Source organism: Roseivivax halodurans JCM 10272, assembly GCF_000521785.1.
GTDB lineage: Bacteria > Pseudomonadota > Alphaproteobacteria > Rhodobacterales > Rhodobacteraceae > Roseivivax > Roseivivax halodurans.
Genome location: NZ_JALZ01000002.1, coordinates 222,362 through 277,629 on the forward strand (window position 1 = coordinate 222,362; position 55,268 = coordinate 277,629).

Genomic DNA, 55,268 nt, shown 5'->3' on the forward strand with positions numbered 1-55,268 from the left:
CCTCGATGTCGCGCCCGGCAAGGCCCTTGGGCCAGCGCAGCCGCGAGATCGCGATCATGCCGCGGAGGACGCGGGTGAAATCGGCGCGCTCCTCGGGGCCGACCTCACCGACGGGGACCGTCCGCGTGATGTCGGTGGTGCCGTCGCGATACTGTCCGCCCGAATCGACGAGGAGGAGCTGGCCCTCCTCGACGCGCGCATTGGTGCTCTCGGTCACCCGGTAATGTACGATGGCGCCGTGCGGACCCGCCCCCGAGATCGTCTCGAACGAGATGTCGAGCAGCGCCTCCGTGGCACGCCGCTCCGCCTCGAGGCGGGTCACCACGTCGATCTCGGTCAGGCTTCCGGGGGCCTGCGCGTCGAGCCAGGCAAGGAAGCGGACCATTGCGGCGGCGTCCCTTGCATGGGCCGCGCGGGCCCCGGCGATCTCGGCCTCGCTCTTGCGCGCTTTCGGCAGGAGGCAGGGATCCTTGGCCTCGTCGATCGCGATACCGGCCTCCGCGAGGATATCTGCCACCGCCACTGGGCAGGAGGCGGGATCGATCCGGACGGGTCCGGGAAGATCCGATAGCGCACCAGTGAAATCTCCGGGCGCGGCGAGCGTCACCGCGTCCCCGAGATGGTCGCCGAGATCCGCGAGCTTCTCCTTTGCGATGAAGAGCGTGACCGAGCCCGAGGCGTGGAGGAGCGCCGTCGCGTGCGGAACCGGGTTGCGAGGAATGTCGGTGCCGCGAATGTTCAGCAGCCACGCGATGCTGTCGGGCAGGGTGATGACGGTCGTCTGCGCCTCGCCCATCTCCGCGGCGAGCCCCGCGATCTTGTCTCCGTGTGCCCATCCGGCGAGCTCCAGAGGCTGCGCGCTCACGGGGCCCACCGGCGCGGCGGGCTGATCGTCCCAAACCCGGTCGACCAGGTTCTCGCAGCGCACGACTTCCGCGGTGCCGATACCGGCCTCGAGCTTGCGCAGGCCCTCGACGCTCGTCAGCCACGGATCGACGCCGACGCGCCCGCCCTCCGGCAGCGCCCCGGCGATCCAGTCCCAGACCTGCGTCTCGGGCCAGTCCACCCTCTCGAAGACGTCGGCGACCTGCGCGCGCGCCTGCACCCGGTAGCGCCCGTCGACGAAGAGCGCTGCGCGGTCCCGCAGGACCACGCAATATCCCGCTGAGCCGGTGAAGCCGGTGAGCCAGGCCAGCCGCTCCTCCCGCGACGCAACGTATTCGCCCTGGTACATGTCGGCGCGCGGCACGAGAAACGCGTCGAGCCTATCGCGCGCCATCTCTGCCCGCAGCGCCTCGAGGCGCGGCGGGCCCTGCTCGGGCCGTGCGGTCTCGGCGAAACTCTGGAACATCGCGCTGCCTGTCACGCGCGTCTCCTTCTTCTTGACGGAAATATCCCGGGGGTCCGGGGGCGGAGCCCCCGGCGGCGGGTCGGATCGGCCGCAGGCCGGTCCCAAATCCCGCTCAAGACGCCCGCTTCAGCCCCATGACGCGCGCCCGCGCCCGGGGATCGCTGTCGAAGAGCGACGCCAGCTGCTCGGTCATCGCGCCGGCGAGCTGCTCGACATCGGTGATCGTCACCGCCCGGTCGTAATAGCGGGTCACGTCGTGGCCGATGCCGATCGCCAGAAGCTCCACCTGCCGCTTGCGCTCGACCATGGCGATGACGTCGCGCAGGTGCTTCTCGAGGAAGTTCGCGGGGTTCACCGACAAGGTCGAATCGTCGACCGGCGCGCCGTCCGAGATCACCATCAGGATCCGCCGCGCCTCGGGACGGCCGGCCAGACGGCGGTGGGCCCATTCGAGCGCCTCGCCGTCGATGTTCTCCTTCAGCAGGCCTTCCTTCATCATCAGGCCGAGATTGGCGCGGGTGCGGCGCCAGGGGGCGTCGGCGCTTTTGTAGATGATGTGGCGCAAATCGTTCAGTCGCCCCGGCTGCTGCTCGCGGCCAGCATTGAGCCAGGCTTCGCGCGCGAGCCCGCCCTTCCAGGCGCGGGTGGTGAAGCCGAGGATCTCGACCTTCACGTCGCAGCGCTCGAGCGTGCGGGCGAGCACGTCGGCGCAGATCGCCGCGATCGAGATCGGACGCCCGCGCATGGAGCCCGAATTGTCGAGAAGGAGCGTCACCACGGTATCGCGGAACTCCATGTCCTTCTCGACCTTGAAGCTCAGCGGCGTCGTCGGGTTCGCGACCACGCGCGCAAGCCGGCCGGCGTCGAGGATGCCCTCCTCGCGGTCGAATTCCCACGATCGGTTCTGCTGCGCCTGAAGGCGGCGCTGGAGCTTGTTGGCGAGGCGCGACACGGCGCCCTTGAGCGGATCGAGCTGCTGATCGAGATAGGCGCGCAGCCGTTCGAGCTCGGCCGGATCGGCGAGGTCCTCGGCCTTGATCTCCTCGTCGTGGGAGGGATCGTAGACGGTGTAGTTCGGGTCGGCATCGGAGGCGGGCGGCGGCGGGGGCGGGTCCATCGGAGCCTCGCCCTCGGGCAGCTCGGTCTCTTCGCCCATTTCCTCGTCGGCCATCTCGTCGACCGAAACCTGCGCCTGAGACGCGTCCTGCTGATCCTCCTGGCTGGATTCGGGAGAGGCGTCCTGATCCTCCTCGCCGTCGTCGTCGTTGCCGGTCGAATCGGGATCCTGCTCGTCCTCTGCGCCGTCCTCGGCCTGATCCTCCGCCTCGTCGTCGAGTTCGTCGGGATCGTCGCCGATCTGGTCGCCGTAGCCGAGATCGGTGATCACGCGGCGGGTGAGGCGGGCGAAATCGGCCTGATCGGCGAGCGCGCCCTCGATCCCCTCGAGATTCGGGCCCGCCTGGGATTCGAGATGGCCGCGCCAGAGCTCCATGACGTTGCGCGCGCCCTCGGGCAGTTCACGGCCGGTCGCGAGGTGGCGCACGAAATAGCCCGCGGCGGTCGCGAGCGGCACGTCGGAGGCGTCCTTCACCTCGGCATAACCCTTGCGGGCGGCGTCGTGGCCGATCTTGGCGTCGATGTTGCCGGCGGTGCCAGGCATGTCGCGCGCGCCCATCGCCTCGCAGCGCGCGGTCTCCATCGCCTCGTAGATCTCGCGCGCCATGTCGCCCTGTGGCGCGTAGCGCGCATGGGTTCCGGCGTCGTGGTAGCGACGGTGCAGCGCCAGGGCGTCGGCCGTGCCGCGCGCCAGCAATACCTCGTCCGGGGCGAGCCGGCGCGAGATCTGCGGAAGGCGCATCGAATCCCCGGACATGCCCGAGGGATCGACCGAGTAGCTGACGCTCAGCTCGGGGTCGTGCGCCATGACCTTGGTGGCCTCGGCGAGCGCCTTCTTGAACGGGTCGGCGGGATTGTCGGAGCTTTTCGCCATGGACGTCTTTGTCCACCCATCGCAGGCGATTGGCAAGGGGCGCGTCAGCCGAGAACGAGAGCCCGGCAGCGCCGCAAATGGGCATCCGCGGTGGCGGCGGCGATGCGCCTGCGGCGGTCGTCCGAGGCGAAGCGGGCATCGGAAAGGAGCCGCGCCTGATCGCTCTTAGCGCGGATGCGGCTGTCGCGCCGCGCACGGCTTCCGGCCGGGCCGGTCGCCTGCCCGAGATCCGAGAAGGTCAGGCGCAACGCGTCCGCATCCTGGTCGTGCTCGCCGAAGAGCCAGCCGAATTCCACGTTTGCGGCGAGCCGGCCCTCGCAGCGCGCGAAGGCGCTGCCGGGATCCGAGGGACCGGTCGCAAATGCCGCGACGGGGACGTGGAGCGGCAGGAGGATCAGGGCGAGACGCAACATGGGCCTGACCGTCTCATTTAGAGGTGAATTCGCCGTTGACGATGGGGAAGCCGCATCTGTCGGGCTTGCGGTTTCGAGCCCGGCCCGACCGGTTTTGCGCTTTGCTTTTCGCCGGCCTGGGGCTACCCCTGCGCCCCATGCGAATACTCTTTCTTGGCGACGTTATGGGACGGGCGGGGCGCGATGCGGTCTCGACCCGTCTGAAGGCCCTGCGCGAGCAATGGCGGGTCGATTTCTGCGTCGTGAACGGCGAGAACGCCTCGAACGGCGCGGGCCTCACGACCGATCACGCGAATGTCCTCTTCGAGGCCGGCGCCGATTGCGTCACGCTCGGCGATCACGCCTTCGACCAGAAGGACATGATGAGCCAGGTCGAGAAGGACAACCGCATCATCCGCCCGCTCAACTACGCCAAGGCGGCGCCGGGGCGGGGGCACCGCCTCTTCACCGATGGACGCGGGCGCAAGATCCTCGTGGTGCAGGTGCTGGGGCAGGTCTTCATGAAACGCCCCTTCGACGATCCCTTCTCGGCGGTCGAGACCGTGCTCAAGGCGCATCCTCTCGGCGGTCAGGCTCAGGCGATCCTGCTCGACATGCATTGCGAGGCGACGTCCGAGAAGATGGCGATGGGGCATTTCTGCGATGGCAAGGTGAGCCTCGTCGTCGGCACGCACACCCACGTTCCGACCGCGGATGCGCAGATCCTGCCCGGCGGTACCGGATACCTGACCGACGCGGGCATGTGCGGCGATTACGATTCGGTCATCGGCATGGAGAAGTCCGAGCCGCTGCGCCGCTTCATCACCGGCATGTCGAAGGGCCGCTTCCAGCCCGCGCTCGGCGAGGCGACGCTTTCGGGGGTGCTGGTTGACACCGACGACCGGACCGGCCGGGCGACCTTGATCCGGATGGTGCGCGAGGGCGGGCGGCTCGAGGCGACGCAGCCCTGAGACCGCGCCACCTGGCGGCGGCTCGCGCGAAATGCTTGTGCCGGTGCGGCCTAGTCGTCAGAGTGGCGCGGGTTTCGAGGCAGGCGCGACAATCATGGACTTTCTGACCGGCGGACAGAACACCGAAGCGCTGATCGTCATCGGCGTCATCGCGGTCATGTTCGCGCTCTTCGTGAGCGAGATCTATCCCACCGAGGTGGTGGCGATCGGCGGCGTCGCGACGCTGCTGGCGCTCGGAGTGCTGCCTTACGCGGATGCGCTCGAGGTGCTGTCGAACCCGGCGCCCCGGACCATCGCGGCGATGTTCCTCGTGATGGGGGCGCTGGTGCGGACCGGATCGCTGGAGGTGGTCACGTCCTACGCGCAATCGGGCGCGAAACGTCATCCCAAGCTTGCCATGGCGGGCATCGGCGCGCTGGTGGTGGTGGCTTCTGCCTTCATGAACAACACGCCCGTCGTCGTGGTGATGCTGCCGATCTTCGTGCAGCTCTCCAAGGTGCTCGGCGTTGCTCCCTCCAAGCTGCTGATCCCGCTCAGCTATGCCGCGATCCTCGGGGGGACGACGACGCTGATCGGAACTTCCACCAACCTGCTCGTCGACGGTGTGGCGCGCAGCCGCGGGATGGAGGCGTTCACCATCTTCGAGGTGACGCCGCTCGCGCTCGTTCTCGTCGTATGGGGCGTGATCTACCTGCGTCTCGCGGGGCCGTGGCTGCTGCCCGAGCGGGCGAGCATGGCGGGCATGCTGTCGGACCGCAGCAAGATGAAGTTCTTCACAGAGGCGGTGATCCCACCCGATTCGAACCTCATCGGGCGCGAGGTGCTGAGCGTTCAGCTCTTCAAGCGCGACGGCGTGCGGCTCATCGACGTGGTCCGCGGCGATGTGTCGCTTCGCCGCGATCTCGAAGGCGTGGAGCTGCAGGTCGGCGACCGCGTGGTCCTGCGCACTCAGATGACGGAGCTTCTGAGCCTGCAGCGCAACAAATCGCTGAAGCGCGTGGATCAGGTCTCCTCGGTCGAGACGACGACGGTCGAGGTGCTGATCACGCCCGGCTGCAAGATGGTCGGGCGCTCGCTCGGCGCCCTCCGGCTGCGGCGGCGTTACGGGGTCTATCCGCTCGCGGTGCACCGGCGGAACCAGAATATCGGGCGGCAGCTCGACGACCTCGTGGTGCGCGTGGGCGACACGCTGCTTCTCGAAGGCACGCAGGAGGACATCCAGCGGCTGGCAGAGGAGATGGCGCTCGTCGACGTCACCCACCCCTCGGCGCGGGCCTTTCGCCGCGAACACGCGCCGATCGCTCTGCTGGCGCTTGCCGGCATCGTCATCCTCTCCGCCCTCGGGGTCGCGCCGATCCTCGCGCTCTCCGTCATCGCCGTGGCGGTCGTGCTGCTGACGCGGTGCATCGACGCCGACGAGGCGTTCTCCTTCGTCGAGGGTCAGCTCCTCGCGCTCATTTTCGCGATGCTCGCGATCGGGGCGGCGCTCGAAAGCTCGGGCGCCGTGGAGCTGATCGTCGGCGCGCTCGTGCCCTATCTCGAAGGCCTGCAAGGGCCGCTCATCGTCTGGGCGGTGTTCCTGATGACCAGCCTGCTGACCGAGATGGTGAGCAACAACGCCGTGGCGGTCGTCGTCACGCCGATCGCGATCTCGCTGGGGGAGGCGCTCGGCATCGATCCGCGCGGGCTCGTCGTCGCGGTGATGGTGGCGGCCTCGTGCTCGTTCGCGACGCCCATCGGCTATCAGACCAACACGCTCGTCTACGGCCCCGGCGGCTACCGGTTCAGCGACTTCCTCAAGGTCGGCATTCCGCTCAACATCAGTGTCGGTGTGATCTCCGCCCTGCTCATCCCGCTGATCTGGCCGCTCTCGTAAACCGGTTCCGGCGCACGCGCGCTCAACCAATCTGAACGAAACATTGGCGCCGGGGGCTCGGGATCAGTCCGGGATTACCCCTTCTTTGCCATCCTGCCTCCAACGTGCCGCATCCCGCGGCGCACTTTCTGTTGGGGGGCGCATGAGTCTCATCACGTTCAAGGACCGTCTCTACGAGCTGGAGCGGGACCGCGAGGAGATTGCGGCCACGCTCCAGAGCATCCGCGAGGAATTGCGCGATCTGCGCGAACGTATCGATGCGGGCGAGCTCGGCGACCGCGCGGACGGCGCGAAGCTTCTGGCCGACGTGCGGTACTGGCTGCGTGCCGCGCGCGAGACGGAAAGCGAAATCAAGGATGTGCGCAAGCGGGAGGCGGGGATAGCCTATGACTACGCGATCGACCTCGACGAAGCGCGGGCGGAAGTCCGGTGCAGGCTCAATCGCCTCCGTAAGTGCCGGCAGGCGTGAGGAATTCCTGAACGAGCTCAACGAAGGCACCCAGCTCGCGCTACCGTATCTCTTCGATCTCTGGGCGATGCCGCACCAGCAGCCGCCCGCGGGCGACTGGCGGACATGGGTGATCCTCGGAGGACGCGGCGCCGGCAAGACGCGTGCGGGCGCCGAATGGGTGCGCGGCGTCGTGGAGGGACCGCGACCGCTCGACCGAGGGCGATGCAAGCGGCTCGCGCTGATCGGAGAGACGCAGGACCAGGTCCGCGAGGTGATGATCTTCGGCGACAGCGGGATCATGGCCTGCTCGCCGCCCGACAGGCGCCCGGTCTGGCGGGCGAGCCGCAAATGCCTCGTCTGGCCGAACGGCGCGGAGGCGATGGCGTTCTCGGCGCACGAGCCCGAGGGGCTGCGAGGCCCGCAATTCGACGGGGCCTGGGCAGATGAGCTCGCCAAGTGGAAGAAGAGCCAGGACACCTGGGACATGCTGCAATTCGCGCTTCGGCTTGGGGAAAAACCCCAGGTCTGCGTGACGACGACGCCGCGCAATGTCGCGGTGCTCAAGCGGCTCCTCCAGTCGCCCTCCACCGTGACGACACATGCGCCGACCGAGGCGAACAGGGCGAACCTCGCAAAGTCGTTCCTGGAAGAGGTGCGCGCGCGTTACGCGGGCACCCGGCTCGGGCGGCAGGAGCTCGACGGCGTGCTCTTTGACGATGTCGAGGGCGCACTCTGGACCGAGGAGCTGCTCGACGGCGCCAGGACGGACGAGGTGCCGGTCTGCGGCCGCATCGTCGTTGCGGTGGATCCGCCGGCCTCGTCCGGTGCGGGGGCCGATACCTGCGGGATCGTGGTCGCGGGCGTCCGGAAGGGCGGTCAGGGGACAGGCGATCTCCGCGCCGTGGTGCTCGAGGATGCGAGCGTGCAGGGGCAGGGGCCGACAGGCTGGGCCCGCGTCGCGCTCGGCGCAATGCAGCGGTGGTCGGCGGACCGGCTCGTCGCCGAGGTGAATCAGGGCGGCGACATGGTCGAGGCGGTGATCCGCTCGATCGATCCCGACGTGCCCCTCACCAAGGTGCATGCGAGCCGCGGCAAGGTCGCGCGCGCCGAACCCGTCGCGGCGCTTTACGAACAGGGCCGGGTGTCCCACGCGCCCGGGCTCGAACAGCTCGAGGAGCAGATGTGCCGCATGACCGTCTCGGGCTTCGAGGGTCCGGGCTCGCCCGACCGCGTCGATGCGCTGGTCTGGGCCCTCACGGAGCTGGTGTTGCGTGCACCGAAGTGGGCGCCGTCCCTGCGTACGCTCTGATTTCGCCGTCTTTACCCCGGCCTGAGAGATTGCCTCTCGACGCGAACGACAACGGGCCCCTCCGGCCCCGGACGGCACAGGGAGCGCAGGCGGGATGGTCTTTCACCTCTTAAAGCGGAACGTGGACAAGGCGCCGGACGCGAAGGCGAGCGCCACCGGTCCGGTCATCGCCTATGCGACGTCCGGCCGCGTCGTCTGGTCGCCCCGGGATACGGGCTCGCTCACCCGCACGGGGTTCGCAGGCAACCCGGTCGGATTTCGCGCGGTCAAGCTCATCGCCGAATCGGCCGCTGCGCTGCCTCTCGTCCTTCAGGATGCCGATCGCCGCTACGATACTCATCCGCTGCTGTCGCTCCTGGCGCGACCCAATTCCGGGCAGGGACGCGCCGAGCTTCTCGAGGCGCTCTACGGCCAGCTCGTGCTCTCCGGCGACGCCTATGTCGAGGCGGTGGCGGGCGAGACGGGCACGCCGTTCGAGCTGCACGTCCTGCGCTCGGACCGGATGCGTCTCGTGCCGGGGCCGGACGGCTGGCCGATCGCCTACGAGTACACGGTCGGCGGTCGGACGCATCGGTTCGACGTCTCGTCGGGCGCACCGGCGATCTGCCATCTGCGCAGCTTCCACCCCCAGGACGACCATTACGGGCTCTCGCCCATGCAGCCCGCGGCCGCCGCGATGGACGTGCACAACGCCGCCTCGCGGTGGTCGAAGGGTCTGCTCGACAATGCCGCGCGTCCCTCGGGTGCGATCGTCTATCGCGGTGCGGACGGGGCGGGCGGGCTCTCCCCCGACCAGTACGACCGGCTCGTCGCCGAGATGGAGGCCCACCATCAGGGTGCGCGGAATGCCGGGCGGCCGATGCTGCTTGAGGGCGGGCTCGACTGGAAACCGATGGGCTTCTCGCCTGCCGACATGGAATTCCAGAAGACCAAGGAAGCCGCGGCGCGCGAGATCGCGGTGGCCTTCGGCGTCCCTCCGATGCTGCTCGGCATCCCCGGAGAGGCGACCTACGCTAACTACCAGGAGGCGCATCGGGCCTTCTATCGCCTGACCGTCCTGCCCTTGGCCTCGCGGGTCGCGGCGGCGCTCGGCACCTGGCTTGCCCGGTTCACCGGCGAGGCGCTCGATCTCAAGCCCGATCTCGATCAGGTGCCCGCTCTCTCGGCCGAACGGGATGCGCTCTGGGCCCGCGTTGCCGGCGCGGGGTTCCTGACGGATGGCGAGAAACGTGCGCTTCTGGGACTGCCGGCCTTGCCCGAGCCGGGTCGCGGGGAGGACGACAATGGCTGAGCCGCGCTCCAGCTACGAGCCCTTCGCCTGCGCGCCCGGCCTCAAGCTCGAAGCGCACGAGCGTCTCTCGACGCTGCGGATCGAGACCATCGGCGCCCGCCTCGACCGGATCGAGGCCATCATGGAGCGCCTCGAGCGGCGGCTCTGGATCACCGTCTACGGTGTGGTCGGGGTGATCCTCGCCCAGGCCCTGCAATCCCTCGTGAGCGTGTCGCCCTGAGGCGCACGGGAAAGGAAAAGGCGATGCGCCTGGAAACCAAGTTCTGCCCCTCCGACGAGACGCTCAAGGTCGCCGACGGCACCCGGATCGAGGGCTACGCCTCGCTCTTCGGGGCGCCCGACGAGAGCGGCGATATCGTCGCGAAGGGCGCCTACGCCGCGTCGCTGAAGCGCATGGGTGCCGACAGGCGCGCGGTCAAGATGCTCTGGCAGCACGATCCCTTGCAGCCGATCGGGGTCTGGGACGAGGTGCGCGAGGATGGCCGGGGGCTCTGGGTCAAGGGTCGCATCCTCGATGAGGTCGCGAAGGGCCGCGAGGCGGCAGCGCTGGTCCAGGCGGGGGCGATCGACGGGCTCTCGATCGGCTACCGCACGCTGAAGTCGTCCAAGACCGACAAGGGCCAGCGGCTCTTGACCGAGCTGGAGCTCTGGGAGGTGTCGCTGGTGACCTTCCCGATGCTGTCCAGTGCCCGGGTCACGGCCAAGGGCGACAGCCCCGACGCCCAGACCTGGCGCGACGTGGCGCTGGCGCTCGAGGCGGCGCGCCGTGACCTGACGGACCGCTGACGCGGGTCCATCCGACCGACCAAGGACGAGGAAACCATGAGCAATACCGACACATGTGCGCGGGACGGGGACGAGGCGTCTCCGGCCCACCGGGTGGGGACCGCGATCGCGGGCCTCGTCCAAGAGATCAAGGCCCTGAAAACCGACTTTCATTCCAAACTCGAAGCCCAGGAAGAGCGAGTGAACATGCTTGACCGCAAGACCGCGACGGCGTTCCGCCGTCCCGCACTGGCCGCCGCGGCCGAGATCGAGGCCCCGCACCAGAAGGCGTTCACCGCCTATCTGCGCAGCGGCGATGACGGCGCTCTGCGCGGCATCGAGCTCGAGGGCAAGGCGCTCGCGATCAATTCGGACGGCGGGTACCTCGTCGATCCGCAGACCGCCGAGGCGATCCGCTCGACTCTGGCTTCGACCGCCTCGCTGCGCGCCATCGCCAACGTGGTGCATGTGGAGGCCTCGTCCTTCGACGTTCTGATCGACCGCAACGATGCCGGCGCCGGATGGGCGAACGAGACCGACCCGACCGCGGAAAGCGGCACGCCGGCGATCGAACGCATCTCGATCCCGCTCTACGAGCTGAACGCGATGCCGAAGGCCAGCCAGCGCCTGCTCGACGACAGCGCTTTCGACATCGAGGGCTGGCTTGCGGGCCGCATCGCCGACAAGTTCGCCCGTGCCGAAGCCGCCGCCTTCGTCATGGGCGACGGCGCCGACAAGCCGACCGGCTTCCTGACCCATCCCGCGGTTGCGGATGCGAGCTGGAGCTGGGGCTCTCTCGGCTACGTCGTCACCGGCGCGGCCCCAGGGCTCGGCAACGGGGACGCGCTGATCGACCTCGTCTATGCGCTCGCCGCGCCCTACCGCGCCGGGGCGAGCTTCGTGATGAACTCGCGGACCGCCGGTGCCGTGCGCAAGCTCAAGGACGCCGACGGCCGCCATCTCTGGGCCGACGGTTTCGCCGCCGGGGAGCCCGCCCGCCTGCTCGGCTACCCGGTGCTGATCGCCGAGGACATGCCCGATGTCGCGGCGGATGCCTTCCCCGTCGCGTTCGGCGACTTCGCGCAGGGCTACACGATCGCGGAGCGGCCAGATCTGCGGGTCCTGCGCGATCCCTTCAGCGCCAAGCCGCACGTCCTCTTCTACGCCACCAAGCGCGTCGGCGGCGATGTCTCCGACTTCGCGGCGATCAAGCTGCTGCGCTGCGCGGCCTGACGTCGCGTGACGAGCCGGCCGGGGCGCCTCGTGGCGCCCCGGTCCCCGGACCAAAGGCCCGGCCGGTCACGGCCTGCGGAGAGCATTGCATGATCCTCATCGAAGAAGCCCCCCTTTCCGACGCGGCGATGCCGCTCGACGCCTTCAAGCAGCACCTGCGCATGGGAAGCGGCTTCGGGGTCGAGAGCGTTCAGGACGCGATGCTGGCCTCCTTTCTGCGTGCGGCCATCGTCGCGATCGAGGCGCGGACCTCGAAGGCGCTCCTCCGCCGGACCTTCGTGCTGACGCTGCCCGCCTGGACGACGCCCGAAGGGCATCCGCTGCCGATCGCCCCGATCGTCAGCATCACGCAGGTGGCGATCGTTGACCGGTTCGGACACGCCGAGGTCATGGAGGCCGCGCGTTTCCGGGTCACGCCGGATACCCATGTGCCCTGGCTCCGCTACGACCGCCCCGCGCTTCCGCCGATCCCGACGGGCGGCACTGCCGAGGTCCGGCTTGTCGCGGGCTATGCCGGGACCTTCGCGGACCTGCCCGCGGACCTTGCGCAGGCGGTGATGCTGCTTGCTGCGCATTACTACGAATATCGCGACGAGACCGCGCTGGGCGAGGGCTGCATGCCGTTCGGCGTGACGAGCCTCGTGGCCCGCTACCGCCGCACGCGGATCGGGTTCGCGTCATGAGTGCTCCGCGTCTCGCCTGTCGTCTGGGTCTCGAGACAGCGGTGAAGGTCGCCGACGGCTCGGGCGGTTTCACCGAGACCTGGACGACGCTCGGCACGCTCTGGGCCGAGCTTCAGGCAGGTGCGGGGCGCGATACCGGCATCGCCGGCGGTCCTGTCGCCCTCACCGCCTGGCGCATCGTGGTGCGTGGCGCGCCTTACGGTGCGCCCGATCGTCCTGTCCCCGGGGCAGCGCTTCCGCATGGGGGGGCGGCTCTTCCCGATCCGGGCGGTGGCCGAACGCGATCCGGCAGGGCGGTACCTCACCTGCTTCTGCGAAGAGGAGATCGCGCAATGAGCTACGCGATCGCCTCGGCCCTGCAGGAAGCCGTCTATCAGCGCCTCATCGGCGATCCCGCGGTCTCGGACGCCACGGGCGGGCATGTCTACGACGCGCTGCCGAGCGGCACCCCCCCGGGGCTCTACCTCACGCTCGGCGACGAGCAGGTGCGCGATGCCTCCGACAAGACAGGCTCGGGTGCATGGCACGATCTCACGCTCGCGGTGGTGAGCGGGCCCGCGGGCTTTCTCGCCGCCAAGACCGTGGCTGTCGCGGCGAGCGACGCGCTTGCCGATGCTGATCTCGCGCTCGCCCGCGGGCGCCTGGTCTCGCTGCGCTTCCTCAAGGCCCGCGCACGGCGACTGGCGGATGGCGGGCGGCGCATCGACCTCAACTTCCGCGCCCGCGTGGAAGACGATTGACCCCCACCCCAAGACAGGGAGCGACCGACATGGCGGCCCAGAACGGCAAGGACCTTCTCATCAAGCTCGACGCGACCGGCAGCGGCGCGTTCCAGACCCTGGCAGGTTTGCGGGCCACGCGCCTCAGCTTCAACGCCGAAACGGTGGATGTCACCACGCTCGACAGTGACGGCGGCTGGCGCGAGCTTCTCTCGGGCGCGGGCATGCGCTCTGCCGCGATCAGCGGCTCGGGCGTCTTCAAGGACGCCGCGACCGACGCCCGGGCGCGGCAGGTCTTCTTCGACGGCGAGACGCCGGACTTCCAGGTGGTCATCCCCGATTTCGGTGTCGTCGAAGGACCGTTCCAGATCACCGGCATCGAATACGCCGGCAGCCACGATGGCGAGGCGACCTACGAGCTCTCGCTTGCCTCGGCGGGCCGCCTCTCCTTCGAGGCGTCGGTCTGATGGTCAATCCCTGGCGCGGAGACGTCGAGATCGTGCTCGACGGCGAGCGGCACCTCATGCGGCTGACCCTCGGCGCGCTGGCGGAACTCGAGCTGGCCCTCGGCGCGGACAACCTGATCGCGCTTGCGGAACGCTTCGAGGGCGCGGCCTTCACCTCGCGGGACGTGCTCGCGGTGATCGTGGCGGGGCTGCGGGGTGGCGGCTGGTCGGGGTCGTCGGCCGAGCTGATGCACGTGCAGATCGAGGGCGGTCCGCTCGCGGCGGCGCGCGCGGCGGCGGATCTGCTCGCCCGCGCCTTCATGATGCCGTCCGAGGGTTGAGATCCATGCGCGTGGATTGGCCGGTGCTGATGCGCGCGGGGCTCGGGCAGCTGGGCCTGCGTCCGGCCGAGTTCTGGGCGCTCACCCCGGCGGAACTGCAGATGATGCTCGGCGGCGGCGAGAGGGCGCAGCCGATGGGACGGGGCGGGCTCGCCGCGATGATGGTGGCCTTTCCGGACGACGTGGTTGGGAACGGAGACGACAGATGAGCGATATCGAGAGGCTCGAGGACGAGATCGACGCGCTCGAGGCGAGTTTCGGCGGTGCGGCCGGGATGGCGGCGGGTTTCAACCGAGAGATGGAACGTATCCGCGCCGGTCTCGACGCGTCGAGCGCTGGCGCGCGCCGGTTCGAGGGCACGATGGGCCGCGGCGTCCGCCGGGCGATCGATGGCGTGGTGCTCGATGGCGTGAAACTGTCGGACGCGCTGCATTCCGTCGCTCAGTCGATGATCGACGCCTCCTGGCGCGCGGCGGTGAAGCCGGTCGCCGACCAGGTGGGCGGCTTCATCTCCCGGAGCGTCGGCGCCGTCTTCGGCGGGGTAGGGGCCTTCGCGTCCGGCGGGGCCTTCGCTCAGGGTCGGGTGCAGCCCTTCGCGAATGGCGGCGTGATCAGCGGTGGCGTGGCCCGGGAGGGAGCGTTCACGAGGGGACGCGTGATGCCCTTCGCCACCGGCGGTATCGTCACGCAGCCGACGACCTTCCCGATGCGCGGCGGCACCGGGCTCATGGGCGAGGCCGGGCCGGAGGCGATCATGCCGCTCACGCGCACGCCAGACGGCAAGCTCGGCGTCCGGGCGGAAGGCGGTTCCGCGCCGACGCTCAATGTCACCATCAACGTCTCGACCCCCGACGTTCAGGGCTTCCGCCGGAGCCAGAGCCAGATCGCCGCGCAGATGGGCCGGGCCCTCGCGCGCGGCGGACGCAACCGCTGAGAGAGGAACCGCCATGTCCTTCCACGACGTCCGCTTCCCCTCCCGCCTCAGCTTTGGCTCGTCCGGGGGCCCCGAGCGCCGCACCGACATCGTCGCGCTGGCCTCGGGGGCCGAGGAACGCAACACGCCCTGGGCCCATTCGCGGCGCCGTTACGATGCGGGCATCGGCCTCCGCGCGCTCGACGATCTCGCCGAGCTCATCGCCTTCTTCGAGGCGCGGCGCGGCCGTCTTCATGCCTTTCGCTGGAAGGACTGGGCTGACTTCAAATCCTGCGCGCCGTCCGGGACGGTCTCTCCCTTCGACCAGCGCATCGGAACCGGCGACGGCGCGACGTCCGCCTTCCGGCTCATCAAGGTCTACCGCTCCGGTGGGTACGGCTACGAGCGCCCGATCGAAAAACCCGTCGCGGGCAGCGTCGTCGTCTCCGTCGATGGCACCGCTTTGGCCGAGGGCGGCGATTTCACCTGCCATCCCGGGACGGGTCTCTTGAGTTTCGGCAGGGCTCCCGCCGCCGGGGCCGAGATCCGCGCAGGGTTCGAATTCGACGTGCCGGTGCGGTTCGACAGCGACCGGATCGAGGCGAACATGGCCACCTTCCAGGCGGGCGAGGTGCCGTCCGTTCCGGTGATCGAGGTGCGCCCGTGACCGAGGCAGCCCTTCACGCGCATCTCGCCACCGGCACCACGACGGTCGCCCGGGCATGGGGAGTGACGCGCCGCGACGGGAGGACCTTCGGCTTCACCGATCATGACCGCGACCTCAGCTTTGGCGGGCAAACCTATCGCGCCGGAACCGGCCTCACCGCGCTCGCGCTGCAGCAGGGCAACGGCCTCTCCGTCGACAACACCGAGGCGATGGGCGCGCTCACGGACGATGCGATCACCGAGGCGGACATCGCCGCCGGACGCTTCGACGGCGCCGAGGTTCTCGCCTGGCTCGTCGACTGGTCCGCCCCCGCAGCACGCAAGCTTCTCTTTCGCGGACATATCGGGGAAATCCGGCGCGAGGACGGTGCATTTCATGCAGAGCTCCGGGGTCTCGGCGAGGCGCTCAACCGGCCCATCGGCCGGGTCTACCAGGCGCCGTGTACCGCCGTTCTCGGCGATGCCTCCTGCAGGGTCGACATGTCCGCCGGCGGTTTCAGGCGCGAGGCCGAGATCGCCCGCATCTCCGAGGGGCGGCTCTTCGAGCTCGGCCCCCTGGCGGACAGCGAACCCGGCTGGTTCGTCCGCGGGCGCCTCGATGTGCTCGACGGCGAAGGTGCCGGTCTCTTCTCGGCGATCAAGCGCGACAGCCTCGCCGGCAACTCTCGCATTCTCGAACTCTGGGAGCCGATCCGCGCGCCGATCACGCCGGGCGACCGCGTGCGGCTCACGGCGGGCTGCGACAAGCGGTTCGAAACCTGCCGCGCAAAGTTCGGCAACGCGATCAACTTCCAAGGCTTCCCCGATATCCCCGGCGAGGACTGGCTGACGGTACATCCCGCGCAATCCAAGGCGCATGCCGGGGGAAGTCGCCGATGAGCCCGACTGCGACGAGCCCGGGCGCCGGACGACCCGACATCGCCGCCGCCGCCCGCGGATGGATCGGAACGCCTTACGTGCACCAGGCCTCGACCTGGGGAGCGGGCTGCGACTGTCTCGGGCTTCTCCGCGGCGTCTGGCGCGAAGTCATCGGGCCGGAACCCGAACGACCGCCCGCCTATACGAGCGACTGGTCAGAGCCCACGGGCGACGAGCGCCTTCTCGGTGCCGCGCTCCGCCACCTCACCCCGGTCCCGTCCGGACCGGTCCGGACCGGTGAGGTTCTGCTCTTCCGGATGCGGACGGGCTCGGTCGCAAAGCATCTCGGGATCGCGACCGGTCCGACCGGGTTCATTCACGCCTATTCCGGCCACGGCGTCGTCGAGAGCGCCCTGACCGCCCCGTGGGCGCGGCGGATCGCGGCGCGCTTCGCCTTTCCAGACTGACCGCCGCTTGCCCGGCAAGGAGACCCCGCAATGGCCACGCTGCTTCTCTCTGCCGCCGGCGCGTCCTTCGGCGCGTCGACCGGCGCCTCGATCCTGGGCATGTCGTTGGGCGCCGTCGGCCGGATCGCCGGAGCGTCCCTCGGCAGGGTCATCGACCAGCGCGTCATGGGTCAGGGCACCGAGGCCGTCGAAACCGGCCGGGTCGAGCGGTTCCGCCTCTCGGGCGCGTCCGAGGGCGCGCCGATCCCGCAGGTTTTCGGCCGCATGCGGGTGGGCGGACAAGTCATCTGGGCCTCGGAGTTTGCCGAACATGTCGAAACCGAAGGCGGCGGGGGGAAGGGGAGCCCGCCGCAGCCGAAGGTGCGCAGCTTCAGCTATACTGTCAGCCTCGCGCTTGCGCTGTGCGAGGGCGAGATCACGGGCGTGAACCGGGTCTGGGCCGACGGGGCGGAGATCGCGGTGCGCGATCTGAACCTGCGGGTCTACAAGGGCCGTGCCGACCAGCTTCCCGACCCGGTCATGGAGGCGATCGAGGGCGCCGGAAACGTGCCGGCCTACCGCGGGACGGCCTATGTGGTGATCGAGGATCTCGACCTCGGACGGTTCGGCAACCGCGTGCCGCAATTCAGCGTCGAGGTCACCCGCCCGTCTCTCGAAGCGGATGCCCTGCCGCAGCTCCTGCGCGGCGTCGCCATGCTGCCCGGCACCGGCGAATACACCCTCGCCCCGACTCAGCAGCATATGCGCTTCGGCGATGACGCGGTGCAGCTCGTGAACATCAACACCCCGTCCGAGGAAACGGACCTCGCGACCTCGCTGCGGATGATGCGGGACGAGCTGCCGAATGTCGGCGCGGTGTCGCTGGTGGTCAGCTGGTTCGGAGACGATCTGTGCTGCGGTATGTGCCGGCTGCGTCCCAAAGTGGAGCAGCGCGATATCGACGCCGAGGGTATGCCGTGGCAGGTCGCAGGTCTGGACCGGTCCGAGGCCGGGATCGTGCCGCGCTTGGACGGCCGCGTGATCTATGGCGGCACGCCCGCCGACGCTGCCGTGACCGGCGCGATCCGCGCCTTGCGCGACGCCGGGCAGGCCGTGCTCTACTATCCCTTCATCCTGATGGAGCAACTCGCGGCCAACGGTCTGCGCGATCCCTGGGCGGGCAGGGCCGATCAGCCCGTCCTGCCATGGCGCGGCCGGATCACCGCGAGCGTCGCGCCCGGCCGGACCGGCACGCCCGACGGAACCGCCGCCGCACGCGCCGAGGTGGAAGCCTTCTTCGGGACCGCGCGGGCCGAAGACTTCGAGGTCGAGGACGGCAAGGTCAACTATACCGGACCGGACGAGTGGAGCTTCCGCCGCTTCATCCTGCACAACGCCGCGCTCTGCGTCGCCGCAGGTGGGGTCGACAGCTTCTGCATCGGCTCCGAGATGCGCGGCCTTACCCAGATCCGCGACGATCTCGGCTTTCCCGCCGTGATGCAGCTCAAGCGGTTGGCCGCCGAAGCCCGCGCCCTCCTCGGCCCGGGCACGAAGCTCGGTTACGCCGCCGACTGGTCCGAATATTTCGGCTACCACCCGACCGACGGCTCGGGCGACGTCTATTTCCACCTCGATCCCCTCTGGGCCGATTCCGAGATCGATTTCGTCGGCATCGACAATTACATGCCGCTCTCGGACTGGCGCGATGGCGACGAGCACGCCGACGCATCCCGGGGCGCGATCCACGATCTTGGGTACCTGCAGGCCAACATCGAGGGCGGCGAAGGGTTCGACTGGTACTACCGCAGCGCCGCAGAGCGGGACGCCCAGACCCGCGCGCCGATCACCGACGGCGCCTTCGGCGAGGACTGGGTCTACCGCTACAAGGACATCCGCCGCTGGTGGTCCCAGCCCCATCACGAGCGCATCGGCGGCGTGCGTCAGGCATCGCCGACACCGTGGATCCCGTGCGGCAAGCCGATCTGGCTCACCGAACTCGGCTGTCCCGCGGTCGACAAGGGGACCAACCAGCCGAACGTCTTCCTCGACCCCAAGTCGTCCGAGAGCTTTCTGCCCTACCATTCGTCCGGCCAGCGCGACGAGCTTATCCAGCACCAGTATCTGCGCGCGATGCATCTCTACTGGAGCGATCCCGAGAAGAACCCCGCCTCCTCCCGTTACGACGGGCGGATGATCGACATATCGCGCATGTTCGTCTGGGCCTGGGACGCGCGCCCCTATCCGTGGTTTCCCGCGCAGTCGGAGCTCTGGGCCGATGGGGCGAACTGGCGCCAGGGGCATTGGATCACCGGGCGCAGCTCCGCCCGGACGCTGGCCTCGGTGGTGACCGAGATCTGCGCTCGTGCGGGCCTCGAGGATATCGACGTGAGTGCGCTGCACGGCTACGTGCGCGGCTATGTCGTGACCGAGACCGGTGACGCCCGCCGCGCGCTCCAGCCGCTGATGCTGGTCTATGGCTTCGACGCGATCGAACGCGGCGGCCGTCTGGTGTTCCGCAATCGCGGCAGCGCAGGAGCGACGGATCTCGACAAGGAGCGCCTTGCGCTGTCGGCGGAGGACAGCCCCCGCATCACCGAGACCCGCGAGGCCGAGGCCGAGATGGCGGGCCGCGTGCGCCTGCGCTTCTTCGAGGCGGACGGCGATCACGAGACGGTGGCCGAAGAGACGGTGCTGCCCGACGACGCGACCCACGCGGTCAGCGAGAGCGACGCGCCCCTCTCGCTCACGCGCGGAGAGGGCCGGGCGGTGGTCGAACGCTGGCTTTCCGAGGCGCGCCTCGCCCGCGACACGGTCCGCTTCACCCTGCCGCCGTCTCGCCTCGAGCTCGGTGCCGGCGACGTCGTCAGCCTGAACGGGACACGTTTCCGCATCGACAGGGCCGAGCTGACCGACCGTCAGGAGATCGAGGCGGTACGGATCGATCCCGCCGCCTACCGGCCTTCGGACTTTGCCGACGCTCCGGCGAAACCGCGCCCCTTCGTGCCCGCGGTGCCGGTCGCGCCTCTCTTTCTCGACCTGCCGCTCATGCGCGGGGGCGAGGTGCCGCACGCGCCTCACGTGGCGCTAACCGCCACCCCCTGGCCCGGCAGCGTCGCGATCTTCGATTCCGCGTCGGATGAAGGGTATGGTCTCAACCAGACCGTTTCGGCGCGATCCGTCGTGGGCCTGCTCGAAACGCCGCTTCCCGCCGCGCCCGCAGGCCGCGTCGATCGCGGAGCACCGGTGCAAATCAGGCTTTTCTCGGGCGCGCTCCAATCCGTGACGGAGGCCGCGTTCCTCGCCGGGGGCAACCTCCTCGCCATCGGCGACGGCACCTCGGGCGCATGGGAGCTGATCCAGTTTCGCGACGCCGAGCTGATGGCCGAGCGCCGGTGGCGCGTCTCCCATCGGCTGCGCGGCCAGTTCGGAACCGACGGCGTTGTGCCCGAGGTCTGGCCTGCCGGCTCGAAGGTCGTCCGTATCGACGGGCGGTTGGCGCAGATCGCCCTCGCCGCCTCGGAGAGGCGGCAGGAGAGGCACTACCGGATCGGCCCTGCCTCTCGGCCCCTCGGAGATCCCTCCTACGTTCACCTCGTGCGCGCCTTCGACGGGGTGGGCCTGCGTCCCTATGCGCCGGCGCATCTGCGGGCCGTGCCGAACGGGCAAGGCCTTGCGATCTCGTGGATCCGCCGCACCCGGATCGATGGCGACGACTGGTCCCTTGCGGAGGTTCCGCTCGGCGAGGAAAGCGAGGCATATCTCCTGCGCGTGAGTCGTGGCGGCAGGATCCTGCGCGAGGTCCAGACCTCGGCGCCGACATGGGCCTACGGCGCGTCCGAAGTGGCCGCGGATCTCTCGGACGGCGATGTCACGCTCTCGGTTGCGCAGATCTCGGCGCGGTTCGGACCCGGTCCCGCCGCGCAGATCGCCATCGCCCGTCCCTGACGCGACCTCGCTCTTGGTCGGAAACCCCGCGGTCACCCCCCGCCATTGCGCGGCTCCCGCTGCGCGGCGACGGGCCGCAAATTCCCTTGCAAGCTCACGGAGCCATTCGCGTATGTGATCGCTTCCGCGACAGGCTTTGCGTTTCGGTCCCAGATCCTATCTGCTAGATTGCCTGCGTCAAAGGAGGCTGGTCATGGCTGAGACCCGCGCAAAAGTCGCCGAACTCGATCCCGTCTGGGCCCGCGTCATGCGCGAGGCCGAGGAAGCGGTGGCCAACGAGCCCCTCCTCGGTGGGCTCGTGCATCAATCGGTACTGCATCATCCGACGATCGAGCGCGCGCTCGCCTACCGGATCTCTTTGAAGCTCGCCTCGGGCGAGATGTCCGAGCAGATTCTGCGCGAGATCGCCGACGAGGCCTATGGCAGCGACCCCGAGCTGGCGCTCGCCGCTCGCGCCGACATCGTCGCGATCTGGGAGCGTGACCCGGCCTGCCATCGGTTCCTGCAGCCGATGCTCTTCTTCAAAGGCTTCCAGGCGGTGCAATCCTACAGGGTCGCGAACTGGCTCTATCGCCAGGGGCGCAAGGACCTTGCCTATTTCCTGCAGATGCGCTGCTCGGAGGTCTTCGGCGTCGACATCCACCCCGCCGCCCGCATCGGCCGCGGCATCATGATCGACCACGCCCATTCCATCGTCATCGGCGAGACCGCGGTCGTGGGCGACAACGTCTCCATGCTCCATTCCGTGACGCTCGGCGGCACCGGCAAGGAGGAGGAGGACCGACACCCCAAGATCGGCGACGGCGTCCTCATCGGGGCGGGCGCGAAGGTGCTCGGTAACATCAGGATCGGTAATTGCAGCCGCATCGCCGCGGGCTCGGTGGTGCTTTCCGAAGTGCCGCCCTGCAAGACCGTGGCAGGCGTTCCGGCCAAGATCGTCGGCGAGGCCGGATGTGCCCAGCCGTCGGTCAGCATGGACCAGCTCATTCGCGGCGGCACCTGACGGGCAGCGGCAATTGATGTCGTGAGCGGCGCGCAATCCCAGATGGGCCCGCGCCGCTTACCGATATGTCTCGTGCCTCAGACCTCCGGGAGGTTCGACAGGAGCACTCCCGGGCTCTCGAGCGCCGCGGCGAGTGATGTGAGCAGCCGTGCAACATCGGGCGCCTCACGTCCCTTGGCCCGCGCCATGACGCTGATTTCGACCTCGCGGCCCGCCGCACCCGGATAGGGCGCTCCCAGAGCGATCTGGATATCCACCGCATCCGGCAGCGGAAGCGCGCCGCCCGCAATGGCTTCGCCGCTCAGATCCACGATAAGGCAGGCGGTCTCGCCGGGGTCGCCGATAAGGTCGGCGAGCCCTGTCACGGGATCGGCAGAAGACGCGTCGAGGCGCACCGGCGCCGAAAATCCTTTGGCGACGGCGAGCGGGCCATGCCCCGATCGCAGGAGGGCGCTGGCAAGGAAGGCCCAGAGCGGAACCGTCCCGTGGCTCTCGCTGAGGATCTCCTGCAGGAGGCTGAGGCGCTCGATGGTGAGGCGCTTGCGCAGAACGATGGCGTCCGGACTTTCTTCGGTCATTGCGTCCGGCTGGGCCCGCTCAGCTGATTCGACCGTTTCCTGCTCCGCTGTCTGGCCAGGCAGCTCCGGCGGCGACGCATGCGTGTCTCCGAGCGTGGACCGAGCGCCGGGGCGCCCCGATCCTTCTTCGGGTTCGGTGTCCCCGCCTCGTGCCAGCCATGTGCAACCCGGGTCCCTCGCGCGGTCGAGGTCTCGCTCGATGATCCGTCCATCAGGACCGCTCCCGTTTATCGCGCCGAGATCGAGCCCGAATTCGCTCGCAAGGCGCCGCGCGAGCGGCGAGGCCCGGAGCCGCGCGCCCGGGGCCGGCCAGTTTTGGGCGTTATCCTCCATCCCGGCCGTCCTCTCGCAAGAGCGTGACGAGGTCCCACGGCGTGCGCGGCACCTGCCCGCCTCGGCGCGCCGCCACGGCGGACGCGATCCTGGCGCGATGCGCCGCGATCCACTCGTAAGCCTCCTGATGGCTCGGCCGCTCGCCGGGGCGAAGCGTTTCCATCAGGCATTCCGGAACCTGCGCCTCGCAAGTGCCGGCATCGAGATGCGCCCTGACCCGGTAGGCTTCCGCGCCCGCGTCGCGGCCGAGGACCTCGATCCGGCTCACCGGTAGCTCACGCGTCTTGCCGCTTCGACCACGTCCTCGGCGCGTGGCAAGGCCAGCGCCTCGAGCGTTTCGGCATAGGGCATCGGCACGTCGCTGCCGGCAACGCAGGCAACCGGCGCATCGAGCCAGTCGAAGGCCTCGCGCATGATAACGGCCGCCAGATGCTCGCCGATCCCGCCCTGCGGCCAGCCTTCCTCGACCGTCACGCAGCGATGGGTCTTCCGAACGCCCTCTAGAACAGTCGCATGGTCGAGCGGTCGCAGCGTGCGCAGGTCGATCACCTCGGCGGCGACGCCCTCGTCCGCCAGGGCATCCGCTGCCTCCAGCATCGTGCCCACCGCCGGCCCATAGCCGACGAGCGTGACGTCTGCGCCCTCGCGCCAGATCCGCGCCTGCCCGAAGGGCACCACGTGATCGCCGAGCTCCGGCGCATCGAAACTCCTGCCGTAAAGCCGCTCGTTCTCCAGGAAGACGACCGGATCGTCGCTCCGGATCGCCGCCTTCAGGAGCCCCTTCGCGTCCGACGCGGCATAGGGATAGGCGACAGCGAGCCCGGGCACATGCGCCATCCATGCCGCAAAGCACTGGGCATGCTGGGCGCCGACGCGCCCCGCGGCCCCGTTCGGTCCGCGGAACACGATCGGACACGAGACCGCGCCACCGCTCATGTAGCGGGTCTTGGCGGCGGAATTGACGATCTGGTCCATCGCCTGCAACGCGAAGGAGAAGTTCATGAACTCGACGACCGGACGCAGCCCGGCGAAGGCCGCGCCGATGCCCAGTCCAGCGAAGGCGGCCTCGGTCACCGGCACGTCGATCACGCGCGCGGATCCGAAGCGGTCGAGCAATCCTTGCGTGACCCGGTAGGGGCCTTCGGCCGCTGCGACCTCCTCGCCGATCACGATGACCGCCTCGTCGCGGCTCATCTCCTCGGTCAGGGCATCCCGCAACGCCTCCCGGACGATGAGCGGCGCCAGATGGACACCTGCCTCCCAGCCCGGCTCCCGCATCGCGGCGTTTCGGGTCGCGCGCGGCGCGGCGACCGGGGCGCGACGGGCGGGCGACGCCGGGGCCGGCGTATCGCCCGGCGCCATCAGCAGCGCGATCGGCGTGTCGACCTTGACCGATGCCGTGCCCTCGGGGACGAGGATCTTGCCGAGCCGTCCGGCGGCGACCGCCTCGAACTCGAGCGTGGCCTTGTCGGTCTCGATCTCGGCGATCACGTCGCCTTCTTGGACGGCGTCGCCTTCGGCCACGAACCAGCGGGCGAGGCGCCCTTCCTCCATCGCGGGCGAGAGGGCGGGCATGCGGATCTCGGTCGCCATGTCAGGCCTCCGCGGTCACGTGAAGATGGAGCGCCTCGGGCTCCGGCGCAGGCGCCTCCCGCGCGGCATCCGCAGCGGCGCTGACGATGTCCTTCACCTCGCGGTCGATGGCGCGCAGCACCTCCTCGGTCACCGCACCTTCGCCGAGCAGCCGCTCGCGCAGGCTCTCGATCGGATCGCGCGTGGCCCGAACCCGGCTCGCCTCCTCACGGGTGCGGTACTTCGCCGGATCGGCCATGGAATGTCCGCGATACCGATAGGTCCGCGCCTCGATCGCATAAGGTCCCTTGCCCGCGCGCACATGCAGTGCTGCAACGTCCGCCGCCTCGCGCACCGCCCTCACGTCCATCCCGTCCACCGCCGCGGTCTCGATCCCGTAGGCCCGCGCGCGCTCCAGAAGCTGCGGACCACGCGGCGCCGCCGAAGGCCCGGGATAGGAATTGTTCTCGATCACGAAGAGGCAGGGCAGGGAGAGAAGCGCGGCGAGACGATAGGTCTCGGCCACCTGGCCCTGATCCGCGGCGGCGTCGCCGAAATAAACGAAGGTGACATTGTTCGTCCGCCGGGTCTTTTCCGCCAGCGCGATTCCGGCCCCGATCGGGACCTGCGCCCCTACGATGCCGTGTCCGCCCCAGAAGCCGTGCTCGGGCGAGAACATGTGCATCGATCCGCCCTTGCCGCGCGACGCACCGGTCTCGCGCCCCAGAAGCTCCGCCATGATCGCACCGGGGTCTATGCCCGCGGCGAGCATGTGCCCGTGACCCCGATAGGAGGTGATGCGCTGGTCGCCCTCGCGCGCGACCGCCTCCATACCGGTCACGACCGCCTCCTGTCCGATGTAGAGATGGCAGAAGCCGCCGACGAGGCCCATGCCGTAGAGCTGACCGGCCTTCTCCTCGAAGCGGCGGATCAGAAGCATGTCGCGGTAAAGTCCGACATCCCCGGATTCCGGCGCGCCCTCCTCGCGTGCCGTCATGGCCGCGCCTCCCATCTGTCGCAGTATCGCTGACGTTTCAGAACACACTATGCTCCGCGCAATATTCTTTCAAGCTCCCGCAAGGCGTGTCGATTGCTGGTTCCGGGGGGCGCTCTCCTCTATCTCGGCTGTGGCAGACCAAAGAGCCCGAGGAGCCCCGCGCATGATCCGCAGCTATTCTCTCGACGAGAGCGGCCTGACCGAGATGCCGCGCCCGCGCGACGGGGCGATCTGGTTCGACCTGCTCGACCCGACGCCAGAGGAAGAGGATGCCGTCGCCGGCATCGTGGGCCACAAGGTGCCGAGCCGCGAGGACATGGAGGAAATCGAGGTCTCCTCGCGCCTCTACGTCTCGCAAGGGGCGGCCTACATGACGGCGATCCTGCCCGCCCATGCCGAGGACGACGATCCCGAGATGGCCCCGGTGAGCTTCGTTCTGACCGACGGCAAGCTCGTCACGGTGCGGTTTCACGAGCCGCAGGCCTTCCGGTCGTACCCGGATCGCTGGGGCTGGACCGGCAGCAGCGTCGCGGATGCGGAGGGCGTGCTCGTCGGCCTGCTCGAGGCGGTGGTTGACCGGCTCGCAGACATCCTCGAACGCGACGCGCAGGAGATCGACGCGATCTCGCGCCGCGTCTTCCGCCGAGAGGCCGGGGAAGGTCCGGACTTTCAGGACATGCTCGAGGAGATCGGCCGCAAGGGGGATCTCACCTCGAACATCCGCGACAGTCTCGTGACGCTCGACCGGCTCGCGCGCTTTCTCGGCCAGCTGGCGGCGCAGCGGAAGAGCGCCAAGGACGCGCGCGAGCGCATCAAGGTGCTCTCGCGCGACGTGAACTCACTCCTCGATCACGCGGGTTTCCTGTCGCAGAAGATCACCTTTCTGCTGGACGCGACGCTCGGCATGATCTCGATCGAGCAGAACGCCATCATCAAGATCTTCTCGGTGGTCGCGGTGATGTTCCTGCCGCCAACGCTGATCGCCTCGGTCTACGGGATGAACTTCCGCCACATGCCCGAGCTTGCATGGCAGTTCGGCTATCCGCTTGCGGTGATGTTGATGATCGCCTCCGCCATCGTGCCGTACTTCTACTTCAAGCGGCGCGGTTGGCTCTGATCGGATCGCAGGCCAGCTCCGGCGTCGCTGGCGCAAGGGCATCCGCATGTCTTGTGTCGCCAAAGGGCCGGCGCGGAGCTTGCCGCGACGGCCGACCATGGTTGTCTTGCGGGGTCAGGCCACGCGAACCGTCAGATCCCCGATCCCGCCGACATGCGCGACCATCTCGTCGCCCTTCTGCACGGGGCCGACACCGGCTGGCGTGCCGGAGAGGATAACGTCCCCCGGCGCGAGCTCGAAGTATCTCGACAGGTAGGAGATCATCTCCGGCACCTTCCAGATCATCTGGTTGAGATCGCCCTCCTGCTTCAGCTCCCCGTTCACCTTCAGCTCGACGCGACCCTCGCTCGGATGGCCGACGCTTTCGACCGGATGGATCGGACCAATTGGCGCGGACCGCTCGAAGGCCTTCCCGATCTCCCACGGGCGCCCCATCTTCTTCTGCTCCCCCTGGAGGTCGCGGCGGGTCATGTCGAGCGACACCGCGTAGCCGTAGACGTGATCGAGGGCCTCATCGACGGAAATGTTCGAGCCGCCGGACTTCAGCGCCACCGCCATCTCGATCTCGTGATGCACGTCCGAGGTCTCGGACGGATACGGAAACTCACCGGAAGGGTCCAGATTGTCAGGGTTTTTCTGGAAAAAGAACGGCGGCTCGCGGTCCGGGTCGTGGCCCATCTCGACGGCGTGGGCCGCGTAGTTCCGCCCGATGCAGTAGACGCGGCGCACCGGGAACTTCGCTTCGGTTCCCACGACGGGCAGGCCGACGGTCTGGGGCGGGTCGATGGTGAAATCTGTCACTGAAGTCCTCCTCTTCTCTCGAATCCCTTAGCGGGACGTGATCGGCAAATCAATCCGAACCAATCCGGAAAAATCGGCGCGATGTCGGTTTGGTCAAGCAATCCTTGGAGATTGATCCGGTCCTGTGCAAGAGTGAAGAGGAAGCAAAACGAATCGGACAGATGACGGACCAGGTCGACGCCAGAAAGCCGGACGCCCTAGCACGCGTCCATGACTACATCCGGGAGGGGGGATACAGGCCGGGCGATCGGCTGCCGCCCGAGCGGCAGCTCATCGAGCAGCTCGAGCTTCCGCGCGGGGCGTTGCGGCAGGCGCTGGAAGCGCTGGAACGGTCGGGATCGATCTGGCGTCATGTGGGAAAGGGCACTTTTGTCGGCGATGGCGCGCCCGACCTCGAGCAGGAGGCGGACACGCTCATCCAGATGGGACGTCAGCTCACGCCGCTCCGCATGATGCAGGCCCGGCTCTGCATCGAGCCCGCGCTTGCCCGTGAAGCCGCGATCCACGCCACGGGGGAGGCCATGGCGGCGATCGACCGGACGTTGAAACGCGCCCGCGCCGCGGCGACCTGGGCGGAGTACGAAACCCAGGACGACAATTTCCATCGCGCCGTGGCGAAGGCGTCCGACAATGCCCTGCTGCTGTCGTTCTTCGACCAGCTCAACCGCGCGCGCAGGGCCGTCACGTGGGCCGCCGTGGAGCGGCGCAATGTCAGGCCCTCGCCGGACCATTCCAGCTTCGACGAACATGACGAGATCGCCCGCACGATCAATGCCCGCGATCCCGAAGGCGCAGCCGCAGCCATGCGCGCGCATCTGAAATCAGTTTCCGCCCGGCTCTTCCCGTGAGGGATGGGCCGGGCTGAAAGCCCGCACCGAGGCCGCGAGAGGCGGGAGGAGACCCCTGCGGCAGGACATCTTGTAACTGGGAGGAGAAAGATGACCACTGACAGACGCAATCTCATGAAGGGGGCCTGCCTCGCTGCGGCGATCGCGGTCGCCGGGCCGGCTTTGGCGCAAGACGATCCGCTGCGGGTCGCGATGGGCGACATCGCCAGTGTCGAAAGCCTCAACCTGCTGATCGCCATGGAGCGCGCCGAAGAACGCGGCGTGCCAATGGAACTGACATACTTCAACTCCGAGGACGTGGCCGTTCAGGCGGTTCTCAGCGGCGAGGCCGATATCGGCGTGGGCGCCCCATATGCCTTCATCGAGAACTCGGACGCTCCGATCCGCATGTTCTACCGGATGAGCACGCTGCTCTTCTTCCCGGTGGTGAATTCCGAGGTCTATTCGGGATGGGAGGATCTCGATGGCGAGGAAGTCACCGTCCATTCGCGCGGCTCGGGAACCGAAGCGCTCATGCGACTCATGGAGAAGGAGCACGGCATCGAGTTTTCGAACATCTCCTACGTGCCGGGCTCCGAGGTTCGTGCCGGGGCGATGCTTCAGGGAACCGTCAACGCCTCGATCGTGGATGCGGCGAACTTCCGTCTCCTGCAGGAACGGGGCGGCGAGAAGTTCAAGCGCCTCCCGATCGACGGCGTGAACGCCACGGACGAGGCCCTCTACGCCAACACCGAGGTTCTGGAAGGCCGCGCCGAGGACATGCAGGTCTTCGTCGAGGAACTGCTGCGCACCTGGCGCGACATCGACGAGAACCCCGAGCTCGTCGGCGAGCTGCGCGAGGAATACGGGCTTCTGGCCGACCTGCCGGACAACGTGGCGGCCGAGGCGGTCCCTTACTACACCGAAGCGGTGGAGGGGGGCGTCTATCCGACAGACGGCGGCGAGCCCGCCGATGTTGCGGACGACATCAACTTCCTCGCCGCGGCCGGACAGGTCGAGAGCAGCGCGGACGAGGTGGATCCCTCGCGCTACTGGGATTTCGGTCCGCTGGAGAAGGCCAAGTCGGCCCAGTGACCGAAACCCGCGCCCGCCCTCCGGGGCGGGCGTCCTCATAGCCGTCTCATGACCACGAGGTTCCAAGACCATGTCCGCAACCGTTCCCGCCGCGATTGCCGGCGGACCGACCGGCAGCTCCATCGCGCGGTTCTCTCAGATGCCTGCCATGTGGCGCATCCTCTCGCTCGCGCTGTTCTTCGCCGTGTGGGAGATCGCTGGACGCACTAATTTCAACTACGCGTTTCCGACCTTCTTCGAGACCCTGGCGGCGTTCTTCGAGATGATCTTCGACGGCTCGATGGGCGCGGCGTACCTGCGGACGCTCGAGCCCCTGATCATCGGACTTGTCCTCTCGCTCGGCGTGGGGGTGAGCGCGGGGGTCGCAATGGGATTGCGCAAGGAGGTCGAGTTCCTGTCGCTGCCCATCTTCATCACCATGCAGGCCGCCCCGATGGCGGCTTTGATCCCGCTGATCACCTTCGTCTACGGCATCGGCCTCACCTCGAAGGTTCTCGCGGTGATCTTCCTGGCCATGCCGGTCATCACGATCAACAGCTACAAGGCGGTTCGGAACGTGCCGCCCTCGCTGCTCGACATGTCCCGCTCTTTCATGGGCACCCGCTGGCAGCAGGTCACGAAGGTCATCCTGCCCGCCGCCAGCCCGATGATGTTCGCGGGCATCCGCCTCGGCGTCGCCGAGGGGTTCTCGGGGGTCGTGCTGGCCGAGCTGCTGATCACGCCGACAGGCATCGGCGATCTGATCACCTTCCACCGGTCGGTCGCCAATTTCGCTCACATGTACGCAACCATCGCATCGATCGTGGCCTTCGCCGTGATCGCAGTCTCGCTGCTCTATCGCCTCGAGATCACGCTCTTCCGTCCCGAGAAAAGGGGTCTGTCATGAATGCCATTGCCCATACGCCCGCATCGTCCGCAGGGACGACAGCGACGCCGGTGGACCTGCCCATCGTCAAGACCGAGGGGATCCACAAGGTCTACGGGGGCACCGTCCAGGCGCTCAAGGACATCAATCTCGAGTTCAAGCGCGGCGAGATGACCAGCCTGCTCGGGCCCTCGGGCTGCGGCAAGACCACCCTGCTGAAGATCATCGCGGGATTGCTGAAGCCGACCGCCGGCGAGGTCAGGGTGAACGGCAAACCGGTCACCGGCCCCGGTCCCGAGCGCGCCTTCGTGTTCCAGGACTTCGCGCTGATGCCCTGGGCGACGGTGCTGCGCAATGCGGCCTTCGGGCTCGAGCAGCAGGGCGTCGCCCGGGCCGAGCGCGAGGAGCGGGCCCGCCACTACGTCGAGGAGGTCGGGCTCGCGGGCTTCGAGGACAAGTATCCCCACGAGCTCTCCGGCGGCATGCGCCAGCGGGTCGGGCTCGCCCGGGCGCTCGCCGTCGATGCGGACGTGCTGCTGATGGACGAACCGTTCTCGGCCGTCGACGAGCAGACCCGCCGGAAGTTCCAGGAGGACCTGATCCGCCTGCGCGAGGTCGAGAACAAGACCTTCATCATCGTCACCCACTCGATCGAGGAGGCCGTCTACCTGTCGGACCGCATCGTGCTGCTGTCGCCGCGGCCCGGGCGGGTCGCGCAGGTGCTCGATCCCGACATCAATCGCACCGGTGATCCGGACGCGATCCGCCGCGCCCCCGAATACCTCGATCTGACCGACGACATCTGGCGCGGTCTGCGCGAATACGTGGAGTGATGTCATGACCCTCTACGGTTTCCGCATCCCGAAGTTCGCCGCCCTGTTTTTCTGGATCGTCGTCTGGGAGATCGTCGGCCAGTTCGAGCTCATGCTGCTGTTCCCGCCCTTCACCGAGGTTCTGGCCGCGATGACCGACGTGGTCACCACGCCGAGCTTCGTCGAGGCGGCGCGGATCACGGCCTATTGCTATCTCGTCGGGCTCTCCCTCGCCGTGGTCGCGGGCATCGGGCTCGGTCTGCTGATGGGGCTGGTCCCGGCCGCCGACAAGCTGCTGAACATGTGGGTCAACATCTTCCTGTCGGCGCCGCTCTCGGCGCTGGTGCCGGTGATCATGATCCTCTTCGGCATGGGCGAGCCTACGGTCATCGTCACCGTCTTCATGTTCGCCGTCTGGATCATTGCCCTCGACACGCGGGCGGGCGTGCAGCATGTCTCCCCCTCGCTCAAGGAGATGGCGTTCTCCTTCGGTGCCTCTCGCGTCCAGCGCCTCAAGATCGTGCTGCTGTCGGCGCTTCCGGAAATCCTCGCCGGCATCCGGCTGGGCGTCATCCGCGGCGTCAAGGGCGTGGTGATCGGTCAGCTGCTGGTATCGATCATCGGCGTCGGCGCATTGTTCTCGCTCTACAGCCAGAACTTCCTGATGGGGCATTTCTGGGCCCTCATCCTGATCCTCTTCGCCTTTGCGCTGTCGCTTGCCGAGCTGATCGGTCGTCTCGAGCAGAAGGTCGAATACTACGCAGGTGCTCGCGGCTAGGGCGGCGGGCGATCAAGCCCGCCCTCAGAGCTGACCTCCACCCGGGGCCGCCCTCGCGCGGCCCCGAAACCATGCCGATCTTGTTTGGGGCATGGGTCGGGCCACAATGGGTGCCGCCGAGCGTCGTTCAAGCCATCTGCGCTACGCGGTGTGGCGCGGGGCAGGGGTGTGCCCTGGCTCGAACGCTGGCGCTCTGCCCCTCAGCAATTCGGCACGTTCACCGCGAGGCCGCCCAGCGAAGTCTCCTTGTATTTCTCGGCCATGTCCGCGCCCACCTGCCGCATGGTTTCGATGCAGGCGTCGAGCGGGACGAGGTGCTGGCCGTCGCCCCGCAGCGACAGTGATGCAGCCGACACCGCCTTGATCGCACCGAGGCCGTTGCGCTCGATGCAGGGCACCTGGACGAGGCCCCGCACCGGATCGCAGGTCATGCCGAGATGGTGCTCGAGCGCGATCTCGGCGGCGTTCTCGATCTGCTCCGGCGTGCCGCCCATCACCGCGCAGAACCCCGCCGCCGCCATCGCCGAGGCCGAGCCGACCTCGGCCTGGCATCCCGCCTCCGCCCCCGAGATCGAGGCGTTGTACTTCACCAGCCCGCCGATCGCCGCTGCGGTCAGCAGAAACTCCGGCACCTTCGAGCGCGTCGCCCCCGGCACGTGGTCGAGCCAGTAGCGGATCGTCGCGGGGACCACCCCCGCCGCGCCGTTCGTGGGCGCGGTCACCACCTGCCCGCCGGCGGCGTTCTCCTCGTTGACCGCCATGGCGTAGACGCTCATCCAGTCGTTGATCGTGTGCGGCGGGGCGAGGTTGGTGCCGCGCTCGGCGAGGAGGGCGCCATGAATGCCGCCCGCGCGGCGGCGGACGTTGAGGCCCCCGGGAAGGATCCCGCCGCCCGCGAGGCCGCGGTCGATGCAGGCGTCCATCACCTCCCAGATCCGGGCGATCCCTGCGTCGAGCGCCGCATGGGTCCCGCGGGAGAGCTCGTTGGCCCGTTTCATCTGCGCGATCGAGAGGCCCGAGGCCTCGGCCATCGCCAGCATCTCGGCGGCGGTCTTGAACGGGTAGGGGACGGGCGGGCCGTCGTCGCTGTCCTTGCCGCGCGCCAGTTCCTCCTCGGTCAGAACGAAGCCGCCGCCGACGGAATAGTAGGTCTCCTGCAGGATCACGTCGCCCTGGTCGTCGGTCGCCATCAGGATCATCGCGTTGGCATGTCCCGGCAGCGCCCGGTCGTAGTCGAAGACGAGGTCTTTCTCAGGGTCGAAGGCGAGGGCGGGCAGGCCCTCGGGCTCCACCTGCTTCTCCGACCCGATCCGCTCGAGCGTCGCTTCGGCCGCCTCGGCGTCGTAGGTCTCGGGGCGGAAACCCGCGAGGCCGAGGATCACCGCGCGGTCGGTCGCATGTCCGACGCCGGTGAAGGCCAGCGAGCCGTGCAGCGATCCCTTGAACCCCCGCACCGAGTAATCGGCCACGCGGATCTTCTCGAGGAATCGCGCCGCGGCGACCATCGGCCCCATCGTGTGGGAGGACGACGGCCCGATGCCGATCTTGAACATGTCGAAGACGGAGAGGAACATGGACGTCCTTTCGTGGTTCTCGGCCGCCGCGATGGGAACCGCCTGCCGTCCACGCCACCCTAGCGCGGATCCGGGCGCAAGCCCGTTTGCGACGCTTGACCGGGCGATCGGTGCCAATTGCCCCTCGCCCGCGGACGGCGCATCGCCTATAGGCGGGCGCGAACGGCAACACCCGGAGACCACATCATGCAAGCAGAGCTCTCGCCCATGGACAAGGCCAAGTTCGTGGCCGCAAGCCGAGCCGCCGACCTGGTCGAGGACGGGATGCGCGTGGGGCTCGGCACCGGGTCGACCGCGGCGTGGCTGGTGCGCCGCCTCGGCGAAAGGGTGCGCGAGGAGGGGCTGAAGATCCGCGGCGTTCCGACCTCGTCCCGCACCGCCGCGCTCGCCCGCGAGGAGGGGATCGAGGTCGTCTCTCTCGACGAGGCCGGCTGGCTCGACCTCACGATCGACGGCGCCGACGAATTCGACGCCGACCTGAACCTGATCAAGGGCGGCGGCGGCGCGCTCCTGCAGGAGAAGATCGTGGCGACCGCCTCGGAGCGCATGGTGGTGATCGCGGACGCGGCCAAGGAGGTCGCGCATCTCGGACGCTTCCCGCTGCCGGTCGAGGTGGTGCCCTTCGGGCGCGACACGACCGAGGCGCTGATCGCGGAGATGCTCGAGGCGATGGACGTGATGGGCCGCGAGACGCGCCTGCGCATGGACGGCGAGGTGCCCTTCGTGACCGACGAGGGAAATCACATCATCGACCTGCATCTGGGCCGTATCGGTCGGCCGCGCCAGCTCGCGATGATACTCAACCAGATCCCCGGCGTCGTGGAGAACGGCCTCTTCATCGACATCTGCGACATGGTCGTCGTGGGCCATTCCGACGGCCGCACGGAGCTGCGCGACACTTCGGAGGTCACGGCGGGCGAGGATCGGCCCGACGGCACGAGCGAGGCGAACATCTTTCGCGATCTCGGCGACTGAGGCCCGGGGCCGCAGACCCCCGTCTCTCTCCGACCGGTCACGCTTTGTTCAACATTGAACCGGAGCGGGCCTGCGGCTGGCAAAGCCCCGCATGCTGTGGAATACGTCACCGGGGCAACCATACGGAGCGGTGAGAATGAGCGGATTCGACTACGACCTGTTCGTGATCGGCGGCGGATCGGGGGGCACCCGTGCGGCACGCGTCGCGGCGGGCGAGGCGGGCGCCAAGGTCGGCCTCGCGGAGATGAGCCGCTACGGCGGTACCTGCGTCATCCGGGGCTGCGTTCCGAAGAAGCTCATGGTCTTCGCCAGCGAATACGCCGACATGGCCGACGCCGCGAGCGAATACGGCTGGAACATGCATCGCGGCGAGTTCGACTGGCAGGCCTTCTCGGGCAGGCTGCAGGGCGAACTCGACCGGCTCGAGCAGGTCTACCGCAAGCTTCTCGCCAATTCCGGAGTCGAAACCTACGACGCACGCGCACGTCTGCGCGATCCTCACACGGTCGAGCTGTCGACCGGCGAGGTGATCACCGCCAAGCACATCCTCATCGCCGCAGGCGGTCATCCCGTGCGCCCCGATATCCCGAATGCCGATCTCGGTCTCGTCTCAGACGACATCTTCGGGCTCGAGAACCTGCCCAAGTCGATCCTCATCATCGGCGGCGGATACATCGCCTGCGAGTTCGCCTGCATCCTGCACGGCATGGGCGTCGAGGTGACGCAATATTACCGGGGCGCCCAGATCCTGCGCGGCTTCGACGAGGAGGCGCGGGGTCTCATCGCAGAGGAGATGCGCGAGCGCGGCATCGACGTCCATACGGGCACGAACATCCTCGAGATGCGCTGCGCCGAGGAGGAGGACATCGCCGACACCAAGGCCGCGAATATGGGGGCGGGCGTCGAGGAGGTCGGTCAGATCGGCGACAGCGGCATGGGCGCCTTCGGCGGCCACCCCGAGAAGGACCGCGAGCAGAAGGGCCCGATCTGGGTGAAGTCCACGACCGGCCGCGAGCATGTCTTCGATGCCGTGCTCTTCGCGACGGGCCGCACGCCGAACACCGGCGACATGGGCCTCGAGGAAGCGGGCGTCAGGCTCGCACGCGGCGGCGCCGTCGAAGTCGACCAGTACAGCCAGTCCTCGGTCCCGTCGATCTACGCGATCGGCGACGCCACCGACCGGGTGAACCTCACCCCCGTCGCGATCCGGGAGGGCATGGCCTTCGTCGAGACGGTCTTCAAGGGCAATCCGACCCCTGTCGACCACGAGCTCATCCCCTCCGCGGTCTTCACGCAGCCCGAATTCGGCACCGTGGGCCTTACCGAGGAGGAAGCCTCCGAGCAGGAGGAGATCGAGGTCTACTGCACCTCGTTCCGCCCGATGCAGACCGCCTTCATCGGACGGCCCGAGCGGGTCCTCATGAAGCTGATCGTGTCGAAGGAAACGCGCAAGGTTCTGGGCTGTCACATCGTCGCACCCGGCGCGGGCGAAATGATCCAGCTCGCGGGCATCGCGGTCAAGATGGGCGCCACGAAAGAGGATTTCGACCGGACCTGCGCGGTCCATCCGACCATGTCCGAAGAAATCGTAACCATGCGGCAGCCGATCCGGACCGGTTGATTTGCGCAACAGCGCAACCAGCTATAACGCATGTGGGAACGAAAAAGTTCATCAAGGGAAGAGCGGAATGGCTAGTAATGGCGGCGGCCCGTGGGGCGGCGGCGGATCAGGCGGAAGCGGGGGCGGTGACGGCCCGCGTCGTCCGCAGGGCGGAGGCGGCGGCGGACGTCGTCCCGACGACAACAACCAGATCCCCGAAATCGACGAGCTGGTGCGCAAGGGGCAGGAACGCCTGCGCGTCCTGATGGGCGGCCGCGGCAACAACAGCGGCGGCTCCTCCGGTGGCGGCGGCGGGGGCCCGTTCCTCACCCGCGGCACGCTCATCATCGGGGCGATCGTGCTTCTCGGCGCATGGCTCCTGGCGAGCTTCTACACCGTGCGCCCCGAAGAGCAGTCGGTCGAGCTTTTCCTCGGCGAATACGCCTCGACGGGAGAGCCGGGCCTCAACTTCGCGCCGTGGCCGCTGGTCACCGCCGAGGTGGTCAACGTCACCTCCGAGCGGACGGAGAACATCGGCATGGGCCGCGGGCAGGACGAAGACGGTCTGATGCTGACGACGGACGCCAACATCGTCGACATCAACTTCCAGGTCGTCTGGAACATCCAGGACCCTGCAAGGCTGCTCTTCAACATCCGCGATCCGCAGCTGACGGTGCAGGCGGTGTCCGAGTCGGTCATGCGCGAGATCATCGCGGCGTCGAACCTCGCGCCGATCCTCAACCGGGACCGGGGACTGATCGCGGACACCGCGATGCAGAACATCCAGGACACGCTCAACGAGTACGATTCGGGCATCAACATCGTCCGCGTGAACCTCGACGCGGCGGATCCGCCGGCCGAGGTGATCGACGCGTTCCGCGAGGTGCAGGCCGCCGAGCAGGAGCGCGACAGGCTGCAACGTCAGGCCGACGCCTATGCCAACCGCGTTCTCGCCGAGGCCCGCGGTGAAGCTGCGCAGACGCTGGAGCAATCCGAAGCCTACCGTGCCCGCGTCGTGAACGAGGCGATCGGTGAGGCGTCGCGCTTCATCTCGGTGGCGCAGGAGTTCAACCAGGCGCCCGAAGTCACGCAGCGCCGCCTCTATCTCGAGACCATCGAGCGCACGCTCGGCGACATCGACAAGATCATCCTCGACGAGGCCACCGCAGGCGGCAACGGCCAGGGCGTGCTGCCCTATCTGCCGCTGAACGAGCTCAATCGCCGGACGCCGTCGCAGAGCGGCGCGTCGGCCCAGACCACCGGAGGCTCGAACTGATGCGCTGGACCGCTCTCCCCCTCGTAGCGATCATCGCGGTAATAGTCGTGCTCTGGTCGTCGCTCTTCATCGTGGACGAACGCGAGAAGGCGCTCGTCCTGCAGTTCGGCCAGATCAAGCAGGTGCGCGAGGAGCCGGGCATCGGCTTCAAGGTGCCGCTGATCCAGGAGGTCGTGACCTATGACGACCGCATCCTGTCGCTCGACACCGAGACGATCGAGGTCACGCCCGCCGACGACCGCCGCCTGATCGTCGACGCCTTCGCCCGCTACCGCATCGCCGACGTGGTGCAGTTCCGGCAGGCCGTCGGCATCGGTGGCGTCCAGCTCGCCGAGGATCGCCTGTCGGGCATCCTCAACGCGCAGATCCGCGAGGTCCTCGGTGCCGATCAGGTCACCTCGGACCGGATCCTGAGCCAGGATCGCCGGGACCTTGCCATCCGCATCCGCGAGCAGGCACGTCAGTCGGCCGAGAGCCTCGGGCTCGAGATCGTCGACGTGCGGCTGAAGCAGACCAACCTGCCGCAGCAGAACCTCGAGGCGACGTTCGCCCGGATGCGCGCCGAGCGTGAACGCGAGGCCGCCGACGAAATCGCCCGCGGCAACGAGGCGGCGCAGCGGGTCCGCGCGGCCGCCGACCGGACCGTGGTCGAGACCACCTCGAATGCGGGCCGCGAAGCCGAGATCATCCGAGGTGAGGCCGATGCGGAGCGCAACCGCGTCTATGCCGAGGCGTTCGGCGACAACCCGGAGTTCTTCTCCTTCTACCGCTCGCTCACCGCGCTCGAGCGCTCGCTGCAGCGCGACAACTCGACGCTGGTGCTCTCGCCCGACAGCGAGTTCGTCGGGCCGCTCTTCGAGGCGATCCGGGCCGAGGGGCTCGAGGGGGTCGAGATCAGCGACACTGACGTGGAGCGCCTTCGCGAGCTCGCGCCGCAATCCGAGATCTCTCCGGACCTGCCCGACAGCGCCCGTGAAGAGATCGAGCGCAGCACGCAGGAGGCCGAGCGCGAGATCGAGGAGCGCCGGAACCAGGAGCGTCCCCAGGGCGCAGAGCCGGGGCCGGGCGCAGCCGAAGATGCGGCGCCGGACGAGAACGCGACCGACGATGGGGCCGAAACCCCGTCCGAGACCGAGGACACGCCGTCCGAGGAAGAAGACGCGCCTGTGTCGAACTGATCCATGGACGTCCAGCTGATCTTGGCGATGATCGCCGGAGCGCTGATTGTGGAGGGGCTGGCCTATGCGCTGGCCCCTTCGCTCGTCGAGCGCATGCTCGAGGCGCTGGCCGCCATGCCGCTCGAGGCGCGCCGCCTGCTCGGGCTCCTCACCGCCCTCACCGGACTCGTGATCCTCTGGGCCGCGATCTGAGCGCGGCGCAGAGGCCGTTATACGCTGGGGCCACACCGGCGAACGCGCCCGACGGGGGCACGACGGCCCGGCGCGACATCAGGCGGTAGACTCGATCGTAAGACTTCCTTCCTAGCGTGCCGGTCACGGCTGCTTGAAGCGAGGCTGCCGCGTTTGAGTGTTGCCGCTTTGCCGCTAGCTTGTCAGAATATCACAGGCAGGTCTTGGCGGGCACCCTTTCCCCGCCCGCCCCGGCAATCCAAGAGGAGTGAGATTTGACACGCCCCACCATCGCCCGCGCGGAGATCTCCCGCGTTCCCCTGCAGCTGATCTGGATCGCGACGCTCTCGATGCTGCTCATCTTCGCGCAGGCCCTGAGGGCGCCCGCGCAGGCGCCCGAGAGCCTCGCTCCGCTGGTCGACCGCATCAGTGCCTCGGTGGTCAACATCACGACCGCAACGACGGTCGCGCGGCAATCTGGGCCCCAGGGCATCGTTCCCGAGGGCTCGCCCTTCGAGGAGTTCTTCCGCGAGTTCCGCAATCCCGAGGGCGAGGACGCCCCGATGCGCCGCTCCTCGGCGCTCGGCTCGGGCTTCGTGATCTCCGAGGACGGCTACGTCGTCACCAACAACCACGTCATCGAGAATGCCGACGAGATAAACATCGAGTTCTTCTCGGGCCGCGAGCTTCCCGCGGAGGTCGTCGGCACCGATCCCAACACCGACATCGCGCTCCTGAAGGTCGAGGCCGACGAAGCGCTGCCCTTCGTGAACTTCGGCGACAGCGACGCGATGCGTGTCGGCGACTGGGTGCTCGCCATGGGCAACCCGCTGGGCCAGGGCTTCTCGGTGTCGGTCGGCATCGTATCGGCATCGGGCCGCGCGCTCTCGGGCAGCTACGACGATTACATCCAGACCGACGCCGCCATCAACCGCGGCAACTCGGGCGGTCCGCTCTTCAACATGGACGGGCAGGTGATCGGCGTGAACACCGCCATCCTCTCGCCCACCGGCGGATCGATCGGCATCGGCTTCGCCATGTCCTCGAACGTCGTGACCCGTGTCGTGGACCAGCTGCAGGAATACGGCGAGACCCGGCGCGGCTGGCTTGGCGTCTCGATCCAGAACGTGACCGACGATGTGGCCGAGGCGATGGGCCTCGATACGGCGCGCGGCGCGCTCGTCACCGACGTGCCCGAGGGGCCCGCCGCCGAAGCCGGGATCGAATCGGGTGACGTCATCATGTCCTTCGACGGCGTCGAGGTGGACGACACCCGCGGCCTCGTCCGCCAGGTCGGGAACACCGAGGTCGGTAAGACCGTGCGCGTGGTCGTGAACCGCGACGGCGCGACCGAGACCTTCCGGGTGACGCTCGGCCGCCGCGAGGAGGCCGAGACCGCCAGCGCCGGGACCGGCGAGACCCCCGAACCGGAGGCGCCCGAGACCAGTGACGTGCTCGGCATGACGCTCAGCCCGCTGACCGCGGATCTCCGCGGCGAGCTTGGCATCGACGAGAGCGTGAAGGGCCTTGCCGTGACCGAGGTCGACGAAAGCTCCGAGGCTTGGGAGAAGGGCCTGCGGGCGGGCGACGTGATCGCCGAGGCCGGGCAGACGCAGGTGATGACCGTCTCCGATCTCGAGGAAAGCATCGCGGAGGCGCGCGACGCGGGGCGCAAGTCGCTGCTGCTTCTGGTGCGCCGCGAGGGCTCGCCGCGCTTCGTGGCGCTCGGCGTCGAAGAGAGCGAGTGACGCTGCTCACCGGGTCGTTAAGGCCGATCGATCGGGGGAGGGGCGGGCCGCAGGGTCCGCCTCTTTCCGTTCGGTTCGCATGTCAGGTGCGATGTCTTGGCCGGCCCCCCGGACGGGTGGTCGCGGGATGCGCCTCAGGATCCTTCGCGGACCGTCTCTGCGCTGCCCGATACCCCGGGCCCGGCGCCGCGCGGGGTGTCGGGCGAGAGCAGCCGGTCGAGCAGATCCGAGACGTCCTCGATCTCCTCGGCGATGACATGGGTGACCCCGGTCTCGCGCTGGAGTCGCCCGGTCACCCGCAGCATCCGTCCGGAGATCACCGCGCGGCGGAACCGCTCGTAGAGCGCGCGCCAGACGATGACGTTCACGACGCCGGTCTCGTCCTCGAGGGTGATGAAGATCACCCCCTTCGCGGTGCCCGGACGCTGGCGCAGGATCACGAGCCCCGCCACGGTGACCCGCGCCCCGTTCGGCGGCGCGCCGAGCCGATCCGCCGGGAGGCAGGAAGGCGGGCGGGGCCAGGCGGCCGGAGAGGAAATCAGGATCTGCATGTACAGAACGAATAAAGAACATACGCCTGCCCGGCAAGTCTGCGACCGAAAATCTCTGGAAGCGCGGGCGCGCCTTCTCTACCTCTGCCCCGGACGCCCAGCGACGAACGGAAAGGCCCTGGAATGGCGAAGATCACCTATATCGAGCACAACGGCACCGAGCATGTGGTGGAGGTCGCGAACGGCCTGACCGTCATGGAAGGAGCGCGCGACAACGGCATCCCCGGCATCGAGGCCGATTGCGGCGGCGCCTGCGCCTGTTCGACCTGCCATGTCTACGTGCATCCCGACTGGGTCGGCAAGCTTCCCCCGCGCGAGGACATGGAGGAGGACATGCTCGACTTCGCCTACGAGCCCGACGCCGAGCGCTCGCGCCTCACCTGCCAGCTGAAGGTCTCGGACGCGCTCGACGGGCTCGTGGTGACCATGCCGGAAAAGCAGATCTGACCGAGGCGCCGCGTCGGCCCGCCCGCTCGTGGCACGCCTCCGCCCGCGGCGCGCTGCCGGCGGAGCGCCTGTGGCACGCGGGCAGGCGCGGCGCTTGTCGCGATGCAGCCACCCCAATCCGGTGAGGCATGAAGCCATGCCCCTCCCATAGCCCGCGGGATCCCGCGCCTCCGTCTTCTTCTTGGCGAAAATACTCCCGCCGGAGGCGCCGAAGCTGCCCCTAGCGGATCGGGTCGAGCAATGCGTCCCGCGCCGAACAGTCGCCGATCACGTCCGCGCCGCAGCGCCGGGGCTGCATGTCCCGCGTGAGACACAGCCGCGCCTCCTGGATGCGTCCCGACCGGCAGGTGATGGTGATCATGTCCGCCTCGAGGCCGGGATTGGCCTCGAGAAACGCGTCCTCGATTACGGAGGCGGGCAGGCGCACCGGCTCGGTCAGGCGCCGCAGCACGTCCGGGCGCTCCACCGCGCGATACGCCGCGCGGGCGGTTTCGAGATAGGCGTCGCCCGGGAGCCCCGAACAGACGCCGTGCTTTTCCCACTGGTAGGTTGCGAGGCTTGCCGAGCCCATCACTTCCGCCATGGCCCGGGCAGCCCCCGGCCTCGGCGGGGCGGCCTCGGTCGGGCAATAAGAGGGCCATCCGGTCTCGTATTGCGGCCAGAGGCCGTGCAGGATCCAGCCGAGCGGCCGCTCGCACTGACGTGCGCCCCGCGCCTCGCCGGTCAGCGCGCACCATGTCGGCGACCAGCTCAGCGCCAGAACCCAGTAATCGAAGTCGCCCGCGCGCTCTCCCTCGGCCGCGCCGGGCCCGCCAAACCCCGTGAGGGCCATCATCAGCGCTGCCGCGATCCGCATTTGCCCCTTTTCCCTCGGCCTCGAAATCACTATATACGCTGCGAGTTCCCCGAAAACGGTAACCCGACCCGGGCCGATCCGGGGGCTCCCGAGGCGAGAAAGACGCTCGGGGGCCGACAGAAGACGTATATTCAGGAGAGAGACCATGGCCAAGCTCTTGCATCCCAAGGCGACCGCCGTCTGGCTGGTGGACAACACCACGATGACCTTCAAGCAGATCGCCGACTTCACGGACATGCACGAGCTCGAAGTGCAGGGCATCGCCGACGGCGACGTGGCGGGCGGCGTGAAGGGGTTCGATCCCGTCGCCAACAACCAGCTCGAGCAGAGCGAGATCGACAAGGCGGAGAAGAATCCGCTTCACAAGCTCAAGCTCAAGCACAACCCCGCCGCGCGCGACGAGGACAAGCGGCGCGGGCCGCGCTACACGCCGCTTTCGAAGCGTCAGGACCGTCCCGCCTCGATCCTGTGGCTGGTGAAGTTCCACCCCGAGCTCAGCGACGGCCAGATCGGCAAGCTGGTCGGAACCACCAAGCCGACGATCCAGTCGATCCGCGACCGCACCCACTGGAACATCTCCAACATCCAGCCGATCGATCCAGTTGCGCTCGGCCTCTGCCGGCAGTCCGAGCTCGACGAGGCGATCCACAAGGCGTCGAAGAAGGACGGCGCGGTCATGGACGACGACGCGCGCCGCAAGCTCGTCTCGACCGAGCAATCGCTCGAGATGGACACCGAGCCGCGCCTGCCGTCCTCGGTCCAAGGGCTCGAGACCTTCAGCCTGAGCGATCCGCGCGACGAGGGCGGGACGGGCTCCGACGAAGACGAAAAGCGCGGCTCCGAGAATTACGCCGACGCCGACAGCTTCTTCAACCTTCCCGACGACGAGTCCGATGACGAAGAGGACGACAGCGACGATCCCCGCCGCTGATCGGTCCTGACGGTCCGCGCAGGCGCCCCGAAGCGCCGCGCGGACCGGCCCATCCCTCACTCTCAGACGCGGTCCAGCGTCGACCGCACAACCGCCCTCAGAGCCGCTTTCGGGCGGTCAGTGCGGCGGTGATGGTGCCGTCGTCCAAGTAGTCAAGTTCGCCCCCGATCGGCACGCCCTGCGCGAGGGACGAGAGGGTGACCCGCCCCTCGAGCGCATCGGCGATATAGTGGGCCGTGGTCTGCCCATCGATCGTGGCGTTGAGCGCGAGGATGACCTCGGTGATCTCCTCGGCGGCGACCCGTTCGACGAGCTTTGGGATGCGCAACTCCTCGGGCCCGACATTGCCCAGAGCCGAGAGCGTGCCGCCGAGAACGTGGTAACGCCCGATGAACTGGCCCGAACGTTCCATCGCCCAGAGGTCGGCGACATCCTCGACGATGCAGAGAAGACCGGTGGCGCGCCGCTCGTCGCGACAGATATGACAGATGTCCGATGTGCCGACATTGCCGCAATTGAGGCATTCGCGGGCGCTGTCGGCGACCTTCTGGGTCAGCTCGGCGAGGGGCGTGAGCAGGCTGCCCCGCTTTCTTACCAGATGCAGCACGGCGCGCCGGGCCGACCGGGGGCCGAGCCCCGGCAGCCGCGCCATCAGTTCTATGAGGGCGTCGATATCGTCTCGGTCGGACATTTCCGGTGGATCAGAACGGCAGGTTCATGTCCTTGGGGAGCCCGAGGCTTTCGGAGAGGTTCTTCATCTCCTCCTGGGCGCGTTCGTTCGCCTTCGTCTGGGCGTCCTTGATCGCGGCGAGGATGAGGTCCTCGACGACCTCCTTGTCGTCGCCGTTGAAGATCGAGGGGTCGATGTCGAGCGACTTGAGGTCGCCCTTGGCTGAGGCCACCGCCTTGACGAGGCCGGCACCGCTCTCGCCGGTGACGGTCATGGTGTGCAGCTCTTCCTGCAGCGCCGCCATGCGGGTCTGCATCTCCTGCGCCTTCTTCATCATCCCGGCCATGTCGCCGAGGCCGCCCAATCCTTTGAACATGCGCGTCACTCCCTAGGGTGCGTGGGTATCTGGTGTCCCCGCAGAGATACGCGCGGGGCGGTCCGCTCACAAGGGCGGGCGGCGATCCGGCGGTCTGCGCGCTGGCGCGCGCAGGCTCGTCTGGCGTCCCGTGCGCCTGTGGCGCCCGGAACGTGGGCGGATGCGTGGCCGCGTCGTCACTCCTCCTCGAACGGGTCCCACTCGTCCTCGACCTCGGGCAGCGCTTCGGCCTGGGCCTCTTGGGCGACCTCCTCCTCGGTGCGGATCTCGGCGATCTTCGCCTTCGGGAACGCTTCAAGCACCGCCTTCACCATGGGATGCTCGGCGGCCTCCGCCTCGCGCGCGAGCCTTTCGGCGTTGCGCTGCTCGTAGATCGTCGCGGTCTCGGCACCGTTCACCAGCGTGACCGCCCAGCGGTTGCCGGTCCAGCGCGCTAGCGCCGCGCCGAGCCGCTGGGCGAGATCGCCCGGTGCGTCGTCGGTCGGGGTGAACTCGATGCGCCCCGGCTGGTAGGCGGCAAGGCGGACATTGGTCTCGACCTCGATCAGGAGCTTGCCGTCGCGGTTGGCGCGGATCAGCTCGACCACGTGATCGAAGGTCGGGTAGCGCGACAGCGCCTCCTCGGCCGCCACCGCCCGCGCCGTCGCGGCGCCGCCACCACCGCCGCTCGCCACCGGGCCCGACGGCGCGGAATGCGTCGGCGTCATGGCGCCCTGCGCGCCGGTGGCGCCCCCGTGCGCCAGCCCGCCGCCGCCACCGTTCGGCGGGGGAGGGGGCGGCGTCTCGCTCTGCAGCTTGCGCACGAGGTCTTCGGGGCTCGGCAATTCGGCCACATGGGTCATGCGGATGATCGCCATCTCGGCGGCCATCATCGCGTTTGGAGCCTGCGCCACCTCGTCGAGCGCCTTCAGCAGCATCTGCCAGAGCCGCGTCAGCGGGCGCATCCCCAGGCCCTCGGCGAAAGCGAGCCCCCGCGTGCGCTCCTCGGGGCCGACGGTGGGATCCTCGGCGGCGTCGGGGGTGATCTTGACCACCGACACCCAATGCGTCGTCTCGGCGAGATCGCGCAGCACCGCCATCGGGTCCGCGCCGTCCGAATATTGCGCCGAGAGCTCCGAGAGCGCCCCTGCGGCGTCGCCTTTCATGATCAGCTCGAAGAGGTCCATGACCCGGCCGCGATCGGCGAGGCCGAGCATCGCGCGCACCTCCTCGGCGGTGGTCTCGCCGCCCGCATGGCTGATCGCCTGGTCGAGCAGGGAGGTCGCATCGCGGGCCGAGCCTTCGGCCGCGCGGGTGATGAGCGCCAGCGCCTCGTCGGCAATCTCGGCGCCCTCCTTGTCGGCGATCCGGCGCAGGAGGCCCAGCATCACCTCGGGCTCGATCCGCCGCAGGTCGAACCGCTGGCAGCGCGACAGGACCGTCACCGGCACCTTCCGGATCTCGGTCGTCGCGAAGATGAACTTCACGTGTTCGGGCGGCTCTTCCAGCGTCTTCAGGAGCGCATTGAAGGCCGAGGTGCTGAGCATGTGCACCTCGTCGATGATGTAGATCTTGTACCGCGCGGACGCCGCCCGGTAATGCACACTGTCGATGATCTCGCGCACGTCCCCGACGCCGGTATTCGACGCCGCGTCCATCTCGAGCACGTCGACATGGCGTCCTTCCATGATCGCAACGCAATGCTCGCAGATTCCGCAGGGATCGGTGGTCGGCCCGCCGGTCCCGTCGGGGCCGATGCAGTTCATGCCCTTGGCGATGATCCGCGCCGTGGTCGTCTTCCCGGTGCCGCGGATGCCGGTCATGATGAAGGCCTGCGCGATCCGGTCGGCGGCGAAGGCGTTCCTCAGCGTGCGCACCATCGCGTCCTGCCCGACGAGATCGGCGAAGGTCTCGGGGCGGTACTTGCGGGCGAGCACCTGATAGGCGGGGCTGTCGGACATGGATGTGCTCCCGGGGGTTGCGGCGCTCCGCAGCCTAGGCTTGCGGGCGCGCGAGGTCCACCGCATCGGCAGAGGGGGAGGGGCGCAAAGTGCAGGTCGGTGTCACCGGGTTCCCTCCGGAGAAGGAGGGGACGTCGCGTCAGAGCGGCTCTGCCGCGGCGTCGCGGAGCGTACGGGCCTTGCGAAGTCGCCCCGCGCCGCGCGAGAGTTGCCGCAATCGGGAGACTTGGGAGGGCCCTGCCAGTGACATTCGCCACATTCGCCGACCGCGATTCCATCGAGGCCGAGATGCCATGGGCGGAGCGCGACGTGCCAAAAACGCTCTACGGCCTTCTGTCGCGCACGGCGGAGCAGTTTCCCGACCGCCCGGCGGTGTCATACCAGATCTTCTCGGGGCCGAAGGACAAGGCCGAGACGCTGAGCTGGCGCAAGCTGCGCGAGCGCACGACCCAGGCCGCCAACCTCTTCCGCTCGCTCGGGGTCGGCGAGGAGGACGTGGTCGCTTACGTCCTGCCCAATTGCAACGAGACCACAATCGCGCTGCTCGGCGGGGCGACGGCGGGCATCGTGAACCCGATCAATCCGCTGCTCGAGCCCGAGCAGATCGGCGCCATCCTGCGCGAGACCGGCGCGAAGGTCGTGGTCACGCTCAAGCCCTTCCCCAAGACCGACGTCGCCCAGAAGGTGCACGAGGCGGTGCGCCACGCGCCGAAATGCCACACGGTGCTCGAGGTCGACCTCTGCCGCTACCTCACGCCGCCGAAATCCTGGATCGTCCCGTTCATCCGGCCGAAGGTTTCCGGCAAGGCGCATGTCGACTTGAAGGATTTCAACCGCGAGATCGCCAAGCAGCCGAAGACGCTGCAATTCGAGGATAGGCAGGTCGACCGCGTCGCCGCCTATTTCCACACCGGCGGCACGACGGGCATGCCGAAGGTCGCCCAGCACCTCTATTCGGGCATGATCTACAACGGCTGGATCGGGCACCGGCTCCTCTTCACCGAAGAGGACAACATCATCTGCCCGCTGCCGCTGTTCCACGTCTTCGCCTGCCACGTGATCCTGATGGCGGCACTGACCTCGGGCGCGCATGTCGTCTTTCCGACGCCGCAGGGTTATCGCGGCGAGGGCGTCTTCGACAATTTCTGGAAGCTCGTCGAGCGCTGGAAGATCACCTTCGTCATCACCGTGCCGACGGCCGTTTCGGCGCTCATGCAGCGCCCCGTCGACGCGGACGTCTCGACCGTGAAGACCGCCTTCTCGGGCTCGGCGCCGATGCCGCTCGAGCTTTTCAAGCGGTTCGAGAAATCCTGCGGCGTCACCATCTGCGAGGGCTACGGGCTGACCGAGGCGACGTGCCTGGTGTCCTGCAACCCGCCCGACGGCGAGAAGAAGGTCGGCTCGATCGGCATCCCGTTCCCCTACACCCACGTGAAGATCATCAAGCGCAACGGCAACGGACCCGAGGAATGCGCGACGGACGAGGTGGGCGAGATCTGCGTGTCGAACCCCGGCGTCTATGCCGGTTCGACCTATACCGAAGTGGACAAGAACCGCGAGCTCTTCCACGAGGGGATCTACCTGCGCACGGGGGATCTCGGGCGGATCGACGCGGACGGTTACCTCTGGATCACCGGCCGGGCGAAGGATCTCATCATCCGGGGCGGTCACAACATCGACCCTGCCGAGATCGAGGAGGCGCTGCTCGCGCATCCCGACGTCGCCTTCGCCGGGGCCATCGGCCAGCCCGACGCCCATTCGGGCGAGTTGCCCTGCGCCTTCGTCGAACTCGTCAGCGGCGGAACGGTCACCGAGGCCGAGCTGATGGCGCATTGCAAGACGCATGTGCACGAGCGCGCCGCACAGCCCAAGCACCTGCAGATCCTCGACGAGTTGCCCAAGACCGCCGTGGGCAAGGTCTTCAAGCCGGACCTGCGCAAGATGGCGATCACCCGCGTCTACAACGGCGCGCTGGAAGAGGCAGGATGCGCGGCGCGCGTGGTGTCGGTGGTTGACGACAAGACCCGGGGTCTCGTCGCGCAGGTGCAGGCGAATGGCGCCAAGGACGCCGATATCTCGGACGTCCTCGGCGCTTTCACCCGGCCCTGGGACCACGCGGAGACCTCGGAGACGCAGAAAGCCTGACGGGCGACGGGCGGAGAGCGCTCCGCCCGGCCCCAACGTGCGGCAGCGCGGCGCTTCGCGAGGCATTGGGCGTGTGGCAGCAGGACACTCTGTGCGCGCCCGCGCCGACAGCAATTCGGGATGTAATGTCTGGTAGCGGGTGGAGCGCAAGCAATGTGCTCGGCCGCTCACACGCCTCTCGGGCCTGCCGAAAGCGCCACGGCGGAGATCTCGCGAGACGGTGGCACAGCGTCTCTCGCGAAGAGAGACGGTCGGGCACGGCCCCCGCGGCGATGCTTCAGGCGAACTTTTCGCGCAGGAGCGCAAGCACGCGCTCCGTGTCTCCGTCGTTCAGTCGGTAAAAGACCGTCTTCCCCTCGCGGCGCGTCAGGACGAGGTTGTCGTCGCGCAGCCTCGCCAGCATCTGGCTCACCGCGGCCTGCCGCGTTCCGAGCAGGCGCTCGAGCTCGCCCACCGACTTCTCGCCGGCCTCGAGGTGGTGCAGGATCAGCAGCCGCCCCCGGTGCGCAAGCGTCTTGAGATAGGACGTCGCATCCTCGACGCTCTCGGTATCGAAATCGTAGCTATGTGCCGCATCGTCCATTGTCATGGCGTCCGCCTCCCACGCCCAGATATGGCGCTGGTCAATATCATGTCTATCGGATACGAGTTTTCAACTCTATTAGTTCCAAGGGCTTCCGCGAAAGACACGAGCGCAAACCCGCTCGTTCTTGCAACCCACCGATGTCCCGACACAATTTCGGTCATCTCATCAAAACTACGTTGCGTCGCGCGCCGCCGGCGGCGGTGTCGGCAATTACGGAATTGATCTCGTCGAGGCTCCACCGGCGCGAGATGAGCGCGTCGAGTTCGAGCCTCCCCTGCAGGTAGAGATCCGCCATCCACGGAATGTCCCGGCCGATCACCGTGTCGCCCATCTTGGATCCGATCAGGCTCTGACCGGTGAATGCGGTTCTCAGCGGCTCGTAGGACGCCGTCGCGCCGGCATGGGGCATGCCGACCATGACGAGGCGCCCGCCCCAACCGAGATACCGCGGCGCGGCATCGTAGGCCTGCGTCGACCCCACCGTGACGACAACGAGATCCGCCTGCCGCCCCAGGATCTTCGCCGCTCGCTTCCACGGCGCCGTTTCCGTCGCGAGGACGCCGTCGGTCGCGCCGAAGGCCCGCGCATCGTCGAGCTTCGCCTCCGACATGTCGACGGCGACGATCCGGCGGGCGCCGGCGATCCGGGCGCCCTGGATCGCGTTGAGCCCGACGCCGCCCGCGCCGATCACCACGACATCCTCGCCCGGGCGCAGCTTGCCTGCGTTCACCACGGCGCCGACGCCGGTGACCACACCGCAGCCCAGAAGCGCCGCGCGGTCGGCGGGCAGGTCGTCCGAGACCGCCACGCATTGCGACGCGGCGACGACGACCCTCTCGGCGAAGGCGCCGGTCTCCATCTCGTTCCAGACCGGCTCGCCATCCGGTCGCGAGAGCGGCGTCGGCGCCCGGTCGAAGTCGCGGCAGATCGTCGGGCTGCCGGACAGGCACGTGGGGCACGCCCCGCAGAACCGCACGAGCGTCACCACGACGCGTGTGCCGATCTCCGGGCCGGTCACGCCGGGCCCGTGGGCGGTCACGCGTCCCGCTGCCTCGTGACCGAGCACCGCCGGAAGACGGCTGCGAAAGCCTCCCTCGGCATAATGGATGTCGGAATGGCAGATCGCGACCGCTTCGATCTCGACCTCGATCTCACCCGGACCCGGCGCTCGGAGATCGAGGTCCTCGATCTCCAGCGGCTCGCCGAACGCGGTACAGATCGCGGCGCGGATGCGCGGCATTGTGGTATCCTTCTACCCCTCCGGAATTGGATACTCACTGACACATCTTAGAGACAAGTATTATTCCGACAGCTGCCGCAGGGGAAGGCACAGGGTTTGTGTCAGTGCTTCCGGACCGCCTTGGCGAAGGCGCGAGCCTCCGCCGGAGCCTGCCCCATGGCGCGGGACGGATCGAAGATCGCCGGATCGAGGTCCGGCCAGCGCGCAAGCGCCGCATCCCGCAGATGGCCGCCCTCGGCCGCGATCTCGCGGGCCAGCGCCTTGACCTCCGCCTGAGCTTCGGGGCGGGACATCCGCTCCGCCAGTGCGAAGGACAGCGCCTCTGCCGCCATCAGGCCACGGCTCTGCGCGAGCGTGCCGGCCATGGCCTCCGCGCCGGGCGCCAGCGCGTCCAGCGCATCGCCGCTCCGGGCGAGCGCCGCGGCGAGCGATTGGCAGAGTTGCGGCAGCGTCAGCCACTCGGTGAACCACGCCGCGCCGTCGCGCTGCTGGGCATGGGTGCCCGCCGCCTGCAATGTCGCGTTCAGCCCCTGCGCCTGAGCGGCCAGCGCAACGACCGCCGAGGGCGCGACCGGGTTCTGCTTCTGTGGCATGGTCGAGGACCCGCCGCCCGCCGCCAGCGTCATCTCTCCGATCCCCGATTGCGTGCCGAGGATCAGGTCCTCGCCGATCTTGGCAAGGGCCGCCGCAACCCGCGCGATCCACGCCCCGACGCGCAGGATCGGCGTTCTGTCGGTGTGCCAGCTCCGCCCCGGATCGGTGAGCCCGAGCGCGCCCGCAAGGTCCGCGCGCAGGGTGGGAGCCTCCTCTCCGAGCGCGTCCGCGGTGCCGGCCGCGCCGGAGAGCGACACCGGAAGGCCCGCCCGCAGAGCCTCGGTTTCCCCGCGAAGCGACAGCAGCGGCCAGCCCCAGCTCGCCGCGACCGCGCCGAAGCTCGTCGGCGTCGCGTGCTGGCCGTAAGTACGCGCGGCCATCGGCAGCTCCGCATGCGCGTCCGCCAGCACCGCCAGACGCGCCAGGATCCCGTCGAGCGCCGTCTCGTACTGGCCGATCACCTGCCGCAGTCGGAGCATCAGCGCGGTATCGGCGATGTCCTGCGAGGTCGCCCCCCAATGGAGGTATTGTGCATGTTCGGGCGCCTGCATCGCCTCGCGGAAAAGCCGCACCAGGGCAGGCACCGGCACGCCGTTCGCGCCCGTCTCCTCGGCCATGCCGCCGGGATCGAGCTGCAGCTCGAGAGAGGCGCGATGGATCGCCCGTCCACTGATCTCGGGGATCACGCCCCGGGCGCCCTGCACCTTGGCGAGTGCGCCTTCGACCAGCATCATCGCCCGCACCTCGGCGCTGTCGGTGAAGAGCCGCCCGACCTCGCCGGTCGGAAAGAGACGCGCATAGAGCTGGCTGGAAAAGGCGGGAGAGGGCATCAGGCCTCCTGTGCGATATCGTGGATGAGGTCGGCGAGCGCCTGCGGCCGCGCGAAGAACGGCGAATGCGAGCCGGGCAGGCTGCGCACGTCGGGAAACTCCCGTGCCATCTCGCGCTGCAGTTCGACCGGCACCGCGTTGTCCTCCTCGCAGAGGATGTAGCTGCGCGGCACGCCGGCCCAGGTCTCGCCCAGCGTCACGGGTGTCGCCTGCGGTGCTACGGCCTGCGGGCAGAGCCGGTCCAGAGCGTAATCCACGGCCTCGTCCGGGCAATCGTGGTAGAACACCTCGCGCGCATGCTCGGGAATGACCGAAAAGCTCGTGCCGTCCTCCGAGCGCAGAAGCGCCTTCAGGATCGGCTGGCGCGAGGCGAGCTTGCGCATCTCGACGAGGCTGTGGCCCGCCTTCGGCACGTAGGCGCAGAGATAGACCAGCCGTGCGATCTTCGATGCGTCCATGTCCGCCGCCACGCTGATCGGATAGCCCGCCATGGAATGCCCGACGACCACCGCCCGGTCCTCGAGCGCCGTGAGGATCGCCTCTGCATAGCTCTCGAGCGTGACCTCCCCGAGCGGCGTCGGATCGTCCCCGTGCGAGGGCAGGTCGATGGCGCGCACCCGATGGCCCCGCGCCTCGAGCAGCGGGATCACGTCGCGCCAGCACCACGCGCCGTGGCACGATCCGTGCACCAGAAGGATCTCAGACATGACCGATCGCGGTCAGGAAATCGGTCAGGATCTCGGCATATTCCTCGGGCTTCTCGACGCAGGGCAGGTGTCCCGCCCCGCGAATGAGCCGGAACTCCGCGCCCGGCACCAGCTCGGCGGTCTCCCTCACGAGATCTGGCGGCGTCGAGCCGTCGACCGATCCCGCGATCCCGAGGACCGGCAGCCGCAGGGCCGCGGTCGTTGCGAAGAAATCCGTGCCCGCGATGGCGTGGCAGCAGCCGACATAGCCCTGCACCGGCTGCCGAAGCAGCATGTTGCGCCAGGCTTGGAAATCGTCGGTTTCGCGGAACTCGCCCGAGAACCAGCGCTCGAGGATGCCGTCCGCGAGCGCCTCGATCCCCTCGTCCTCGACCTTGCCGATGCGGTCCTCCCACATCTCGCGGGTGCCGATCTTGGCCCCGGTATTCGACAGAACCGCCGCGCGGACCTGATCGAGCCGCTTGGTCGCGAGGCCCTGCGCGATCATGCCGCCGATCGAGAGGCCGACGATCACCGCGTTCCGCACCTCCAGATGATCGAGCAGCTTTTCGAGGTCGCCGACCAGTTGCCCCATCGAGTAGGGTGCCCGCGGGCATTCCGAGAGGCCGTGCCCCCGCTTGTCGTAGCGGATGAGCCGCAGCCCCGCCGGCAGATGCGGCAGCATGTCGTCCCAGAGCCTCAGATCGGTGCCGAGAGAATTGGCGAAGACAACCGGCGCGCCGTCCCGGTCGCCCTCGTCGCGATAATGAAGCCGCAGCCCCCCGATATCGGCTATCCGCATGCCCATGTCCTCCGTCAGCGTCTCCGGCGTGATAGCGGCGCAGGCGCGGGATGTGAACCGCGCCGTGGAGCGCCCGCTTTTGCTATGGAAACCGCGCTGCGGCTGCCCTAGAACGCGGGTTCACGCATGCGCGGGAGGCTGGCGATGAACGAGCTTGTGAATTCCTTCATGACGGGCCCGGACGAGAAGGGCCGGTTCGGCGATTTCGGCGGGCGTTTCGTCTCCGAGACGCTGATGCCGCTGATCCTCGAACTCGAGGAATGCTACACCCACGCCAAGACCGACCAGAGCTTCTGGGACGAGATGCACCATCTCTGGACCCATTACGTCGGCCGTCCCTCGCCGCTCTACTTCGCCGAGCGCCTGACCGAGCATCTCGGCGGCGCCAAGGTCTATCTCAAGCGCGACGAGCTGAACCACACCGGCGCGCACAAGATCAACAACGTGCTCGGCCAGATCATCCTCGCGCGCCGCATGGGCAAGACCCGCATCATCGCCGAGACGGGCGCGGGCCAGCACGGCGTCGCCACTGCGACGGTCTGCGCCAAGTTCGGCCTGAAATGCGTGGTCTACATGGGTGCGCACGACGTCGAGCGCCAGCAGCCCAACGTCTTCCGGATGAAGCTGCTCGGCGCCGAGGTCATCCCGGTGACCTCCGGTCGCGGCACGCTCAAGGACGCGATGAACGACGCGCTCCGCGACTGGGTGACGAATGTGCGCGACACCTTCTACTGCATCGGCACCGTCGCCGGACCGCACCCGTACCCCGCGATGGTCCGCGACTTCCAGTCGATCATCGGCAAGGAGGTGCGTGAGCAGATGCAGGAGGCCGAGGGCCGTCTGCCCGACACCGTCATCGCCGCGATCGGCGGCGGCTCCAACGCGATGGGCCTCTTCTACCCGTTCCTCGACGACAAGTCGGTCTCGATCATCGGCGTCGAGGCGGGCGGCAAGGGCGTCAACGCCAAGATGGAGCATTGCGCCTCGCTGTCGGGAGGACGTCCGGGCGTGCTGCACGGCAACCGCACCTACCTCCTGCAGGACGACGACGGGCAGATCCTCGAGGGCTTCTCGATCTCGGCGGGTCTCGACTATCCCGGCATCGGTCCGGAGCACGCCTGGCTGCACGAGATCGGCCGCGCGCAATACGTCTCGATCACCGATGCCGAGGCGCTCGAGGCGTTCCAGCTCTCCTGCGAGATGGAGGGGATCATCCCCGCGCTGGAACCCAGTCACGCGCTCGCCCACGTGACCAAGATCGCGCCCGACCTGCCCGAGGATCACATCATCTGCATGAACATGTGCGGACGGGGCGACAAGGACATCTACACCGTCGCGAAGGCGCTCGGTCAGGAGATGGGCTGATACCGGACGGATGATCCGCTGGCGGCGGCCTCTCCCGCAGCCGCGGGGCTGGCTGCCACCGATAGCGGAGGGCTTCACTCCACCGCGTATTGCCGCAGCGTCTCCATGGGGACGATCTCGAGGGCACGCGTATGCGTCGCCTGCAGGTTCACCTGCGGCGCGCAGCCTTCGTCGTGGGCCTGCAGAAACCGCCCCGCGCAGACGCACCACTTGTCCCCCGCCTTGAGGCCGGCGAAGTTGAATTCCGGCCGTGGGGACGACAGGTCGTTCCCGACATATTTGGAATAGGCGAGGAATTCCTCGGTCATCACGGCGCAGACGGTGTGACTGCCGGCATCCGCCGCGCAGGTGTTGCAATGCCCGTCGCGGAAAAAGCCCGTCACCGGATCGTTCGAACAGGCTTCGAGCGCTCCGCCGAGCACGTTCACTTGCGGATCCATTTCCATCTCGCGGTCCTTCCTTCGTAGGGTCGGAGAGGCTGCGGAACATGCTCGCATGCGCCGACCTCGTGGACGTCCCGTCCGGCGCCGTCGCAGGCGACAGCCAGGCCCGTCCGATCATCGTCGCAGACCTATTGTGCGTGACCCGCACGGACAAGGACCTCGCTTCCGCGCATCGGGGGAAGGTCGGCGCGGCCCGCCACCCGGAGCGTCATCCAGGCAAACGGGATCCTGCGACGCTACCGGAATCTGTCCGCGAGCTTCTGGAGCGGGGAGCGGGCGTCGGTTTCGGGCGCAGCCTCCGGCTCGGGTGGCGTCTCCTTCGGGGCAGGGGCCTCCCCGCCGCTCTTGGAACTGCGGGCCGGGGCCGTGCGCAGGCTCACCTTGTTCATGAAGCCGCCCGGATCGCCGTCCGCCAGCGCCGGCGCACCGTCCGCGATCCCGCGCATCAGATCGTCGAGCCAGTCCTGCTCGGCCTTGGCGAAGTCGTGCAGCACATAGGCCGACACCTTGTCCTTGTGGCCGGGATGCCCGATGCCGAGCCGCACCCGCTGGTAGCCTTCGCCGATATGCGCGTGGATCGAGCGCAGGCCGTTATGCCCGGCATGTCCGCCGCCCATCTTCACCTTGAGCCGCCCCGGCGCGAGGTCGAGCTCGTCGTGAAAGACGCAGACATCCTCGGGCTCCAGCTTGAAGAACCGCATCGCCTCGCCCACGGACTGGCCGGAGCGGTTCATGAAGGTCTCGGGTTTCAGCAGCAGCACCTTGTCGTCGCCGAGCCGCCCCTCGGCGGTCTTGCCCTGGAACCGCGCCTTCCAGGGCCCGAGCCCGTGCTCCTCGGCAATGCGGTCCATCGCCATGAA

General features: G+C 68.5%; 55 protein-coding genes and 3 pseudogenes (2 of these 58 running past the window's edge). 36 read left to right on the forward strand and 22 right to left on the reverse strand.

What is annotated here, in order from left to right:
* The 3 genes from OCH239_RS03420 to OCH239_RS03430 all read right to left on the reverse strand — a co-directional run.
* A protein-coding gene (locus OCH239_RS03420) for an aminopeptidase P family protein (RefSeq protein WP_037258720.1) crosses the window boundary here: on the reverse strand, window positions 1-1,351 show its 5' portion. The gene continues 434 nt to the left of window position 1, outside the view; only the first 1,351 of its 1,785 coding nucleotides appear in the window; its start codon is at window positions 1,349-1,351; its stop codon lies off the left edge, out of view.
* Window positions 1,352-1,463: 112 nt separating this feature from the next.
* Window positions 1,464-3,341, reverse strand: coding sequence for a cobaltochelatase subunit CobT (gene cobT, locus OCH239_RS03425; protein WP_037258723.1), 1,878 nt, complete (start codon window positions 3,339-3,341; stop codon window positions 1,464-1,466).
* A gap of 44 nt (window positions 3,342-3,385) precedes the next feature.
* Window positions 3,386-3,754, reverse strand: a complete 369-nt coding sequence (locus OCH239_RS03430) for a hypothetical protein (protein ID WP_037258727.1) — start codon at window positions 3,752-3,754, stop codon at window positions 3,386-3,388.
* Window positions 3,755-3,891: 137 nt separating this feature from the next.
* Between OCH239_RS03430 and OCH239_RS03435 the strand changes: the two genes are divergently transcribed.
* The 20 genes and pseudogenes from OCH239_RS03435 (at window position 3,892) to cysE (ending at window position 21,649) form a co-directional block, all read left to right on the forward strand.
* Window positions 3,892-4,704, forward strand: a complete 813-nt coding sequence (locus tag OCH239_RS03435; protein ID WP_037259032.1) for a TIGR00282 family metallophosphoesterase — start codon at window positions 3,892-3,894, stop codon at window positions 4,702-4,704.
* 157 nt (window positions 4,705-4,861) lie between these two features.
* On the forward strand, window positions 4,862-6,580 hold the full coding sequence (locus OCH239_RS03440) for an SLC13 family permease (RefSeq protein ID WP_425280278.1): 1,719 nt from the start codon (window positions 4,862-4,864) through the stop codon (window positions 6,578-6,580).
* Between the two features lie 142 nt (window positions 6,581-6,722).
* The gene (locus tag OCH239_RS03445; protein WP_037258732.1) at window positions 6,723-7,049 is read left to right on the forward strand and encodes a hypothetical protein; all 327 of its coding nucleotides are present in this window, start codon (window positions 6,723-6,725) and stop codon (window positions 7,047-7,049) included.
* Window positions 6,967-8,340, forward strand: a complete 1,374-nt coding sequence (locus tag OCH239_RS03450; protein WP_084782092.1) for a DNA-packaging protein — start codon at window positions 6,967-6,969, stop codon at window positions 8,338-8,340. Before OCH239_RS03445 ends, OCH239_RS03450 begins: the two co-directional genes overlap by 83 nt.
* A 94-nt stretch (window positions 8,341-8,434) precedes the next feature.
* Window positions 8,435-9,631: a phage portal protein gene (locus OCH239_RS03455; protein WP_037258737.1), complete on the forward strand. Its 1,197-nt coding sequence runs from the start codon at window positions 8,435-8,437 to the stop codon at window positions 9,629-9,631.
* Complete coding sequence (locus OCH239_RS03460) at window positions 9,624-9,851, forward strand: GTA head formation protein, RCAP_rcc01685 family (protein WP_037258740.1); 228 nt, start codon at window positions 9,624-9,626, stop codon at window positions 9,849-9,851. Before OCH239_RS03455 ends, OCH239_RS03460 begins: the two co-directional genes overlap by 8 nt.
* A 23-nt stretch (window positions 9,852-9,874) precedes the next feature.
* Window positions 9,875-10,417, forward strand: a complete 543-nt coding sequence (locus OCH239_RS03465) for an HK97 family phage prohead protease (RefSeq protein WP_037258742.1) — start codon at window positions 9,875-9,877, stop codon at window positions 10,415-10,417.
* A gap of 36 nt (window positions 10,418-10,453) precedes the next feature.
* Complete coding sequence (locus OCH239_RS03470) at window positions 10,454-11,629, forward strand: phage major capsid protein (RefSeq protein ID WP_037258745.1); 1,176 nt, start codon at window positions 10,454-10,456, stop codon at window positions 11,627-11,629.
* An 89-nt stretch (window positions 11,630-11,718) separates the two neighbouring features.
* Complete coding sequence (locus OCH239_RS03475) at window positions 11,719-12,312, forward strand: head-tail connector protein (RefSeq protein WP_037258748.1); 594 nt, start codon at window positions 11,719-11,721, stop codon at window positions 12,310-12,312.
* Window positions 12,309-12,648, forward strand: a pseudogene (locus OCH239_RS23850) (head-tail adaptor protein). Before OCH239_RS03475 ends, OCH239_RS23850 begins: the two are co-directional and overlap by 4 nt.
* A 38-nt stretch (window positions 12,649-12,686) precedes the next feature.
* Window positions 12,687-13,052: pseudogene (locus OCH239_RS03480) on the forward strand (DUF3168 domain-containing protein); the annotation flags it as partial.
* A gap of 29 nt (window positions 13,053-13,081) precedes the next feature.
* Window positions 13,082-13,498, forward strand: coding sequence for a phage major tail protein, TP901-1 family (locus OCH239_RS03485; protein ID WP_037258751.1), 417 nt, complete (start codon window positions 13,082-13,084; stop codon window positions 13,496-13,498).
* Entirely contained in the window at window positions 13,498-13,818 is a 321-nt protein-coding gene (locus tag OCH239_RS03490; protein ID WP_037258754.1) for a gene transfer agent family protein, read from the forward strand. The genes OCH239_RS03485 and OCH239_RS03490 overlap by 1 nt, the downstream gene beginning before the upstream one ends.
* 5 nt (window positions 13,819-13,823) lie before the next feature.
* Entirely contained in the window at window positions 13,824-14,027 is a 204-nt protein-coding gene (locus OCH239_RS03495; protein ID WP_037258757.1) for a rcc01693 family protein, read from the forward strand.
* Window positions 14,024-14,752: a phage tail tape measure protein gene (locus tag OCH239_RS03500; protein WP_037258760.1), complete on the forward strand. Its 729-nt coding sequence runs from the start codon at window positions 14,024-14,026 to the stop codon at window positions 14,750-14,752. Before OCH239_RS03495 ends, OCH239_RS03500 begins: the two co-directional genes overlap by 4 nt.
* A gap of 13 nt (window positions 14,753-14,765) precedes the next feature.
* Complete coding sequence (locus tag OCH239_RS03505) at window positions 14,766-15,398, forward strand: DUF2460 domain-containing protein (protein WP_037258762.1); 633 nt, start codon at window positions 14,766-14,768, stop codon at window positions 15,396-15,398.
* On the forward strand, window positions 15,395-16,276 hold the full coding sequence (locus OCH239_RS03510; RefSeq protein ID WP_037258765.1) for a DUF2163 domain-containing protein: 882 nt from the start codon (window positions 15,395-15,397) through the stop codon (window positions 16,274-16,276). The genes OCH239_RS03505 and OCH239_RS03510 overlap by 4 nt, the downstream gene beginning before the upstream one ends.
* Window positions 16,273-16,722, forward strand: a complete 450-nt coding sequence (locus OCH239_RS03515) for an NlpC/P60 family protein (RefSeq protein WP_051489219.1) — start codon at window positions 16,273-16,275, stop codon at window positions 16,720-16,722. The genes OCH239_RS03510 and OCH239_RS03515 overlap by 4 nt, the downstream gene beginning before the upstream one ends.
* Window positions 16,723-16,752: 30 nt before the next feature.
* On the forward strand, window positions 16,753-20,646 hold the full coding sequence (locus OCH239_RS03520; protein ID WP_037258768.1) for a baseplate multidomain protein megatron: 3,894 nt from the start codon (window positions 16,753-16,755) through the stop codon (window positions 20,644-20,646).
* Window positions 20,647-20,839: 193 nt separating this feature from the next.
* On the forward strand, window positions 20,840-21,649 hold the full coding sequence (cysE, locus tag OCH239_RS03525) for a serine O-acetyltransferase (RefSeq protein ID WP_037258770.1): 810 nt from the start codon (window positions 20,840-20,842) through the stop codon (window positions 21,647-21,649).
* Window positions 21,650-21,726: 77 nt separating this feature from the next.
* Here cysE and OCH239_RS23455 read toward each other — a convergent pair whose 3' ends face one another.
* The 5 genes and pseudogenes from OCH239_RS23455 to pdhA all read right to left on the reverse strand — a co-directional run bounded on the left by OCH239_RS23455 (window position 21,727) and on the right by pdhA (window position 25,129).
* Complete coding sequence (locus tag OCH239_RS23455) at window positions 21,727-22,227, reverse strand: hypothetical protein (protein WP_244430294.1); 501 nt, start codon at window positions 22,225-22,227, stop codon at window positions 21,727-21,729.
* Window positions 22,228-22,425: 198 nt separating this feature from the next.
* A pseudogene (locus OCH239_RS23460) lies at window positions 22,426-22,560 on the reverse strand (E3 binding domain-containing protein); the annotation flags it as partial.
* Window positions 22,550-22,828, reverse strand: coding sequence for a hypothetical protein (locus OCH239_RS03535; protein WP_037258776.1), 279 nt, complete (start codon window positions 22,826-22,828; stop codon window positions 22,550-22,552). The gene OCH239_RS03535 and the pseudogene OCH239_RS23460, both read right to left, overlap by 11 nt.
* Window positions 22,825-24,153, reverse strand: a complete 1,329-nt coding sequence (locus tag OCH239_RS03540; RefSeq protein WP_037258779.1) for a pyruvate dehydrogenase complex E1 component subunit beta — start codon at window positions 24,151-24,153, stop codon at window positions 22,825-22,827. The genes OCH239_RS03535 and OCH239_RS03540 overlap by 4 nt, the downstream gene beginning before the upstream one ends.
* 1 nt (window position 24,154) lies before the next feature.
* Entirely contained in the window at window positions 24,155-25,129 is a 975-nt protein-coding gene (pdhA, locus tag OCH239_RS03545) for a pyruvate dehydrogenase (acetyl-transferring) E1 component subunit alpha (RefSeq protein ID WP_037258781.1), read from the reverse strand.
* Window positions 25,130-25,292: 163 nt separating this feature from the next.
* Between pdhA and corA the strand changes: the two genes are divergently transcribed.
* Window positions 25,293-26,246, forward strand: coding sequence for a magnesium/cobalt transporter CorA (gene corA / locus OCH239_RS03550; RefSeq protein ID WP_037258784.1), 954 nt, complete (start codon window positions 25,293-25,295; stop codon window positions 26,244-26,246).
* Between the two features lie 114 nt (window positions 26,247-26,360).
* Here the strand turns inward: corA and OCH239_RS03555 are convergent, their stop codons facing one another.
* Window positions 26,361-27,047: a fumarylacetoacetate hydrolase family protein gene (locus OCH239_RS03555; protein ID WP_051489221.1), complete on the reverse strand. Its 687-nt coding sequence runs from the start codon at window positions 27,045-27,047 to the stop codon at window positions 26,361-26,363.
* Between the two features lie 161 nt (window positions 27,048-27,208).
* Between OCH239_RS03555 and OCH239_RS03560 the strand changes: the two genes are divergently transcribed.
* From OCH239_RS03560 to OCH239_RS03580, 5 genes are all read left to right on the forward strand, one after another.
* Window positions 27,209-27,895, forward strand: coding sequence for a FadR/GntR family transcriptional regulator (locus OCH239_RS03560; RefSeq protein ID WP_037258788.1), 687 nt, complete (start codon window positions 27,209-27,211; stop codon window positions 27,893-27,895).
* A 90-nt stretch (window positions 27,896-27,985) separates the two neighbouring features.
* On the forward strand, window positions 27,986-28,969 hold the full coding sequence (locus tag OCH239_RS03565) for an ABC transporter substrate-binding protein (protein ID WP_037258791.1): 984 nt from the start codon (window positions 27,986-27,988) through the stop codon (window positions 28,967-28,969).
* A gap of 70 nt (window positions 28,970-29,039) precedes the next feature.
* The gene (locus tag OCH239_RS03570) at window positions 29,040-29,855 is read left to right on the forward strand and encodes an ABC transporter permease (protein ID WP_037258792.1); all 816 of its coding nucleotides are present in this window, start codon (window positions 29,040-29,042) and stop codon (window positions 29,853-29,855) included.
* On the forward strand, window positions 29,852-30,667 hold the full coding sequence (locus tag OCH239_RS03575; RefSeq protein ID WP_157577788.1) for an ABC transporter ATP-binding protein: 816 nt from the start codon (window positions 29,852-29,854) through the stop codon (window positions 30,665-30,667). The genes OCH239_RS03570 and OCH239_RS03575 overlap by 4 nt, the downstream gene beginning before the upstream one ends.
* 4 nt (window positions 30,668-30,671) lie before the next feature.
* A complete protein-coding gene (locus OCH239_RS03580) occupies window positions 30,672-31,424 on the forward strand; it encodes an ABC transporter permease (protein WP_037258795.1) in 753 nt (250 codons plus the stop codon).
* A 200-nt stretch (window positions 31,425-31,624) separates the two neighbouring features.
* Here OCH239_RS03580 and OCH239_RS03585 read toward each other — a convergent pair whose 3' ends face one another.
* Complete coding sequence (locus tag OCH239_RS03585; protein WP_037258797.1) at window positions 31,625-32,998, reverse strand: L-serine ammonia-lyase; 1,374 nt, start codon at window positions 32,996-32,998, stop codon at window positions 31,625-31,627.
* Between the two features lie 186 nt (window positions 32,999-33,184).
* Here OCH239_RS03585 and rpiA point away from each other — a divergent pair, with 186 nt between their 5' ends.
* From rpiA to OCH239_RS03615, 6 genes are all read left to right on the forward strand, one after another.
* Window positions 33,185-33,973 (forward strand): ribose-5-phosphate isomerase RpiA, encoded by a 789-nt coding sequence (gene rpiA, locus OCH239_RS03590; RefSeq protein WP_037258798.1) that lies wholly within the window; start codon window positions 33,185-33,187, stop codon window positions 33,971-33,973.
* 136 nt (window positions 33,974-34,109) lie between these two features.
* The gene (locus OCH239_RS03595) at window positions 34,110-35,594 is read left to right on the forward strand and encodes an FAD-dependent oxidoreductase (RefSeq protein ID WP_037258799.1); all 1,485 of its coding nucleotides are present in this window, start codon (window positions 34,110-34,112) and stop codon (window positions 35,592-35,594) included.
* A 67-nt stretch (window positions 35,595-35,661) separates the two neighbouring features.
* Window positions 35,662-36,849, forward strand: coding sequence for an FtsH protease activity modulator HflK (gene hflK, locus OCH239_RS03600; protein ID WP_037258800.1), 1,188 nt, complete (start codon window positions 35,662-35,664; stop codon window positions 36,847-36,849).
* The gene (gene hflC / locus OCH239_RS03605; RefSeq protein ID WP_037258801.1) at window positions 36,849-38,027 is read left to right on the forward strand and encodes a protease modulator HflC; all 1,179 of its coding nucleotides are present in this window, start codon (window positions 36,849-36,851) and stop codon (window positions 38,025-38,027) included. The genes hflK and hflC overlap by 1 nt, the downstream gene beginning before the upstream one ends.
* Before the next feature lie 3 nt (window positions 38,028-38,030).
* On the forward strand, window positions 38,031-38,219 hold the full coding sequence (locus OCH239_RS03610; RefSeq protein ID WP_037258802.1) for a DUF2065 family protein: 189 nt from the start codon (window positions 38,031-38,033) through the stop codon (window positions 38,217-38,219).
* Between the two features lie 329 nt (window positions 38,220-38,548).
* A complete protein-coding gene (locus tag OCH239_RS03615) occupies window positions 38,549-39,946 on the forward strand; it encodes a DegQ family serine endoprotease (RefSeq protein ID WP_084782117.1) in 1,398 nt (465 codons plus the stop codon).
* 134 nt (window positions 39,947-40,080) lie between these two features.
* Here the strand turns inward: OCH239_RS03615 and OCH239_RS03620 are convergent, their stop codons facing one another.
* Complete coding sequence (locus OCH239_RS03620) at window positions 40,081-40,497, reverse strand: OB-fold nucleic acid binding domain-containing protein (protein WP_051489226.1); 417 nt, start codon at window positions 40,495-40,497, stop codon at window positions 40,081-40,083.
* 123 nt (window positions 40,498-40,620) lie between these two features.
* Here OCH239_RS03620 and OCH239_RS03625 point away from each other — a divergent pair, with 123 nt between their 5' ends.
* Window positions 40,621-40,944 carry a 2Fe-2S iron-sulfur cluster-binding protein gene (locus OCH239_RS03625; RefSeq protein ID WP_037258804.1) on the forward strand — a complete coding sequence of 108 codons (324 nt, stop codon included), beginning with the start codon at window positions 40,621-40,623 and terminating at the stop codon, window positions 40,942-40,944.
* A 220-nt stretch (window positions 40,945-41,164) separates the two neighbouring features.
* Here OCH239_RS03625 and OCH239_RS03630 read toward each other — a convergent pair whose 3' ends face one another.
* Window positions 41,165-41,800, reverse strand: coding sequence for a ribonuclease T2 family protein (locus OCH239_RS03630; protein WP_037258807.1), 636 nt, complete (start codon window positions 41,798-41,800; stop codon window positions 41,165-41,167).
* Between the two features lie 145 nt (window positions 41,801-41,945).
* On the opposite strand from OCH239_RS03630, the gene OCH239_RS03635 reads away from it, so the two are divergent.
* Window positions 41,946-42,731 carry a DUF1013 domain-containing protein gene (locus OCH239_RS03635; protein WP_037258809.1) on the forward strand — a complete coding sequence of 262 codons (786 nt, stop codon included), beginning with the start codon at window positions 41,946-41,948 and terminating at the stop codon, window positions 42,729-42,731.
* A gap of 97 nt (window positions 42,732-42,828) precedes the next feature.
* Here OCH239_RS03635 and recR read toward each other — a convergent pair whose 3' ends face one another.
* The 3 genes from recR to OCH239_RS03650 all read right to left on the reverse strand — a co-directional run bounded on the left by recR (window position 42,829) and on the right by OCH239_RS03650 (window position 45,783).
* Window positions 42,829-43,422: a recombination mediator RecR gene (gene recR, locus OCH239_RS03640; protein ID WP_037258811.1), complete on the reverse strand. Its 594-nt coding sequence runs from the start codon at window positions 43,420-43,422 to the stop codon at window positions 42,829-42,831.
* A gap of 10 nt (window positions 43,423-43,432) precedes the next feature.
* Window positions 43,433-43,777 carry a YbaB/EbfC family nucleoid-associated protein gene (locus OCH239_RS03645; RefSeq protein WP_037258813.1) on the reverse strand — a complete coding sequence of 115 codons (345 nt, stop codon included), beginning with the start codon at window positions 43,775-43,777 and terminating at the stop codon, window positions 43,433-43,435.
* A 176-nt stretch (window positions 43,778-43,953) separates the two neighbouring features.
* Entirely contained in the window at window positions 43,954-45,783 is a 1,830-nt protein-coding gene (locus OCH239_RS03650) for a DNA polymerase III subunit gamma/tau (protein ID WP_084782095.1), read from the reverse strand.
* A 177-nt stretch (window positions 45,784-45,960) separates the two neighbouring features.
* On the opposite strand from OCH239_RS03650, the gene OCH239_RS03655 reads away from it, so the two are divergent.
* On the forward strand, window positions 45,961-47,862 hold the full coding sequence (locus OCH239_RS03655; RefSeq protein WP_037258817.1) for an acyl-CoA synthetase: 1,902 nt from the start codon (window positions 45,961-45,963) through the stop codon (window positions 47,860-47,862).
* Between the two features lie 277 nt (window positions 47,863-48,139).
* Here OCH239_RS03655 and OCH239_RS03660 read toward each other — a convergent pair whose 3' ends face one another.
* The 5 genes from OCH239_RS03660 to pcaD form a co-directional block, all read right to left on the reverse strand.
* A complete protein-coding gene (locus tag OCH239_RS03660; RefSeq protein ID WP_244430293.1) occupies window positions 48,140-48,445 on the reverse strand; it encodes an ArsR/SmtB family transcription factor in 306 nt (101 codons plus the stop codon).
* A 160-nt stretch (window positions 48,446-48,605) separates the two neighbouring features.
* Window positions 48,606-49,688, reverse strand: coding sequence for an alcohol dehydrogenase catalytic domain-containing protein (locus tag OCH239_RS03665; RefSeq protein WP_037258823.1), 1,083 nt, complete (start codon window positions 49,686-49,688; stop codon window positions 48,606-48,608).
* Window positions 49,689-49,789: 101 nt separating this feature from the next.
* Window positions 49,790-51,112 (reverse strand): lyase family protein, encoded by a 1,323-nt coding sequence (locus tag OCH239_RS03670; protein WP_037258826.1) that lies wholly within the window; start codon window positions 51,110-51,112, stop codon window positions 49,790-49,792.
* The gene (locus OCH239_RS03675) at window positions 51,112-51,819 is read right to left on the reverse strand and encodes an alpha/beta fold hydrolase (RefSeq protein WP_037258828.1); all 708 of its coding nucleotides are present in this window, start codon (window positions 51,817-51,819) and stop codon (window positions 51,112-51,114) included. The genes OCH239_RS03670 and OCH239_RS03675 overlap by 1 nt, the downstream gene beginning before the upstream one ends.
* A complete protein-coding gene (gene pcaD / locus OCH239_RS03680) occupies window positions 51,812-52,600 on the reverse strand; it encodes a 3-oxoadipate enol-lactonase (protein ID WP_037259053.1) in 789 nt (262 codons plus the stop codon). Before pcaD ends, OCH239_RS03675 begins: the two co-directional genes overlap by 8 nt.
* Before the next feature lie 144 nt (window positions 52,601-52,744).
* On the opposite strand from pcaD, the gene trpB reads away from it, so the two are divergent.
* Window positions 52,745-53,965 carry a tryptophan synthase subunit beta gene (trpB, locus tag OCH239_RS03685; RefSeq protein ID WP_037258829.1) on the forward strand — a complete coding sequence of 407 codons (1,221 nt, stop codon included), beginning with the start codon at window positions 52,745-52,747 and terminating at the stop codon, window positions 53,963-53,965.
* 74 nt (window positions 53,966-54,039) lie between these two features.
* On the opposite strand, the gene OCH239_RS03690 is transcribed toward trpB, so the two are convergent.
* Window positions 54,040-54,411, reverse strand: a complete 372-nt coding sequence (locus tag OCH239_RS03690; RefSeq protein ID WP_037258832.1) for a DUF2237 family protein — start codon at window positions 54,409-54,411, stop codon at window positions 54,040-54,042.
* A 233-nt stretch (window positions 54,412-54,644) separates the two neighbouring features.
* Window positions 54,645-55,268, reverse strand: partial view of an aminoacyl-tRNA hydrolase gene (gene pth, locus OCH239_RS03695; protein ID WP_037258835.1) — the 3' portion only. 66 nt of this gene lie beyond the right edge of the window; the window shows 624 of its 690 coding nt (coding positions 67-690); the start codon falls outside the window, past its right edge — the gene reads right to left on this strand; it ends in the stop codon at window positions 54,645-54,647.

Bases quoted from the DNA above. Each gene is read 5' to 3' on its own strand.
- cobT (WP_037258723.1), bottom strand. From the start codon at position 3,341: ATGGCGAAAAGCTCCGACAATCCCGCCGACCCGTTCAAGAAGGCGCTC.
- OCH239_RS03430 (WP_037258727.1), bottom strand. From the start codon at position 3,754: ATGTTGCGTCTCGCCCTGATCCTCCTGCCGCTCCACGTCCCCGTCGCG.
- OCH239_RS03435 (WP_037259032.1), top strand. From the start codon at position 3,892: ATGCGAATACTCTTTCTTGGCGACGTTATGGGACGGGCGGGGCGCGAT.
- OCH239_RS03440 (WP_425280278.1), top strand. From the start codon at position 4,862: ATGTTCGCGCTCTTCGTGAGCGAGATCTATCCCACCGAGGTGGTGGCG.
- OCH239_RS03445 (WP_037258732.1), top strand. From the start codon at position 6,723: ATGAGTCTCATCACGTTCAAGGACCGTCTCTACGAGCTGGAGCGGGAC.
- OCH239_RS03450 (WP_084782092.1), top strand. From the start codon at position 6,967: ATGACTACGCGATCGACCTCGACGAAGCGCGGGCGGAAGTCCGGTGCA.
- OCH239_RS03455 (WP_037258737.1), top strand. From the start codon at position 8,435: ATGGTCTTTCACCTCTTAAAGCGGAACGTGGACAAGGCGCCGGACGCG.
- OCH239_RS03460 (WP_037258740.1), top strand. From the start codon at position 9,624: ATGGCTGAGCCGCGCTCCAGCTACGAGCCCTTCGCCTGCGCGCCCGGC.
- OCH239_RS03465 (WP_037258742.1), top strand. From the start codon at position 9,875: ATGCGCCTGGAAACCAAGTTCTGCCCCTCCGACGAGACGCTCAAGGTC.
- OCH239_RS03470 (WP_037258745.1), top strand. From the start codon at position 10,454: ATGAGCAATACCGACACATGTGCGCGGGACGGGGACGAGGCGTCTCCG.
- OCH239_RS03475 (WP_037258748.1), top strand. From the start codon at position 11,719: ATGATCCTCATCGAAGAAGCCCCCCTTTCCGACGCGGCGATGCCGCTC.
- OCH239_RS03485 (WP_037258751.1), top strand. From the start codon at position 13,082: ATGGCGGCCCAGAACGGCAAGGACCTTCTCATCAAGCTCGACGCGACC.
- OCH239_RS03490 (WP_037258754.1), top strand. From the start codon at position 13,498: ATGGTCAATCCCTGGCGCGGAGACGTCGAGATCGTGCTCGACGGCGAG.
- OCH239_RS03495 (WP_037258757.1), top strand. From the start codon at position 13,824: ATGCGCGTGGATTGGCCGGTGCTGATGCGCGCGGGGCTCGGGCAGCTG.
- OCH239_RS03500 (WP_037258760.1), top strand. From the start codon at position 14,024: ATGAGCGATATCGAGAGGCTCGAGGACGAGATCGACGCGCTCGAGGCG.
- OCH239_RS03505 (WP_037258762.1), top strand. From the start codon at position 14,766: ATGTCCTTCCACGACGTCCGCTTCCCCTCCCGCCTCAGCTTTGGCTCG.
- OCH239_RS03515 (WP_051489219.1), top strand. From the start codon at position 16,273: ATGAGCCCGACTGCGACGAGCCCGGGCGCCGGACGACCCGACATCGCC.
- OCH239_RS03520 (WP_037258768.1), top strand. From the start codon at position 16,753: ATGGCCACGCTGCTTCTCTCTGCCGCCGGCGCGTCCTTCGGCGCGTCG.
- cysE (WP_037258770.1), top strand. From the start codon at position 20,840: ATGGCTGAGACCCGCGCAAAAGTCGCCGAACTCGATCCCGTCTGGGCC.
- OCH239_RS23455 (WP_244430294.1), bottom strand. From the start codon at position 22,227: ATGACCGAAGAAAGTCCGGACGCCATCGTTCTGCGCAAGCGCCTCACC.
- OCH239_RS03540 (WP_037258779.1), bottom strand. From the start codon at position 24,153: ATGGCGACCGAGATCCGCATGCCCGCCCTCTCGCCCGCGATGGAGGAA.
- pdhA (WP_037258781.1), bottom strand. From the start codon at position 25,129: ATGACGGCACGCGAGGAGGGCGCGCCGGAATCCGGGGATGTCGGACTT.
- corA (WP_037258784.1), top strand. From the start codon at position 25,293: ATGATCCGCAGCTATTCTCTCGACGAGAGCGGCCTGACCGAGATGCCG.
- OCH239_RS03560 (WP_037258788.1), top strand. From the start codon at position 27,209: ATGACGGACCAGGTCGACGCCAGAAAGCCGGACGCCCTAGCACGCGTC.
- OCH239_RS03565 (WP_037258791.1), top strand. From the start codon at position 27,986: ATGACCACTGACAGACGCAATCTCATGAAGGGGGCCTGCCTCGCTGCG.
- OCH239_RS03570 (WP_037258792.1), top strand. From the start codon at position 29,040: ATGTCCGCAACCGTTCCCGCCGCGATTGCCGGCGGACCGACCGGCAGC.
- OCH239_RS03575 (WP_157577788.1), top strand. From the start codon at position 29,852: ATGAATGCCATTGCCCATACGCCCGCATCGTCCGCAGGGACGACAGCG.
- OCH239_RS03580 (WP_037258795.1), top strand. From the start codon at position 30,672: ATGACCCTCTACGGTTTCCGCATCCCGAAGTTCGCCGCCCTGTTTTTC.
- OCH239_RS03585 (WP_037258797.1), bottom strand. From the start codon at position 32,998: ATGTTCCTCTCCGTCTTCGACATGTTCAAGATCGGCATCGGGCCGTCG.
- rpiA (WP_037258798.1), top strand. From the start codon at position 33,185: ATGCAAGCAGAGCTCTCGCCCATGGACAAGGCCAAGTTCGTGGCCGCA.
- OCH239_RS03595 (WP_037258799.1), top strand. From the start codon at position 34,110: ATGAGCGGATTCGACTACGACCTGTTCGTGATCGGCGGCGGATCGGGG.
- hflK (WP_037258800.1), top strand. From the start codon at position 35,662: ATGGCTAGTAATGGCGGCGGCCCGTGGGGCGGCGGCGGATCAGGCGGA.
- hflC (WP_037258801.1), top strand. From the start codon at position 36,849: ATGCGCTGGACCGCTCTCCCCCTCGTAGCGATCATCGCGGTAATAGTC.
- OCH239_RS03610 (WP_037258802.1), top strand. From the start codon at position 38,031: ATGGACGTCCAGCTGATCTTGGCGATGATCGCCGGAGCGCTGATTGTG.
- OCH239_RS03615 (WP_084782117.1), top strand. From the start codon at position 38,549: ATGCTGCTCATCTTCGCGCAGGCCCTGAGGGCGCCCGCGCAGGCGCCC.
- OCH239_RS03620 (WP_051489226.1), bottom strand. From the start codon at position 40,497: ATGCAGATCCTGATTTCCTCTCCGGCCGCCTGGCCCCGCCCGCCTTCC.
- OCH239_RS03625 (WP_037258804.1), top strand. From the start codon at position 40,621: ATGGCGAAGATCACCTATATCGAGCACAACGGCACCGAGCATGTGGTG.
- OCH239_RS03630 (WP_037258807.1), bottom strand. From the start codon at position 41,800: ATGCGGATCGCGGCAGCGCTGATGATGGCCCTCACGGGGTTTGGCGGG.
- OCH239_RS03635 (WP_037258809.1), top strand. From the start codon at position 41,946: ATGGCCAAGCTCTTGCATCCCAAGGCGACCGCCGTCTGGCTGGTGGAC.
- recR (WP_037258811.1), bottom strand. From the start codon at position 43,422: ATGTCCGACCGAGACGATATCGACGCCCTCATAGAACTGATGGCGCGG.
- OCH239_RS03645 (WP_037258813.1), bottom strand. From the start codon at position 43,777: ATGTTCAAAGGATTGGGCGGCCTCGGCGACATGGCCGGGATGATGAAG.
- OCH239_RS03650 (WP_084782095.1), bottom strand. From the start codon at position 45,783: ATGCGGTGGACCTCGCGCGCCCGCAAGCCTAGGCTGCGGAGCGCCGCA.
- OCH239_RS03660 (WP_244430293.1), bottom strand. From the start codon at position 48,445: ATGGACGATGCGGCACATAGCTACGATTTCGATACCGAGAGCGTCGAG.
- OCH239_RS03665 (WP_037258823.1), bottom strand. From the start codon at position 49,688: ATGCCGCGCATCCGCGCCGCGATCTGTACCGCGTTCGGCGAGCCGCTG.
- OCH239_RS03670 (WP_037258826.1), bottom strand. From the start codon at position 51,112: ATGCCCTCTCCCGCCTTTTCCAGCCAGCTCTATGCGCGTCTCTTTCCG.
- OCH239_RS03675 (WP_037258828.1), bottom strand. From the start codon at position 51,819: ATGTCTGAGATCCTTCTGGTGCACGGATCGTGCCACGGCGCGTGGTGC.
- pcaD (WP_037259053.1), bottom strand. From the start codon at position 52,600: ATGCGGATAGCCGATATCGGGGGGCTGCGGCTTCATTATCGCGACGAG.
- trpB (WP_037258829.1), top strand. From the start codon at position 52,745: ATGAACGAGCTTGTGAATTCCTTCATGACGGGCCCGGACGAGAAGGGC.
- OCH239_RS03690 (WP_037258832.1), bottom strand. From the start codon at position 54,411: ATGGAAATGGATCCGCAAGTGAACGTGCTCGGCGGAGCGCTCGAAGCC.